We start from the raw sequence: 57,671 nt of genomic DNA on the forward strand, positions 1-57,671 counted from the left end.
TAGCTACTCGAAGGATCACTCGATGGCCGTTCTTATTTCACGGCACCACGCCTATGACCAGGCCAAACTCGTACACCACTCCCGTGGACGCAACCCGCGGCCGCGTGCGAGCGGCTGTACTGGCAGGTGCGGGATGGGCTGGCCTGCTCAGAAGAAGTGCAGTTAGTGTCGCAGCCCTGGCGTGAGGCGGGGAGGACAGAGCTGACGACGCGAGTCGTGGAGGAGCGACTGGATGCCTATGTCACCGCCCTGATGGACGCGCTGGGCTGAGCCCTGGCGGTCCGGGTGCAGCCCGACCCCGTCGGAGGTTCGACAACAACCTCTTCAGGCATGTTGGTTACGTACGAGACCCCTCCATGGGCACGTTCTCTCGTGCGGAATGGCAGCGCCTCGTCGCAGGCATTCTCGGATCCGCATGTGCTCGTTTGCCGCCGTATCTGCGGCGGGAGGGCGAGACTCGACCCATACGGAGCCCCGCCTTGTGCGTCGAACTGTCCTGAACGACTCGCGCACCACAGGTGCCTCACACGGGCGGGCCCGCCTTGACGCGCCGCACCAGCCATTCCATCGACCCTCGGTGGCTGTGGAGGTGCTCCAGCCACCACGTGGCGCCGGCATCGGCGTAGGCCTGGACCGACGAGCCCGGCTCGCTCACCCCGATGACCGCCACCTCGAGGTCGCCCGCGTTTGCCCGGTACCGGCGCAGCTCACCGGCCTGGGTGGCCAGGGAGTCGGGTGAAAGCGTCATGCGGCCTTCCCGGTCGTCGCCGGCGACGATCCAGCCGTCCCAGCGCGCAGCACGCTGAAGCGCGCCCGGAGCCGTGCCGCCGATCCACACTGGCACCCGGGGCCGCTGGAGCGGCAGCGGCGCGAGCCGCACCCCGTCGACGGTGTAATAAGCGCCCCGGTGGTGCACCTCCTCACCTGACCAGAGCGAGGTCATCACGTCGAGTGCTTCGTCGAGCACGACCCGGCCGGGACGCGCTGAGCCAAAGGCGGTGAACTCCTGCTCCACGCCGCCCAGCCCGGCGCCCAGGATCGCGCGGCCGCCGCTCAGCCTGTCGAGCGTCGCCACCGTCTGGGCCAGACTTTCCGGGCGATGCCGGGCTACGGCCGTCACCGCCGTGCCGAGCCTGATGTGCGAGGTCACCTGCGCCGCCGCGGCCAGCGTCACCCACGGGTCGACCGATGGCATACCCCAGGTGAAGGCCAAGTGGTCCCACACCAGCACGGCGTCCCACCCAGCAGCCTCAGCCTCTCGGGCGAGAGTGACCAGGTGGGTCGGCTCCGCGAGGTCACCGAGGATCGCGACGTCGATGCCATAACGCATGAGGCCACCCAAGCACCCGGCACCGACAGTTTCTGGGGCCGCGATCGCGCACGCACCGAGTTCGACTCGCGCTGCCCGCGGCCGGCTACCGGGTCGAGCTCGATCCCGATGACGATCAGGTGCTGCGGGTGTGGCTGATCACGTGACCTGGTGAGGTCATCCGGCTGGGGGGTTGAGCTCAGCGGGGGACGGCGGCGCTGGACGGGGTCGGCTTCGGCGGTGATACGGGCGGAGGTCTCCTCACCCAGGCGTACGTAGCGGCCGAGGCTGGCCAGGTGCTGGTGGCGGCTCTTGGCCTGCAGTTCGGGTGCGGTGCGGCCAGCTTGCGCGAGATGCTGCAGCGCCGAGTGACGGAGCTGGTGCAAGGTCCACCCCTGGCGGTGCGGGTCGAGTTCGGCGGAGGCGGTCTTGAACAGGTACTCGGCGCGGGGGTAGGACAGCCGCCCCCGGCCGGTGGTGGGTCGATGTCGGCTGTGGCCGGCGCTCGGCGTCCAGAGGTAGGGGCGCGCCGGTCGGCCAGGAACACCGGTCCGCTGGTACGGCCGGTCAGCAGGCGGGGCAGCCTGCTCATCACGATCATGGGCGGGTGCGCCTCCAGCGCGGCCTCGACGGGCGTGGGCGCGAGGCCGGGCGCATGCTCGGCGAGCAGGGTGAGCGCCGCCCACTCCCGGCGTGGTTCACCTCGTCCCCAACGGCTCTCTCAGGTCGGAATCGTTACTGATCACAACGGCCACGTCGCAGTCTCCGTGGAAGGAGTCCAGCAGCAGGTAGCTCGCGAGGTTGACATCGGAGCCCTTTTCCTCCGTCTTGATCACCTTGACCGTGCGAGGACCCGAAGGGTCGGGCGTCGCAAGCGGCATGCGCGGCCTGGTCTCCTGGAAATGTCCATAATGAACCGACATCTGTGGAATGGTTCCCAAAGCGCGCAGATACGTGTCCTGACGAGTCGGGCTGTCAGGGTCTCCCGGCCGCGCCGTGATGCGAGCGGTGAAGTACCTGATGCGGGTGATGTCATCCCGGGGCAGAAGCTTGCGGCACAACGCAGACAGATCCAGCCACTTGTACGACGTGCCCTTGAGGCAGCCGTAGTACAAATTAAAGCCGTCCACGTACACATTCACGCCCATCGCTCCTCCTCTCCAGAGCGACTAGGGCCCGGGGAGTGGGCCATGGGAGTTAAGCCATGATACGGCGCGGTCGTGACACTTTCACGCGGAGTAACATTTCCTACCGAAAGGAAAGAAAGGCGTACGAACGCTTGTGTTTCCGCCCATCTCCGCCCTGGGTATTTCATTGGATCTATCCGTACATGCGCTGCATGCGAATGCGCCTGGATCTGAAACAGCAGTGGCGAAAGGGGCGTTCCTGGCTGCTTCCCTCGGCGCTCAGCATGCGGTCGCCAGCCGGAGCGCGGCGTGACGCGGTTCCGCCGGCGTCGGCGCCGCGCTCGAGGTCCGGCATGAAAGGTGTGCCGGATGATGACGGCCTGGGCTTGCTGTGGCTGGAGACCGTTACAGAACGTGCGGCAGGTCAACGATGCCGGGACCAAGGCGATCGAGCGCGAAGGGCCGCGGATGTCAGAGCCGTCGATGACCGGCCAGGAGTGGCGTGGTGGGATCGCCAGGGCGCTATGAGCCGCAGCGGCGCGGCCGCCCACCGGTTTCGGAAAACCCCGGCCGGGCCCCGCGAGCGCGCTCTACGGTGGCGCCCGTGACTCATGGTGACTTCCATGCCGGGTGCGGCTCCCACGTCCGCATCTCCGTCCGCGACCTAGCCGGCCCGCACGGCCTCGCGCTCAGCGAGATCGAACACCCGGCGACGCGCAAGTACCCGGGCATCGCGGTCGGCTCGTGCGACCTCGCGGCCGGGCACCGCGGCCTGTGCGAGATGTACGTCGAGACCGACCAGACCGAGCAGGGCAGCATCGGCCACTGGATCCGGTGGGAGACAGTCACGTACAGAGAGCCGCTACCGGTGCCGTACGAGTGGGTCCAGTCGCCCGACTTCTGCGAGACCAAGAGCGCGCACGGATGGTGGTGCTCACGGCCGGGCGGCCACGAGGCCGGGCACAGCTTCCGCACGGAAGATCTGTGACCGCACGGCCAAGGGGTTCCAGGACTGCGGCCGCCATGGGGGCGGCGGTGGCGCTGGTAGCGGGTGCGGCCGAGGAAAGCGCGAAGTACATCGACTAGGATTGACCCATACGACCTGTTCTGTCGTTTCCCACCGGGCCAAGCAGGAGGCGCAACCACAGCCTGGACCTCGTCCGCGGCCACGGGCGATCCGGGCCGGTCCCTGACACCGCCTGCCCCCTGTCCGAGTCCCCGCGCTTCGGTCGATGTGTCCTTCTGTCTGGTGCCGGTGAGCGGACAAGGGCTTCCCCGCCCCGCGCCACCGGACCGTAGCAAGGCGAGCAACAGGTCGTCCCGACGTCGGCCTGCGCGATCGGTCAGTTCTCGACTGCGGCTCACCGCGCGGCTCCGAGCAGCGTGGTCAACTGCTCCTCGAGCGCAAGCGTGTCGCCCTCCCCAGCGATGATCCCCCACCGCAGCACCGCGATCGCCCGATCGGTCTCTCCCCGGACCGCGTGAAGGTTCGCCAGCTGTCCTGCCGCTTGGACGGCCAGGGACGGGTGAGTCAGCAGGGAACGCAGGAGCGCGATGGCCTCGTCGATCTCGCCGAGCCTGCCGAGCAACGCCGCGAGCGGGATCTTGTCGTCGTCGCGTTCGGGGTTGAGCACCTGACGCGCCTCGTGGGGTCGGCCGTCCTGCTCCAGCAGTTCGGCCAGGGCTTGGGCGGCGAAGGTGTCCCAGGTGGCCAGCTCGCGCAGCTCGTCGACACGCTCGTAGCCGGCCAGCAGCTCAGCGCGCCGCTGCTTGGCCATCCGCGTCTTCCACTCCTCACCGGTCACCTTCTTGAGCATCTTGAGTGCCTCGTCCATCCGGCCGAGCCAGCCGATCAAGGTGGCGAGTGAGATGGGGTGATCGTGATCACGGAGCAGCTGCTCGGCCTCCTCTACCCGGTCCACCTCGATCAGCAGGTCGCAGAGCGGCAAGCAGAACCGATGGTCGGTGTTCAAGCTTTCGACAACAGTGATCGCCCGGTCCAGCCGGCCGAGGTTCTGCAGGCTCTCGATCAGCTGAAAGAGCCGTTCGTGCTGGCCGTGTTCGAGGACCAAAGGCTCCAGATACGTCACCGCCAGCTGGGTGTCGTGCTCAGCGGAGGCACGCTCGGCCAGCAGTTCCAGCGCCGCGACGTCTCCGCGTGCCGCGGCCTCGTCCAGTAGCTCCGCGCCCTCGTCGTTCTCGGCCAGCAGGCGTAGGAGCACCCGCCGCGTCTCTCGCTCGTCGCCCGGCCGGGCACTCAGGTAGCCGATCGCCTCTTCCTCGCGCCCGGCAAGGGCGAGCAGCTCGCCGTACCGTGCGGCGGTGCGGGCGGGCACGTTGGGTCCGGCGAGGTCGCCGCGTCGTAAGGCTTCCACGGCCTCGTCGAAGCGCCCGTGCCGTGCCAGCACCTCCGCCAGCGGCATGGACGACCAGCCGCTCTCCTCGCCGGGGTCCAGCAGCTCGATCGCCAGCTCGTCATGGCGGAGCCGGGCCAGCAGCACGCCCAGCCGGAACGTCGTGGGCGAGGGGCGGCCGTGAAAGGAGCCGAGCACCTCGATCGCCGGTCCGATGTGCCCGGCGGTGGCGAGCGTGGCGGCCAGCGCGGTGCGTGCCGTACGGTCGACCGGAATGCCGTGCAGGGCCGGAACCAGCGCGAGGGCCTCTTGGGTGCGCCCCTCCTCGGCCAACCGGAGGAGAAGCCGGTCGGTGACCTCCGAACGACGCAGCAGGTCGGTCTCGGCGCGCGCGGCCAGATGATCTTGCAGGATGACGTGGCGAAATTGCAGCTCGGCGCCGACGTACCGGAGCAGCCCGCGCTCGCGGGCGTCGTCGAGGAAGGTGATCAGTCGTAAGGGCAGCCACCCGCCTGCGACCATGATGAGATGGTTGGCGCGAAATAGCAGGCGCATGGCGAGCCCGCCCTGCGACGCGCCTGCCACGGCGAAGACCACCGCTCCGGCAGTGACCATCGCCGGCAGCCGGTCGGGCTCCATGAACCAGGCCGGCACTCCGAAGGCCAGCACTGCGAGCAGCCCGCGCTGGATGAACGCCATCATCGCCCGGAGGCGGTAGGTCCGCAGCACGGAAACGAGCGTCGCTCTGCGCAGGCCGATCGAGTTCCACCAGGTCGGCAAGGTGCCCATGGCCGCCCACATGACGATGCCGCCCACCACCCCCACCCAACCGGCGTCGAGCCGCCACCCCAGCAGCGGCCCGGCCAGCAGCCCGCCCAGCCCGCCGGGCAGCACGCACACCATCGGCAGTACTGAGATGACCACCAGCGGCGCGTCCCCGACGATCACCCCGGTCACCAGCAACGCCAGCAGGAGGGCGCCCACGATGCCCAGGAGGAACGGCGGCACTCTCTGCCAGAAGTGAACGGCCCACAGCTCCCACCAGCGCAGGGTCCGCGTCCCGCTGTGAAGCATCTGCAGTGCCAGGTAGCTGAGCCAGCGTGTCGCCTGTTCCGGCCGGTAGCGACGCCGTCGGCGGCCACTCAGTCCCTCCAGTTCGGCGTAGGCGGCCGGCACGAATTGGTCCAGCAGCAGCCGCTCGACGCCCTCGCGATCCGGCACGCGTACCAGCTCGCCCGGATCATGGTCAGGGGCCCGGTAAACGGTTCTGGCCAGGCTCACCATCAGGGGGGTCGACAGCGCCTTGGCCAGCGGGCCGTCGCGATGCTCGCGAATCTCCTGGAAAACCGGCTCCCACCTCCCGCGCGTCGGCTCCGGGTGCGACAGGAACTCGATGGCATCCCGTCCACCGACCGGCTCGATCTCCACGACCGCCGCCCTGGACAGCAGCGTTCCGCTGCTCTTCACCGCTTGCTCGTACGGCAGGCCGCGGCAGGTCACCACCAGCGGGCACCCCGTGGCTGCGAAGTTGTCCAGTGCTCGTACGGCGGTGCCGAGCCGGTCAACGGGCAGTTCGTCCAGCCCGTCGAGGATCAGCAGCAGCCCGCCCTCCTCCAGCAGCTCACTCACTGCCGCCCGGTTGGCAGAGGTCAGGTAGTCCTCCCGGATGCGGCGCGCGGCGAAGTCGGCCACCGGCTCGGCGGGATCCCACGACGCCAGAGGCAGCAATACCGGCAGCAGGCCGTGCTTCTTGATGCTCTCCAGCAGCCCTACGGCCAACAGCGTGGCCAACACGCTCTTGCCTGCTCCCGCCTCACCCAGCACCATGAGCTGCCGGTGCGGTAACCCGAGGAAGGCGGTCACAACGGTACGGACATCCCCTTCCAGGGGAAGCAACTCCCATCGTGCACTCGAGGTGTCACCCAGCACGACGCCGCGACCGGCGGCGACCGGGCGTCCCGTCGACGACCATCTCACTCGCAGCGGCATCGGCTGGTTGACCCCGTACTGCACGGCCAGGTACCCGTACCGGGCCCGCACCGCACGGGTCAGCTCGACCGCCAGCTCCGCCGCGCCTGCACGTGCCCGCCGGATCTCGATTCTCGCGACCATCGCCAGGAGCAGGATCGTCACGCCCCACACGAGCACCGGCCAGCCCGCCCATGTGACCTGGACGGTGTTGGTAGCGAGATTGCCCACCAGCGCCAGGGCAGCGGAGGCCAGGACGACGGTGGTCGGTGAAGGTGCCCATCGCTCACGCCCGCGCCGCACGCCCATCGACCGGCCCCCATCGGTTTCCCGCCCTCAGGTGCGCCGCATCCTAACCGCGCGAGCCGCGCTGAGAAAGGTCAGGAAGCCCGCGAAGGCACCCCAAGCGCATAGGTTGGTGCCTCTGCCCCTTCGGGGGGTCGCGGACTGGTGGGCTCGCTTATTCAACTGTCGTCAGTTCGGCGGGGTGGCCGACCTATCGGCGCAGGATCGCCCGCCAGCTCAACAAGGGCGAGAACCTCCACGCCCTGCGCCGCAGCCTGGCCTACGCCGGTGAGGGCGCGCTGCGTCGCCGCCACCACGAGCAGCAGACCGAGCAGATGTGGTGCCTGACCCTGGCCACCAACGCGATCGTCTGCTGGTCGACGGAGTACCACGGCCTCGCGGTCGGGACGCTACGCCGCGACGGCCGCCAGGTCGACGACGAGATCCTGGCGCACATCTGGCCCACCCACCACGAGAACGTGCACTTCTACGGCACCCACTCCGTCGACGTCGACGGAGAACTGGCCAAGCTCGAGGTGGACGGCTACCGGCCACTGCGCCCCGCCGCCGCGCACGTCAACGCGTTCGAACCGGCCGACGTAGGCTGACCCGGCTGCCCGATACCGCCCCGGGACCAGGGACGTTCGTGTCTCGGCTAACCCTTTCGATCCACGCGCGTCGGTGTCGACACCGACCTATGATCCGGGATGACAGGCCCTCCCTGGGGACTGCCGAAGCTGTGGTGAGGTGCCGCAGAGCCGAGACGTGCGTCACGACATCGACCTGCCGATAGCGGGGGCCACTATGGCGAGCACACCCAGCAACATGCCGACGCTACGTGTACTGGGCCTCCGGCACCGCCCATCTACTGCCCCGACTCATCCGTGGCCGCGACCGCGACTCGGTCTTCCTCTCCGAACGCCGCCTCGGCCCAGCACGCCGCCCACCGGCCAAGGACCTGTGCCCGCACACCGGCCGCGCCCGACTCGGCTACGACCGCGCCCGGATCCTGCTCGACCGGCACACTCGCACCACGACAACGCCAGGGTGGGACCTGCACCAACTGCGTCACTCCGCAGCCACCCACTGGAGTTGGCCCCATTTTGGTGGACACCTGATCTCTGGGGAACCCTGGTTCCCGGAAGAAGGAGTCTGCTATGCCGAACAACTATCCGCCGGAGTTTCGCCGGCAGATGGTGGAGCTGGTGCGCGCGGGACGGACGCCGGAGGAGCTGGCCAAGGAGTTCCAGCCCTCCGCGCAGTCGATCCGAACCTGGGTGCGCCAGGCCGACCTGGATGACGGCCGCCGCCAAGACGGCCTGACCAGCGCCGAGAAGGACGAGCTGGCCCGGCTGCTGGGTGTGTCGCGCCAGGGCTACTATGCCTGGGCGGCCCGGCGGCGATGCGGCCCGTCAGCACGAGCCCGCCGCGACGCTGAGCTGACTGAGCGGAACCGAGTGCATCACCAGGCTTCCGATGAGATCTACGGCTAGATCAACTGCTTAACGTTGGTTTTTCGCTGGAAGCTGCGGCTGGGCCGATCGCCCCGACATGGAGGTCCGGCTTCTGGCCCGGGACGACACCGTCGCGCACACCTTGCACCTCGCCGACGTACGCATCAACCGCGGCGTGGACGGTCCTGGCGTCTGGCTGTCAGGCACCGACCCATCGGGCGTCTTGGAGTTCCGTTTCCTGCTCAACGGGCCCGACCGTGACAGGGTCCGCATGACCCTGTCCTCCCTGGCCGGCAAGACCCCCGCCGACGTGCTGCCGGCGGTGCAGCTGCTGGCCGATCTCGCCCCCGCTACCGGCCTCGTCCTGGCGGTGCGCGGCGGTCGGCCTCTTCCTGCCCGGGGGGTAAGCGCGTCGCGCGGCAGGCAAGTGGCCAGGAACTCCCCATTCACGTACACGTGGATCTGCCGGTCGTCGTACGGCATGTAACGGATCTGCACCCGCTCACCGCGGCGTTCCCGGATCAGCCCGCCCGTATTCACCCAGTTCAGGTTGCGGAACCGGATCCCGTGCGGCCCGATCGTGCGGGGCGTGCCGGCCAGCAGCAGATGCCGTAACTGCTCCTCCGGCACGGTCCTCGACCGGACTCGGATCATCCCGCCACGCCTGCTCCGGCGTGCTCGGCGACCAGCTTCGCCAGTCGCAGGACAGAGCCTCCTCACCCCGGCGTTACATCAACACACAGTTACAGATCACTACGCTAAGTGTTCACATGTCCGGCGGAAAAGGAAAGATCATGCGCCTGCCCATCCCCTCCGCCCCCGGCTCCCGGCCGTCCTGAACGCCGCCCGAGCGGCCGCCTGATCTGCCCGCCGCCGTAGCCCACCGCTCCCCGGCCCGATTCTCCCACACCCCGAAGTCCGACTCGAAGGCGTTTCCCACCCGCAGTGAAGGAACAGCAGTGAGCACTACCACCCGGCAGCATCCCCGCAGTGTCCCCGCCGCTTCCCGCCGCCTGCGCCGTGCCGGGCCTGCTGGCCGGGTCCTGGCACTCCTGGCGCTGAGCGCGACAGCCCTGGCCGTTCCCGCACCCGCCCAGGCCCAGGAGCAGGCCCGGGTCCAGGCGGCCGCGCAGGTGGCGGTGTCCTTGGGGGACAGCTTCATCTCCGGCGAGGCGGGCCGATGGTGGGGCAACAGCACGGTGGCCGCGGCCGCGGGCTGCACCCGCGGCGGAACCGACCGGGCCGCCTATCGCCAGCGTTTGATCTGCCGCTACGACCCCCAGCGGGTGTATGACGGCACCGCCGTGCACGGAGAGGGCACCGGATGTCACCGCTCCGATGTGGCCGAGATCACCGGGCTGGGCCAGGCCGCGCTCACCCCGCTCAACCTGGCCTGTTCAGGGGCGGAGACCCGGCACGTCATCAACGAGGCGTTCAAGGAGAACACCGCCTCCCAAGCCGAACTACTTGCGCAGGTGGCCGCCACCCAGCAGGTCAAGGTGGTCGTGCTGTCGATCGGCGGCAACGACCTGAACCTGTCCGGGATGCTGCGCCGCTGCGCCGCACTGTACATCGCAGCAGACAAGCGCTCCTGCGCCTCCACGGGCGAGGGCGATCGGTTTGTCGCCGCGCTACCGGCGGTGGAGCAGCAGGTGACCCTGGCGGTGCAGAAGATCCGCCAGGTGATGAGCCAGGCGTCGGCCCGTTCTGCCGGCTACCGGCTGATCCTTCAGTCCTATCCCTCTCCGGTGCCCTCCTCGGCCCGGGTGCGCTACAGCGAGGGCGGCGGCGGCAAGACCGCCACGCGTACGCTCGTGGGCGGCTGCCCGCTGTGGGACGCCGACTTCGACCTGATGCACGACACCCTGGCACCCGCGATCGACGCCATGCTGCGCCGCGTCGCCACTGCGACCGATGCGGAGTTCTTGAGCATGCTGGGCGCCGTGGAAGGCCACGCGCTGTGCGAGCAGGGCACCAGCCAAGCCGGCACGCTGGACGACGCCGCCGAACTGGGCGACACGATGGAGTGGGTACGGTACGGCACCGCTGGCGCGAAGATCAGCCAAGGACACCAGCAAGAGGCCATGCACCCCAACGCGTTCGGCCAGCAGGCACTCGGCCGCTGCCTGCTGGCAATCTACCGCGATCCCAGCAGCCAGCCCTGTGACGCGGGCACGCCCAGAACTCAGACGTGATCCCTTCCACGGCCTGCACATAATCCCTCGACGACACCATCAGCGAACGCATGCGGCGCCCGCCTGTGACGAGGCGGGCGCCGCATGCGGTAACGGTCTTGTCGGCCACGTGCGACTGCAACAGAGAGAGCTGGGCGGGCTTTCCGCCCAACCCCGGTTCGCGATCACCTCCGCGATCGCCGTCCTGGTCTTCGACGGGCCTTGAGGGAAGGCCGTCGAGCACGGCGTGGCCAGGCTGATCGCCTTTCGGGAGTCCCACGCCTGACCCGCGCGCCCAGGCAAAAACCTCGGCGGCGACGCCATCATGCCCGAGGACACGACGGAGGTTCCTGGAGCCAGTGATGGCTTCTCCTGCGGCGCCTGCCCGAACAGGACCGGCAAGCCCTCGCCGACCTGATCAACCCGTACGCGCGCCAGGAAACCGACCCCGAACGGCAGCGGACCGCTGGAGGCGCTCGAAACCCTGGGACTCGGGGGCGTCGGCGGAGCTCCCCGCCGACCGCCCACTGGCCCCGCTAGGCAGGCACGACGATGCAGTCCGGAGCCGGAAACACGCGCGTCGTATGTCCGTCATCGAAGCGCACCAGATATGGAGGCTGCCCATCCTCCCCGTGGACCTCGAGGATCTCCCCCCGCCTTTCGCTGGCCTCGCCCCTGCCTATTGGCATCACGATCGTGTCGCCAACGTTCGCCTACATATGACGAATCCTCAACCCAACAGCCATTATCACTGACCGCGTTCGTTCGGATTCAAGCTGTTACTCACTGTCGGATGCCCTAGTCCCTTCGCGCGATCCATCCGTCTCGATCGGCGCCTTGACAACATGTCCGATGTGTCCGGCCCAACGAACGGGGCTCAGACTGCCGACCGGCGAGCTTGTGGCGGCCGGTGTTCCTGTCCGGTGGCCGACATCGACAGGCACCGCCGTCCACGCATCCGGCGCCGTGGCCCAGTGCCGGGACGGCCGAGCGCCGGGCCCCCGCAGGAGGCGCACGCTCGCCCGGCGGTCCGCGACCTGGTGCAGTCGCTGCTACCGGCCGGGCCCGCGCCGCCACCGACGGGAACGGGAGGAAGTTCACTTCCTTCCTGCCTGCGATCAGCAAGGACGCCCTCAATGATGATCAGCGGAAAGTGCGGGGCTGGCGGCTGCACATGCACGGAACCTTTCCACCGGTCCTCGCGGAGTTGCAGAACGAGGATGGCCTTGGGGCGACTGCCCTGATCCTCACACCCGGCACGGGCGTCATGGAAGGGACATCGTAGGCTCCGAGGGGACCTCAACCGCGCGTGCTTCCGGGACCGTGACGAAACCGGCGTCCCGCCTTCCAGGACCGGCGACTACGGTACGCGATACTGTGAACACGGAAAGGGGGTCGTCATGGACATATTCCCACCGCTGCCGCTGGAAGAGTGGTTTGACACGAAAGAGACCATGCACCGGTTCGCACAGATCGTCGGCAAAGTACGGCTGACGGCAAGCGACAGGCGCAACCACTGGTGGAACGTTCCGTTCCATCTGACCGGCCGCGGGCTGACCACCCGGCCGATGGGCGGACTGGGCGAGATGCCGCTGTTCTGCATCGACTTCGACCTGGTGCGCCACCGGCTGGTCGTCGATGTCCTGGACGGGCGCAGCGCCGAGTTCGGGCTGGCGGAGCAGTCGGTGGCGAGCTTTCACGCGAATCTGTTCGCCGTACTGGAGGGTTTCGGCATAAGGCCGGAGATCCGGGCGGTGCCGTTCGACCTGGGCGATCAAATTCCGTTCGCCGAGGACACCGCACACGCCGCATACGATCCCGCGTTGATCAACCGCTACTGGCGGATACTGTCGCAGGTGGCCCGGCTGCTCGATCGCCACGCCGCCGGTTTCGCCGGCAAGATCAGCCCGGTGCACCATTTCTGGCACACCTTCGACATCGCGGTCACCCGATTCACCGGCCGTGTCGTGGGCGCTTCGCCGCAGGTCGATCCGGTGAGCAGAGAGGCGTACAGCTGGGAGGTGATCAGCGCCGGGTTCTGGTTCGGCGACGCCGAACGCCCCTGGCCCGCCTTCTACTCCTACACCGCCCCCGAACCACCCGGCCTGGAACAAGAGCCGTTGCACCCCGAGCGGGCGGAGTGGCTCCCGGCGCGCGGGAGCCACCTGGCGATCCTGCGCTATGACGACGCCCGGGCCGCTGCCGATCCTGTCGGCACAGTGCTCGACTTCCTGCGCAGTGCGTACGAAGCGGGAGCGAGGCTCACTCACCTCGACGCGCAGAAGCTGGCCTGCCCCGGCGGTGTCACCGACCCCTGGTACGAACACTGACACCCGCCCCCGCCCCCGCCTCTGCCGCAGGCCCGCGGAGACATCCGGAGACATCCGGCGCGCCATGCTGAAGGCCGCTCGCGGGTGGTCGCCTCCGACCGCCGAGCGACGCGGACCGTCCCTCCTGCCCATGGCTCGGACTTCCGTTCGAGCCTTCACCGCGACGTCGCCACGCTGCAGACGCACAGTTTCGAAGGTCAGGCCGAGATGACGGCATCAACGGCGTGCGATTAATCAGGGTCCGTGCTGGAGCCGCTCCAGGGGTAGCGGTGCCACGCGCTCTCCACGATGGGATTGGGTTCAAAGGTATGGCCGGCGAACGATCCGATGGTTCAATGCTTGGATATTCTGGCCAGTCATAGTCTGCCTAGCGGCAATGGTCGTCGCGGCCGCTCTTTTGCCCTTCGTTCGACATTTCGACGAAGTGGCAAGCTGACTGCGAGTCTGCTGGGCAGCGCACTGCTCCTGTTGCGGCTGCTATGGCATTCTGATCGACATCCTGCGGCGTTTGCCCTGACAGTTGCACGTCAACGGGCCTTCCCCCTTGCGGGGAGGGACCCCTCTGGGGTCCGTTCATGGAACGTTCTAGGCCAGAGAGATCGAGATGTACGGACATGTCCCTCAGCCCCCGCCTGTACGGCGCGGTTCATGGCTCTAACACTAGCGGTTGTCCTCGTACGTGGTCAGGCGGATCTCGGTGCCGCCGTGCCCGAGACGGAGGCTGACCTGCCCTGCGGGGGCGTCGGAGTCGATCTCCGGGTAGTCGTCGCTACTGATGGTGACGCGCAGGCTGTGCCCGGCGCTCAGTCGGTAGTGCGTCGGCCAGGTGCGGATGTCGAGGTCATAGACCGTGCCGGGGCGCACGGGGACCGCGCGGTCGTGGCCGAAGCGGTGGCTGGCCTTGAGCCAGCCCTGGGTGATGCGATTCGAGGTGCCGTCGGGGGCGACGTCCTCGACGATGACGGCGATGTTGCCGTCGGTGGCGGTGAACGCCGCTCGTACCTTCGCGGTGACCTCGCCCGCCAGGACCAGGTCGGCCCGGCGGGGCCGGGTCTGGAAGCTGAGTTTCTCGTCCGGGGAGGCCGGCGTGGTCTCGGTGTTGACCGTGAAGCCGCGGGTGGTGGCGGCCGATGGGCTGCTGCTCAGCGTGCCGTCGGCGGCGAGACTGAGCCGCTCCTGCCGGGCGCCGCGCGGCGGCCAGGTGGAGAACCGCTTCCAGCCGGTCCCGGCGCCAGGGCTGGGGATCTCGTAGGAGGTGACCTTGGCGGCGGGCAGCGGAGCGTCCCTGCGTCCGCCGAGCCAGCGGTCCCACCAGGCCAGGTACGGCCCGAAGCCGATGTCGGCGGGCTGGCCGTAGGGCAGGCCGTGCTGCCACGGCCCGGCCACCAGCCAGACGTTGCGCGGGCGGGCCTGGAAGTTCTCCACCATGCCCTGGCGATAGCGGTCGTACCAGCCGGCGATCTCCAGGGCCGGGATGTCCAAGTTCTTCCAGCGGGCCTTGACGCTGCGCTCGCGCCAGAAGTCGTCATACAGCGGATGCCGGGCGTAGGTCGTCAACGTGTCGGGAGCAGTGGAGCGCTGCCAGTCGCGGATCCTGGCCGAGTAGATGCCGCCCCGGTAGATGGTGTTCTCGTACCAGTCGCTGATTCCTTCGATCGGAATGATCGCCGTCAGGTGGGGAGGCTTGTTGACGGCGACGAGCAGGGATGCGTGGGCGCCGTAGCTGACGCCCATCTGTCCGACCTTGCCGGTGGACCAGGGCTGGACGGCCAGCCATTCGATGAGGTCGTAGTTGTCGCGCTGCTCCTGGCCGCTGAAGGGGTCGAGATGGCCGGGAGAATCGCCGGAGCCGCGGGCGTTACAGGCGGCGACGTTGTAGCCGCGGGCGACGAAGTAGGCCGCGGCCAGGGCGAGGTTGTCGAGATCGTCGTAGGCGGTGTAGTCGTGGACGATGGCGGGAAAGCGGCCCTCGGCGGCGGGGCGGTGCAGGTCGCAGGCCAGGTGGGAGCCGTCGCGGAGCGGGACGGACACCCGTTCGGTGCGGACCTCGTACGTGGCGGGCCTGTCGTAGGAGAGGAAGGGGTCGGTGTCGGCGGCGGCCGGCGCTGACGCCATGAACGGCGATATCAGCGCGGCAGCGGACAGGGCGGCGAGCGTGCGTGCGCATGTCATGGAGTGCTCCTCAGAGTGAGATGGCGCCGGTCAGCAGCGCGACGACGGTCATGACGGCGGTGGTGGCGAACGCCCAGCCGAAGATGAAGCGCTGGTGCTGCCCCAGTTGCACGCCGCTCATGCCGACGAGGATGAACGTGGCCGCGGTGAGCGGGCTGAGGGGGAAGCCGGTGGTCATCTGGCCGAGGATGGCGGCGCGCGCGATCTCGGCCGACTCGATGCCGAATCCTCCCGCGGTCTGTGCCAGTACGGGCAGCACGCCGAAGTAGTAGGAATCAGGGGTGAAGACCAGGCTGAGCGGCATGCTGGTGATCGCCACCAGCACCGGCAGATGCCCGCCGAGGGAGTCCGGGATGACGTCGACGAAGGTGGCGGCCATTTGGTTGATCATCTTGGTGCCGGTGAGGATGCCCGTGAACACGCCCGCGGCGAAGATCATCGTGGTGACCAGCACCACGCTCTTGCCGTGCTTCTCCAGCAGTTCCTGCTGTTTGTCCCAGGTGGGGTGATTGACCAGCAGCGCGATGGCGAAGCCGACGACGAACAGCACCGGCAGCGGCATCAACTGCAGCACCAGCGCGACCAGCAGGACGAGGGTCAGCACCAGGTTGAAGGCGGTCAGAGCCGGGTGACGCCGCGGCGGCGCGAGCGGCGTCCCGGGCCCGTCGCCGACGACCTGCGGCTGCTCGGGCAGCGACACCGTGCCCAGCCGGCTCCGTTCCCTGCGTCCGATCAGGTACGAGGCCACCAGCACCCAAGCGATGCCGGCCGCCATCGCGGGCAGGACCGGCGTGAACACCTGCGAGCTGTCGAGCTTGAGCACCGCCATGGCACGCGCCGTGGGGCCTCCCCAGGGGACCATGTTCATGACACCTGCGCCCAGCGCGACGACGCCAGTGAGCACCAGCGGGCTCATCCCGAGCCGTTTGTAGACGGGCAGCAGGGCCGAGACGGTGATGAGGAAGGTGGAGGCACCGTCGCCGTCCAGAGCCACGCACATGGTGATGACCGCTGTGCCCACGGCGATGCGCAGCGGGTCGTCCTTGGCCGCTCGCAGTATCCCGCGGATCAGCGGATCGAACAGGCCCGTGTCGATCATCAAACTGAAGTACAGAACCGCGAAGGCGATCATGATGCCGGTGGGGGCCACCTTGATCAGCCCGTCGAGGGTCATCTTGCCCACCTCGCTGCCGAAGCCGCCGGCGAGCGCCGCCACGATCGGCACGAGCACCAGCGCGGTGAGGACCGACACTTTCCTGGTCATGGTCAGCACCAGGAAAACGCCGATGGTGAGGAAGCCGAGGAGTGCGATCATCGCGGTCCTTTCGCGGGGCGGGAGGTTACGGGCAAGTTTCCGAGCGCCGCTGTTTCGCGTCCACGATCAGAGGTGGATTTATCCATGCGATTTGCGCAAGAGTTGGCGCGTGGACACCACTCTGCGGCAGCTGACCGCCTATCTCGCCGTGGCCAGGGAAGCCAGCTTCACCGCCGCCGCCGCGCAGCTGCGGGTCTCGCAGTCGACACTGAGCCGGGCGGTGGCCGATCTGGAGCGCATGCTCGGCGTGCGGCTGCTGGAACGCGACACCCGCAACGTGCAGCTGACCGCGGCCGGGGAAGAGACGCTGCGCGTGGCCGAGCAGATCGTCGACGCCCACCGGTCGGGCATGAAGGAGCTGCGGCGTTATCTGTCGGGCGAGTCGGGCGTGATGGCCATGGCCACCCTGCCATCGGTGGCCGCCGTGCTGCTGCCCCGCCTGGTCTCGGCGTTCCGGCGGCAGCGGCCGGAGGTGACCGTGCGCATCATGGACGGCCTGGAACGGGCCGTCATCGGCAGGGTGCTGTCGGGCGACGCCGACTTCGCCGTGACCACCATCGGCGCCGCCTCCGACCGGCTCGACCACCGCCCGCTGATCCGCGACCGGTTCCGAGCCGTGCTGCCCGAGAGCCACCCGCTGGCCGACCGCGACGAGCTCACCTGGGAGGATCTCGCCACTGAACCCTTTCTCGCGGTGGGGCCGCAGTCCAGCGTCCGCAGGCTCACCGACGCGGCCTTCGCCCAGGTGGGCGCCACTGCCGCACCGGCCGCCGAGGCGAGCAACGTGGCGACCCTGGGGGGCCTGGTCGCCGCCGGGCTGGGCGTGTCGGCCCTGCCGGCCTTGGTGCTGCCCCTGCTGGGGCCGGGGCGCGTTGTGCAGCGCGACCTCGTCGGTCCCGTGGTCGAGCGGCGGCTGGACGTCGTCGTCCGTGCCCGCCGGACGCTGCCGCCCGCCGCCGCCGCGTTCTTGGAGGTGCTGGAGGAGGCACGCGTCGACGGGCGCGAGGTGCCACCGGGCGCGTCCTGGATCGCCCGGTGATGCGGAAACAGCATAAATTTATCCAGCATCTCTGCTAGACCTGCATTTCTCGCGCGAGGCACGATGAATTCCGTCAAACAGGACGAAGGAGTTCATGCGTGGCCTTTGAACAGCGCGGACAGTTGCGCGGACTGAAGGTGGTGGAGTTCGCCCACGTGGTCGCCGGGCCGCTGGCCGGTTCCCTCCTGGCCGACCAGGGCGCGGATGTCGTCCATGTGGAGCCGCCGGGGACCGGCGACGCCGCCCGCGCGATGGGACCGACCCGTGACGGGGTGCCGCTGTGGTTCAAGGTCGCCGGCCGCAACAAGCGCTCCGTCACCCTGGACCTGCACGACCCCGACGGCCGGCGTGTCGCCCACCGCCTCGTGGCCTGGGCCGACGTCGTGATCGTCACGCTGCGCGCCTCGCGGTTGCGTGCCTGGGAACTCGACTGGGAGGCCGTGCACCGGCTCAACCCCCGGGCCGTACTGCTGCAGATCTCCGGGTTCGGTGCGACGTCGTCGCTGGCCGACGCGCCCGGCTTCGGAAAGGTCGGCGAGGCTCGCAGCGGCGTCGTCCACCTGACCGGCTTCGCGGACGGCCCGCCGGTGCACACGGGGTTCTCGCACGGAGACGCGGTGACGGGCTTGATGGGCGCCTACGCCGTGCTCGCCGCCCTGCACCGGCGCTCCGACGATCCCGGCTTCGACGGCGAGTGGATCGACCTGGCCCTGTTCGAGCCGCTCTTCCGGCTGGTCGAGTGGCAGGTCATCGCCCATGACCAGCTCGGCGTGACGCCCGGCAGGTCCGGCAACCAGCTCGCCGTCGCTCCTGCCGCCGTGATCAACACCTACCGGTCGCGCGACGACGACTGGATCACGGTGACGTCCGCGACGCTGCGTTCCGTGCTGAACGTGGTCCGCCTGCTGGGCCTGCCGGAGGACGAGTTCGCCACCGCGGCCCAGCAGCTCGCCGGACGTGAACGATTGGACGAGGAGCTGCGGGCCTGGGTCGCCGGGCGTGGCACCGAGGAGTGCCTGCGCGCGTTCGCCCAAGCCGAGGTGGTGGCCTCCCGGATCTTCTCGGCCGCCGACATCGCCGCCGACCCTGTCTACGCCGAGCGCGGCGACATCGTCACCATCGACGACCCCGACCTGGGGCCGGTCCGCATGCAGGCCGCCCTCCCCCACTTCCGCCGCGAGCCCGGACAGGTCTGGCGGACCGGGCCCGCCCTGGGGCAGGACAACGACCTCGTCTACCGCGAATGGCTCGGCCTGACCGGCGAGGACGTCGAGGACCTGGAGAAGCGTGGTGTCATCTGAGCGTCCCTCCTTGCGTTCCCTGCTCTTCGTCCCGGGCACTCGCACCGGCTGGCTGGCCAAGGCGGAAGCGGCAGGGGCGGACGCCGCCATCCTCGATCTCGAGGACGCCGTCCCGGCGGAGGACAAGCCCGCGGCCAGGCGACAGGTGGCGGCGGCCGTCGCCGCTCACACCGGGGACATGGCGCTGTTCATCCGGATCAACCCCCTCGACAGCTGGGCGGCCGCCGAGGAGTTACGCGCCGTCGCCCACGCCCGCCTGACCGGCGTGGTCGTACCGAAGGTGGCCGGCCCGGACGACGTGCGGCTCGCCGATCGGCTGCTGAGCTGGTGCGAACGAGAACACGGCCTGCCGGACGGGCACCTCGCCCTGGTGCCGCTGCTGGAGAGCGCGGCCGCCCTCCACGACGCCCGCGACATCGGCCGGGCGGCGCCGCGCGTCGCCTACCTGGGCGCGGTCACCGGCAGGGGCGGCGACGTCGAACGCGCGGTCGGCTACCGGTGGAGCCCGTCCGGCGCCGAGACCCTCGCCCTGCGCTCGCGCGTGCTGCTGGACGTCCGGGCGGCGGGCGTGCCCTGCCCCGTCGGCGGCCTGTGGACGACCATCGGCGACCTCGACGGGCTGCGTGCCTTCGCCGAGCAGAATCGCTCGCTCGGTTACGAAGGCATGATGGCCATCCATCCCTCCCACGTCCCCGCCATCAACGCCGTCTTCTCGCCGAACCCGGAGGAGATCGCCCGCTTCGAGCGTCTGATCGTCGCCGTTGACGAGGCTCGGGCACGCGGAGCGGGCGCGATCACCTTCGAGGGCGAGATGGTCGACGAGGCCATGGCGGTGCGGGCCCGAGCCGCTCTCCGCAGGGCGAAGCGCTAGCCGCGCGCGACGGTGACGCGCGCGCGGCGATGAAACCGTCCTGGTGAGGTGTCACCCGGATGATCGCCCCGCTTCCCCCCGCGGTCGGCTGGACCTCGATCGCGGCTTCGCCGGTGGTGGCAGCGTCGCTCACCGGCGTCGTTCCGGCCTGCGGCAGGTAGGAGGCCGACGGTTCAAGGGCTCGCGGTCTATTCGGCGTGCAGCGTCGCGGTGTCGTAGTCCCAGCGGTAACGGTGCGAGGAGCCGGCGACGGCCAGGGGGTGGCCGCGTTCGAGGTCGGCGAAGTGCACGTGCCGTCAGAGCCTGTGCACGTGTTCCTCTGGGAGGCGTCAGGAGGCGGTTGCCGCGGCCAGGCCGGCAGCGCGGCTGACCGCTCAGCCGGTGGCCTGCTCCCCAGGAGTGACGACGCCGGATTCGTACGCCAGGACCACCGCCTGAACCCGGTCGCGCAGCCCGAGCTTGCCCAGGATGCGCCCGACATGCGTCTTGACCGTGGTCTCCGACAGGAACAGATCGGCCCCGATCTCCGCGTTGGAGGCGCCACGGGCCAGGCCGAGGAAGACCTCGCGCTCACGTTGCGTGAGCATCCCGAGTACGGCCTCCGGGTCGCTGTCGGCCCTGGCGACGAGCTGCCCGATGAGACGCCGCGTCGTGGACGGCGCGATGATCGAGTCGCCCCCGTGCACGTGCCGGATCGCCGCGATGATCTCCTCGCCGGACGCGTCCTTCAGCATGAACCCGCTCGCTCCGGCGCGCAGCGCGGCCAGGGCGTGCTCATCGAGGTCGAACGTGGTCAGCGCCAGCACCTTCGGCGGGTCGTCCAGCCTCTGGATCTCACGGGTGGCGGTGACGCCGTCCATCCGGGGCATGCGGATGTCCATCACCACCACGTCGACACGCCGCGACTCCAGCGCCTTCAGTGCCTCCAGCCCGTCACCGGCCTCGGCGACCACCTCCATGTCGGGCTGGGACCTGACGACCATGGTCAAGCCGTTGCGCAGCAGCTCCTGATCGTCGACGATCATGATCCTGATGATGGGAGACTCCTCGACTCGTAGGGCAGAGTGGCCGACAGCTCGAAGCCCGCGCCGGGCCGCCCGCCGATCGCCACGGTGCCGCCCACCATGCGGAGACGTTCGCGCATCCCGGTCAGCCCGACGCCGGCCTCTCCCGTGGCCGGCGCGGCGCCGTCGTCCTCGATGGTGATGTGCAGTCCGTCCGGACGCCACGCGAGCGTCAGATCGGCCGCGGCCGTCGCCCCCGCGTGCTTGATGACGTTGGTCAGCCCCTCCTGGATGACGCGGTAGGCGGTCAGGTCGACGGCGGGACGCAGGCGCCGGGCCTCCCCGACCTCCTGTACGGCGACGCGGACACCCGTAGCGCGCACCTGGCCGAGCAGGTCGGGGAGGTCGCCGAGGCCAGGTTGCGGAGCGGTGCCGCCGTCGGCGCGGAGCACGCCCAGCAGCCCGCGCATGTCGCGCAGGGCGTCGCGTCCGACACCGGCGATGGTGGCGAACACGCCCGCCCCGGGCGAGTCCGGATCCGACAGCCTGCCGCCCTCCGCCTGGCTGACCATCACGGCGAGCGAGTGCGACACCACGTCGTGCATCTCGCGGCTGATCCGGTCGCGCTCCGCCCGCGCCGCCTCCGCCCGCTCCCGCGCGCGGTCGGCCTCGGCACGCTCCGCCTTCGCCCTGAGCTCGGCCAGGAACAACGCCCGTATCCGGCTGAGGCGGCCCAGCGACCACAGGCACGCCGTCATGGCGACCAGGCCGGCCGACAGCCCGATCCGCCAGGAGACCAGGTCGTAGCCGCCCGACGAGCCTCCCCACGAAGGCGGATCCCACAGGCGCGCCAGGACCAGGCCCACCCCGGCCAGGGCGACGGCCAGGCAGGCCAGGCCGGACAGGAGATCGAGCCGGCCGGACACCGTGTAGAGCAGCAGCCCGAAGACCAGCGAGCTCGGCAGCAGCACCGCCGAATAGTAGGCGCCGGACGGGTCGTGCAGGGGCGGGAGCAACACCAGCAGCAGCATCGCCGCGGCGGCCAGGCCGTACGCGAACCGCGGGCGCAGCCGGCGCGGGACTACGCAACCATGCAGCACCAGCGCCCCCAGACCCGCGAGCAGGCGAAGGGCGAGCGGACTGTCCGAGGTCCGGAGCAGGGCGAACGACATCAGGCCGAGGGGCAGCGCGAGCAGGACGGCGAGCGCGGCGTCGCCGCTCACTTGATGCCGGCTGAGAAACGAATCCATCGCGGCCCCGGCCGGAGACGGGGACTCTTCCATGCCCACCATTATGGTCAGCGGCCGTGAGCGAGGTGCCGGCGGCGGATGAGGTACGCCAGAGCGGCCACCGCCAGGGCGGCGCCCCACAGGGGCCACAACATCTCCGGCAGCCAGGCGCCCAGCTCGTCCTCCGCCCCGTCCGGGCCGACCCGCTCGCCGCTGAGCTTGCGGCGGACGTACATCAGCCCGGCGGACGTGATGGGGAAGGAGACGGCCAGCGCCGAGTAGGCCGGGAGGCGTGCCGGAATCGGCCGGCCACCCAGGAACGGCAGCCAGCGCGGCCAGACCTCACCCCACGGCCGGACCAGGCCGACGGTCAGAACCGCGCCGAGGAGAGCGACGGCGCCGAGACCGGCACCGATCGGGGTGATCTCGGCGATGTAGGCCAGGAACTCGTCGCTGATGCCGACGGGAACGCCCAGCAGCCAGCCGACGCGGGTGACGGCGTAGAAGACGGGGACGGCGACCGCGACGGCGGTCGCGTACCACCCGATCCGGATCGCCCCGTCGACACTGCCCGGCGGCCGGAGCGCGCCGTCGACACCACCGGACCGCCCGCGCCCACCGAGCAGTGCGCGCGTGCCCAGGGCCATCAGGCTGACACCGGCCGCCGTCAGGATCAGCAGGTTGACGCTCGGCCAGGTCAGCATGGACGCGATCATCGAGAACTCGACCTGACCCGCGAGCGCGGCGGCGAGCATCACCGGCAGGTACCCGGCGGTCATCATGATGCGGACATCGGGCAGGATCACCGCCAGGCCGACGCCGGCGACGACGGCCACGACGGCGGTGACCCGGTTGAGACGGTCCTTGGCGGCGAGCACGGCGACGACGCCTGCCACCAGCGCCGACACCGCCAGCACGCTCCCGCCGACCGCCGCCGGAAGCGGGTCGAGCAGGGTGTTGCCGGCGCCCGCGCGGCCGGCGTCGAACGGATAACCGGGCCCGCCGAGGGCCCAGACAAGGCCGAGGACCAGATAGCTCACCGACCAGACGGCGATGATCAGGACAGGCACGACCGTGCGGCGGTTTTCTGGATGAGAGGTGTTCACCCAGCTCAATGTGCCGTTCCCCAGGTGCCGCGCACATCGTCACCAGGTATCGGCCGGGTCCTCCGGAGGTGTCGGGTCCCGCGACGACGCGGCTGCCCACGTGCACCCCGTACGGGACCGTGCAACTTCGGCCCGACCGACGCCTGGACCTGACTGGCCCCCGCCCACATCGAAGGTTCTTGAGGCGTACCCGCAGCGGAGCACTTCGTGGCCAAGGTCCGGCGGAGGGATCATGCGCCGGTGGCCACGGGCAGGTCGGCGAGACGCCACTCCAGCATGCCGTCTTCCAGGCGTACGGCACGCCGCCCCTGTGCGACCAGCGCCCGCACGGCGTCATGCGCGAACACGCAGTACTCGCCCCGGCAGTACGCCACGATCGTGCCGTCCTCCGGCAGTTCGGTCAGCCGGTCGAGGAGCTCGTCCACGGGGAAGGACAGCGCGCCGGGGATGTGTCCGGCGGCGTACTCCTCGCGCGGGCGCACGTCGATGACGGTGACGTCGCCTTCCTGGATCCTGCGCAGCAGCTCGGCGCGGGTCAGTTGCTCGGTGTCCGCGGGTCCGAGGTAGGCGGTGCGCGCCCGGTCGACCTCCGCCAGGTGCTCCGAGGCGACGCCGCGCAGCCGCGCCCACAGGTCGGCGACGTCGTCTCCCGCCAGGCGGTAGAAGACTTTCGTCCCCTCCTTGCGCGTGGCCACGATGCCCGCCTGCTTCAGGACCTGCAGGTGGTTGGAGGCGCTCGTCAGGCCGAGTCCGGCGGCACCGGCCAGCACCTCGACGGAGCGTTCACTCTGGGCCAGCAGGTCGAGGAGCTCCAGCCGCTTCGCACTGGCCAGCGCCTTGGCCACCTGGGCGAAGGTTTCGTACAACGGCGTCTTGTCACCCATGAAGCTCCTCCACAACTATGTGGAATAGTGTATGAGCTCTCGCCGCCCGCAGGCAACCAAGGGGTGTCGTATTCGCGGGTCCGCCGTTCGTCTACCTGGTGAAAGGCCATACCCATCAGGAGGGGGACGACGATGAAGTACGTGCTGATGTTCATCGAGAACGAGGAGTACGCCGCTGCGCTGGCCGCCATGGACCAGGCGGAGACGCAGGCCGCCTACGCGAAGGTGGGGCAGTGGTTCGCCGACCACGCCGACGTGATCACCCATCACGCGCATCTGGCGCCGGCCGAGACCGCCAGCACGGTACGGCTGGGCGCGGGCGACCCGGTGGTCACCGATGGGCCGTTCGTGGAGGGCAAGGAGGTGGTCAGCGGGTTCGTCGAGATCGACGTGCCCGATCTGGACGAGGCGTTGCGCATCGCGCGCTCGTGGCCCGCCTGCCCGATCGTGGAGATCCGGCCGGCCGCCTGAGCGGCGCTCACCCCCTCCTGGCGCCTGCCGCCGGGAGGGGGCGGCCCGGATCATCCCGATCGGCCGCGCGCCACCCCTTCGTCCAGGTCGGGCCCCTCGCCCAGGTCGGGCTCCCGGTCATGAGCGGGCGGCCGCGCCGCGCGCGTCTTCGGCCGGACGTGCCCGACGATCGCGTAGGCCAGCAGGCCCACGCCGGCCAGCAGCATGAGCCCGATGGCGATCCATTCGCGCGAGCCGCCCGGACCGTACACCTGGTAGCGGCGGCCGACGTCGACCGCGCGGGTCCGCTCCCCCGCCCGGTTCGACGCGCGGTCGCTGCCGTACAGGGCGACGTCGGCGCGCGGCGCCGCTCCCGAGTCCGCCTGGAAGCCGCCCATCCAGGTGCACTGCTCGTGCCCCGGATGGCGGACGCAGGCCAGCCGTACGGGAGTGAACCAGCCCGCGGCGCCGTCGGCGGTGGCCGCCCTCAGGACGGGTGCAATGTTCGGGACCGACAGGTAGAGCAGGAAGAGGGACATCAGGGCCATCACCAGGTGCACGCCCGACGGACGGCGCCTGACCGCCACGGGAGTCACGCCTTCATGGGCGCCGCGCAGGAGCAACCCATCGCCGCGCGCTCGGCGGCGTTCGGACGGAGGTGGAAATAGACCGCGACGACCATCGGCACGAAGACCAGGGCGTTGTAGAACAGGTGCAGTTCCAGTCGCGGTACGAGGAGCTGGATGAGACTGGTCGGGACCGGCCGCCCGAGCAGGTTGTTGCCGGTGAGCGCCTGCAGCAGCAGGAGCAGGTGCTCCAGGTGGTGCCAGACCTGGATGCCGAGGGAGATGTTCCACCAGGTCCTGGCCCGGCCGACCATGCCATGACGCAGCACGATGAGGCCGATGAGCATGAGCAGCGCGTAGCCGTAGTGCATCCATTCCGAGGTGACGAGCCAGGGGAAAGGGATGCCGAGGACGCCGCGCGCCTCCGGCAGGGGCCAGCCGAGGACGTACACCTGGATCGCCTGGGCGATGTGCTCGGCCCAGTGCCCGATCACGATCAGCATGTAGAGGTTGAGCATGAGCTTGTGCCGGCCGGTGTTCGCGGCCGACATCCACTGGCCGGGGATCGCCAGAGTGGTCACGGGGGCCTCCGGGGAATGACGTGGGAAGCGGCTTCGGGCCGCGCCAGGAGCAGGCACCGGCGCGCCGCGGCCTCATCGTGACATCGCCCCCAACTTTCTCCTATGTGGAAATGTCATGGAATATCGCGCGTTCGCCCCAAGCTTCTGACAGTTGACACTAACGAAAGTGTCGCCTATCGATAGGCGGCCCGGATCTCCACCGCGCCCCCCCGTGCGGGCTCCCCGCGAGAACGACGGCCTGCCGTCGACGAAGTGCGGCTTCCGCCCTCGAATCGTCGTGCTGCGAATGGGCTTGAGCGAGCACTGATGCCGCGCCACGCCAGCGCGACGTAAGCGCCAACTACCCACTCGGGGCGAGGCCGGCCGCGTCGCGGAAGACCAGCATGAATCTCAGCTGCACACCTCTGTGACCGAGACGGACGAAACCCATCCCCTTGCGAGAATCACCGAAAACCCGCGCCCTTTGGCGACAAGAGGTCCAATGATAAGCTTGAGAAATATATAGCAAGGGATCGCCGATCACCTCTGAAACAGGAGGCACCATGGCTGCGCAGAACGATTCAACTATCAAAAGAGCTTTTGATCGGCGGTCATTACTCCTGGCGTCGGCCGGGGTGCTCGCCGCGGGCTGCACGGCGGCCGCCCCGCAGCCCGCGCCCAAGGCCGCGAAGGCCCCCGCCCCCTTCGACCCGGGCGACTGGCAGTCCGTCAGGGATCAGTTCCAGCTCACCCGTAACACCGCCCACTTCTCCGCCTTCATGCTCGCCTCGCACCCCGCTCCGGTCCGCGTCGCCATCGAGGAGCTGCGGGCCGGCCTCGACAGCTTCCCCCAGCAGTACGGCATGGGCATGCAGGACTTCGAACGCAGCGACAAGGTACGGCGGGCCCTGGCCGGCTACCTCGGTGGACGCCCCGACGAGATCGCCCTCACCGACAGCGCGACCATGGGCATCGGCCTGGTCTACGGTGGCCTGCGCCTCAAGGAGGGCGACGAGGTCGTCACGACCGACCACGAGTTCTACTCCACCTACGAGGCGCTGCGCCTGCGCACGGCGGCCACGGGCGCCAAGCAGGTGACCGTCCGCGTCTACGAGGACCCGGCCAAGGCGTCGGCCGCCGCGATGGCCGCGGCCGTGACCGACGCGATCACCGATCGCACCCGGGTGCTCGCGATGACGTGGGTCCACTCGAGCACGGGCGTGAAGCTGCCGGTGAAGGCGATCGCCGACGCGGTCGCCCGGATCAACGCGAGCCGCGACCAAGCGGACAGGATCGTGCTGTGCGTCGACGGCGTGCACGGCTTCGCCGCCGAGAACAGCACCATGGCCGACCTCGGCTGCGACCTGTTCATGTCCTCGGGGCACAAGTGGCTGTTCGGCCCGCGCGGCACCGGGTTCGTCTGGGGCAACGCGGCGGGCTGGGGGCGGGTGGACCAGGTCATCCCGAGCTTCTCGATGCCGGCCTTCATGGGCTGGTTCGCCGCCAAGCCGCCCGCCGGACCGCCCGGCCAGCTCGGCACGCCCGGCGGCTACCACAGCTTCGAGCACCGGTGGGCGCTCGCCGCGGCGGTGGACTTCCACCGGAGCATCGGGCTCGCCCGCGTCGCCGAACGGGTGCGCACGCAGGCCGACCAGCTCAAGGAGGGGCTGGCGGCACTGCGGCACGTGCGGCTGGTCACTCCGAGAGCGGCCGACGTCTCAGCGGGGATCGTGTGCTGCGCCGTCGACGGCATGGAGCCGGAGGCGGTCGTGAAACGCCTGGGCGAGCAGGGGGTCTCCGCGGCGGCCACACCGTACCGCGAGTCGTTCGTGCGGTTCGGTCCGAGCATCGTGACCAGCCCGCAGGAAGTCGACAGGGCCGTGAAGGCGATGGCCGGGCTGGCCTGACAACGCACCGGCCGGGCGCCCTCACGGGCGCCCGGCCGGTGGCGTTCAGGCGTTCAGACGTTGATCGTGCGGTCGGCCCAGGCGGTCCACTGGGCCAGTTCCTTCATCGACGAACGCCGCGCGCCCGGTGTGACGCCGTCCTCCTTGATGCCGCGGGCGTCCAGGCAGGCGCCGCAGCAGCCGACCTCGGCAGTGCGCGCCACCAGGCTCTTGATCATGTTGCCCATGTTGTAGTAGCCGTCGGGCGTCTTCTGTCCCGCCACGGCCGACGACACCGAGTCGCCGAAGAGGAACACCTTGACCTCGTTGCCGTCCTCCTCCAGCATCTGGCGGGCCCATCTGATGCCGTTGTAGGTCCGTTCGCTGCCGTACGGCGCGTCGTGCATGACGAAGAGGAACTTCATCGTGGACTCCCTTCAAGGAGCGATCGGTGGGGACGCGACCTACGGTCGCTCGTGCGCCCAGAGGCCGCGCCCATGCGGCTCCGGAAGACCTTCGAGATCCTGTCGACGCCGATGACGAGGACCACGACGGAGGCGACCAGGGTGGCGAGCTCCTGGTAGCGGAACAGGTGCAGGGCGATGCCGAGGGCCTGGCCTATGCCGCCGGCCCCGACGAAGCCGATGACCACGGAGCTGCGGATGTTGCACTCCCACTGGTAGAGCACCTGGGAGGCGAGGTTGGCCCGCGCCTGCGGCAGGATGCCGAGCAGCGCCGTGCTGGTCCTGCTGCCGCCGGTGATCCGCATGGCCTCCACGGGGCCGCGGTCCACCGCCTCCAGTTGCTCGGAGCACAGCTTCGCCAGCACGCCCGCCGAGTGCAGCGCGATCGCGTACACCCCCGCCGCCGGTCCGAGGCCGACGGTGGCGACGAACAGCAGCGCCCAGAGCAGTTCGTGCACGCTCCGCAGCAGCGTGGCGACGGTCCTGGCCGCCATCGCGACTCCGGCGGGGGCCTGGACGTTCCCCGCCATGAGGAGCGCCAGCGGCAGGCCGATCAGCACGCCGAGCACCAGGGCCGCGACCGACATCTGCAGCGTCTCGACGGTGGCGGCCAGCACCCTGGACAGCAGGTCGCCGTCGAGGTCGGGCGGGAAGAGCCCGGAGAGCAGTTGGAGCGCGCCCTCCCTCCCCTGGATCAGCGAGGCAGGCCCGACGTCCGTTCCCGCGAACGACCAGCCCACGAGCAAGGCCACGACGGCGAGGACGGCCAGGCGTCCCCAGCCGCGTCGCGGGTTCAGATCGTCCATCGCCCGGTCACCATGTCCTCTCGTCCTGCCGTTCCGTAGATACGCTCGACCTCCTCGGTGGCGGGCGGCGGCCCGTCGTAGACGATCCGCCCGTCGCGCAGGGCCACGACCCGGTCGCAGCGTCCGGCGACGTTGAGGTCGTGGGTGGTGGCCACGACCGTCGAGCCGCTGGCGCGCAGATGCCGCAGGGCGACGGCCGCGCGGACGGGGTCGAGCCCGGAGGTGCACTCGTCGGCCAGGATCAGGCGCGGCTCGCCGAACAGGGCGCGCGCGAGGGCGACCCGCTGGCGCTCGCCGCCCGACAGGTGCTCGACCCGTTGCGGCAGCAGCGGGGTGATGTCGTGCAGGGCGGCCAGGTCGAGGAGCCTCGGCACGAACCTGCGCGGGACCCGGCCGCAGGCGATCGTCACCCAGTCGGCTGGGCTCCAGCGGTGCGCGATCCCGGCCAGGATGTTGGCTCTGGCGCTCAGTCCCGGCACCAGGTCGTCGCGCTGCCGTACGCAGCCGATCGTCCGGCGCAGCCGGGTGATCTCGCGGCGCGGTCCGAAGGGGTCGGCCTCGTCGACGCTGACCCGGCCGCTGGTGGGAGCCACCGCGCCGACGATGGTTCTGAGCAGGGTGGTCTTACCCGCGCCCGACGGTCCGAGCAGGGCCAGGCGTTCGCCCGCCTCGACCTTCAGTGTGACGTCCGCCAGGACGGTGCGACCGCCCAGGATGACGCTCACGTCCGAGACGACGATCTCCGCGGCGCTGTGCAGCATCACTGTCCCTTGAGGGCGGTCAGCAGCCCCAGGCGCGACGCCTGTTGCCTGACCTCCTGGTAGTCGGCGTCGGAGACGGCCACGTAGCGCTTGGCACGCATGAGGTCGAGCAGCTTCGGGTCCTTGATCGCCAGGAAGGCGTCGGTCACGGCCTGCCGTACCGGCTGGGCCAGCCTGTCGCTCGCGACCCAGGGGTAGCCCATGACCTGTCGTGTCTCGACCACGCGGAGCGCTCCCTGCGGTACGCTCCCCTGCTTCTCCAGGCGGTGCAGGATCCTCAGTTCGAGGCCGGCGGCGTCGACCGTCCCTGACAGCACCGCCTGGGCGGCCGCGTCGTGGCCGCCGGTGAAGGCGACCGAGGCGAGCGGCGGGCAGCGGGTCAGGTCGCCGGTGTCGCAGCGGGCTCCGGCGTCGGTGATCATCACCCGGGGATAGAGACTGCCCGAGGTGGAGCTGACGTCGCCGAAGGCGAACCGGCCGCCCGCGCCGACCACGTCCTTCGTGCTCTTGTACGGTGAGGCGTCCTTGACCACGATCGCCGACAGGTACTCGGGGGTGCCGGTCTCGCGGTCGACCTCGGTGACAAGGGGGACGAGCTTGGTCTGGGACTCGGCCTGGACCATCGTCAGCCCGCCGAGGTAGGCGACGTCGAGCTTGCCCGCCACGAGCGCGGCGACGACGCCCGCGTAGTTGGTGGCGACGAAGAGCTCGACGTCCGTCTTGAGGCGGTCGGCCAGGTAGGCGCGGAAGGGTTCGTACTGCGCCCGCTGATTGTCCGGGGAGATGTTGGGGATGACGCCGACGCGCAGCGGCGAGGGCAGCCCGCCGCCGCTGTTCTGCGAGCCGCCGCAACCTGCGAGGCCCAGCACGACGGAGAGCAGCACGACGGAGAGCAGCACGGGGAGGGTCGCGGATGGTCGCCTCATGCTCGCCCGGCTCCCGCGTCGAGGAACGGGTGGGGAACGACGGGGGCCGTCTCGACGCCGAGCGCGCAGGCGCCGAGCAGTTCGCGGCCCGTCCTGTTGTTGATCGGCATGACCAGCCCCGCCTGGACGTCGCGCCACATGCGCTCGAAGGGCAGGCGCCTGCTGATCGCGCCGCCGCCCACGACGTCGACCAGGCGGGTCATGACGGCGGCGGCGTTGTTCGTGCAGACGTTCTTGACCAGGGCACAGCGGGCGAAGCCCTCCTGGACACCGAACTGTGTCACCAGATTTCCAGACATGACCTCTGCGGCGTGCCGGGCGAGCACGCTGCGGTTGACCTCGATCGCGGTCTCGGCATCGGCGATGGCGTCCTGGATGCGCGGATCGTGCTGCTGGTCACGCTGTTTGACCTGCTCGACGCTCCAGGCGAGGGCTCCGGCGGCAATGCCGGTGTAGACCGCACCGAAGCTGGGAGCGGTCCAGCAGATGATCGTCTCCAGCACCTGCGCGTCGAGGTGGCCGATCGGGATGGACTGGACGACCGCCTGGTCGGGAACGAAGTGCCCGGCGAAGACGATGTCGTTGCTCTGGGTGGCGCGCATGCCGAGGGTGTCCCAGGTCTGCTCGATGGTGATCCCGTCGCCTGAGGGGTCGACGAGCAGGATCAGCAGCCGGGGTCCGAGGTCGGGGTCCTCGAAGCGGGCGGTGCTCGCCCACATGGTCGCGGCGGCGCTGTTGGTGCCGAAGTTCTTGCGGCCGTCGAGCACGTACCCGCCGGGCACCCGGGTCGCCGTGGTCTTGGCGTCGGTGAACAGGTTGGGCGTGCCGACCTCGCTGGCGATCGCGGCGAGGACGAGGCGGCCCATGCCGGCCAGGCGCAACGCCTGTTCCAGCGGCGGGGCGCCGGTGCGACGCCAGGTGAGGGCCCACGAGCCGAGCGGCGCCGCGTGCATGGCGTAGGACAGCGCGGTGGCCCCGTCGGCCGCGGCGAGGTGCTCCAGGACCAGCAGCAGCTCCTGCTGGTCGGCGCCGAGCCCGCCCAGTTCCTCCGGCACTGTCAGACGCAGGAGCCCGGCTTCCCGCAGGTCCGCGTAGCCGTCGTGGGGAAAGGTGTTGTCCCTGTCGTGTCCGGCGGCCCGTTCGGCCAGGGCCGGAGCGACCTTCTCGGCGAGCGCCAGCATCGAGCGCTGGCGGTCGGTCAGGCAATGGCGCACGTCGTCCTCCTCGGTGATGGCTGGTGGATCGGTCAGGTGGTCAGTACGCGGGATCGGCTTCTCAGCAGCAGCCCGCTCGCCGCCGCGAGCACGGCGACGCCCGCCAGCAGGGTCAGGGCGAGCATGGAGCCCGCCCGCAGCGCGCCTCCCGCGACGGCGACCCCGAGCAGGGCCGCGACCTGGCGTCCTGTGTTGAGCACGCCGGAGGCGACCGGCACCAGGTCTGGGGGGAGCGTGCTGACGGCTTCCGCGCTCGCGGGGGCCATGACCAGGCCCACGCCGCAGCCGACGACGGCCAGGGGGATCGCCAGCACCAGGAGCGGAGCGGGTCGCACGGCCAGGGCGGCGAAGCCCGCCACGCCCGCCGCCATGGCGAGCATCCCGGAGGTGAGGACGGTCCTGCCGCCCGTCCGGTCGGTGATCGCCCCCGCGAGCGGCGACAGGATGCCCGCGGCGATCGCCATGGGGAGGAAGGCCAGGGCGGTGTCCAGTGCGCTGCCACCGAGCACGTTCCTGACGTGCAGGCTGATGACGAGCATCAGGCCGGACAGGACGAGGAACTGGGCGCAGCCCAGCCAGCCCGCCAGGACGAAGGCGCGATCGCGGAACAGGCGTGGCGGTGTCAGCGGGTGCGTGTGGCGGCGCTCCCACCACGCGAACAGCACGAGCGTGAGGATGCCGCCCACGGCGAAGGCCGCCGGATTGCCTGCCGTACCGATCAGGGCGTAGGTGAGGGCGGCCAGGGCTCCGATGACCAGGGCCACGCCCACGAGGTCGAGGGCCGAGCTCCGGTACGGCGGAGCCACCGGGACGAGGGCACGCACCAGGAGGATCGCCACGGCACAGATCGGCACGTTGGCCAGGAAGGCCCAGCGCCATCCCCACGTGCTGACGATGAGGCCGCCGCCGAGCGGTCCCACGACGGCCGCGAGCGCCATGGTGGTGCTGACGACGCCCAGCGCCATGCCCCTGCGGTCGCGGGGGAAGGCGTTGGCGATGATCGTCAGGCTCTGCGGGACGATCATCGCGCCGCCGGCGCCCTGCGCCAGCCTGGCGGCGATCACCTGCCACGGTTCTGCGGCCAGGCCGCAGGCGAGCGAGGCGAGGCCGAAGAGGGCGAGGCCGGCGAGGAGGAGCGCGCGCGGCCCGTAGCGTCCGCCGAGCCGACCGGCGGTGACAAGCAGAGAGGCGTAGACGAGGACGAATCCGTTGACCGCCCACAGGGCCTGTTCGAGGCTGCCTCCGGCCATGGCCACGAGGTCGGGCACCATCACCTGGACGATGGTGCTGTCGACCATGACGACGAAGACCGCCAGGCAGAGAACGGCGAGAGGACCGCGCATCTGGAGGGAATTCTGCGGAAATTCGGGCGCGGTCATGCGAAACTCCCAGCGTAAATATTGATTCCTAAACAATCACCAGAAGCGCATTTACTTGAGAAATATGTAGTCATATTCTCCGGAGATAGTCGGCCTGTCAACCCCCGGCTGACAATCCCCCGTCCGTGACAGAAACCTCCGCTAGGTGACGGCCGGATCTGCCAGCAGCAGCCCGTGCATCACGTACGGCGCGGCCTCGATCTGGAAGTCCATCGACGGATACCAGCGCCTGACGGCGCCCTCCAGCGACAGCAGGCTGAGCAGCGGAAACACGAACTCGGGCTCGGCGAACAGCCGGTTCCTGCGCTGCAGGTCGAAGAGCTCGACGGCGAAGGCGGCGAGCTCGAAGTCGCCCGCCACGGCGCCCGCGCTGCGCTCCACCAGAGCCGCCGCCTCCTTGCGGAACGACTCCAGATCGGCGTCGGGCTCCATCCGCCTGACGGTCGACAACAGAATATTCGCGCAGAATTCGCCGTCACCGCGAATCATCCCGGAGAAGAACTGCGTGAAGCGCTCTCTCGCCGTTTCGCCGAGCTGGAACATGAATCCCGCGTCGAGCACGACCACCGATCCGTCCCGGCGGAAATAGACGTTTCCCTGATGCAGGTCGACGTGAATGAAGCCGGTCACGAAAAGCAGCCGGTAGACCGCGCCCACGAGACGGACCACGCACGCCTGCCGCGCGCCGTCCGTCAGCTCGCCTGCCGTTCGCCGGTCGAGCCCGTCCACGAACTCCATGGTGATGACGCCGCCCGCCGACAGCTCCTCCACCGCCGAGGGCACGACGACCCCCGCCACGTCCGCGAGGTCGTCGCGCAGCCGCCCGAGGTGGCGCAGTTCCTTGGCGAAGTCGAGCTGGCCCATCAGGGAGGCGCCGAGCTGTTCGGCGATCTCCGCCATCGGCACCCGTCTCAACCAGGGAAGACGTGAGAGCGCCCTGGCCATGGAGGTGACGATGGCGATGTCCGCCGCGAAGGCGGCGGCGATGCCCGGCCTGCGGACCTTCACGGCGAGGTCCCTCTCCCCCATGCGAGCCTGGTAGACGCAGGCGATCGAGCCGCTCGCGACCGGCGGTGCCGAGACCGCGGCCGCGATGAAGGCGGGCGCCTCGGCGAACGAGGCGGCGACCGTCGCCCTCGCCTGCGCCTCGGTCATCGGCCGCACCTCGTCGTGCAGCCGGCCGAGCGCCTCGGCCAGGGGGACTCCGACCAGGTCGGCCCTGGTCGCCAGGAGCTGGCCCGCCTTGATGAAGGCGCCGCCGAAGCGTTCGAGCAGGCGGGCGACGCCGGCGGCGAGACGGTTACGCGACCGGCGGCCGGCCAGGGCTGCGGCCAGCAGCGACGGGGCCGCGAGCGCGCTCAGCGCGATGAGCTGCACCATGCGGACACAGACCCGTAGGAACACGGCCACTCCGCTCACTCCCTCCGGTGCACGGGCTCCCGCCCGTACGAGACCCCGTCCAGCGATCTCCCCGCCCGCCGACGCTCAGGAGGCCCCGACGCGCAGGCTTTCCTCCACCAGGTCGCGCAGCAGTTCCGGCGGCGCGTCGAAGGCGTCGCCAGGGAGCGGCACGATGCCGCTGGTCCTGGCGAAATCCGTCCGATGGCCGCTCTGCAACCGTTCGACCCTGACCCTGCGCGGCAGCCTGTCCTCCGAAGCCGCGCCGAGTTCGAGGGCGTCCCAGCGCCTGAGCACCTGCCCTTTCTGGCTCACCAGCCTGGTCACCACGAGGCCGTGACGAGGCGTGAGCAGTTCGGTCACGTGCACGCCCGCCAAAGCCCCCGCCCCTTCGAAGCAGCGGCGCTCGGCGCGGGTGCGCCCGTCGATCGGAGGGCACGCGTCGGCCTCGGCCCGCCGCAGCGCGGGGTGGGGCCAGGCCATGAGGTCGAGGTAGCCGATGTCCGTGAGCGGCAGGCAGTCGAACATCAGCCGGTCCATGACCTGGATCGGGCGCTTCATCGTCGGCAGATAGGTGTGGATCCCGCACGCCGCCGAGTCGAGGCGCTCCTCGATCCACACGTACGTGCCGAAGAGCACGTCCGGCTTCATGACGAAGATCGAGGTTGTGGCGCTCCATCCCCGGTCCTGGAACCGGCGGGCGAAGAGGTAGCGCATCGGGTTCTGGCCGATCGCGGCCTCCACGCTGAAGGCGTAGGAGCCGAGCCGGCCCGCTCGGTAGTTCGCGCGGGCCGGCTCTTCAACGCGCACGTCACTCATCGTCTCGGTGCTTACGCCAGGATTCTGGCGAGCTCGGCGGGCACCACCGCGCTGGCGATGGGAACGTGGTGCAGGAGGTTCCCGATCTCGATGTCAGCGGCGAGCAACTCGCCGAGCTGACGGCCTTCGCTGTCGTACAGGGCGTACGACCGCGACGTACGCGACACGTCGCCGATGGGGGGAACCATCGCGACCCGCGACTCCAGACGGACCACCTGGTCGCCGGTGTCGACGGTCGTGCCGAGCTGCTCCACCTCGAACCGAGGATAGATCATGGTGATACAGTCCTTGATGGGCATCGTGGTCCCATCACCCGTGTCCGGAGCGGGCTTGACCCGCGCGCCCTCCGACTTGCTGGGCGTGTTCGAGACCTTGACCTGGCCGAAGAGTTCGCTGTGCCCCGTGACCTGCAGCGACAGGAACTGCGCCGTGATCGTGGAGCTCGACCAGTCCATCTCGGTCGCGGAGTGCGGGTCGTGGCGACGGTAGATCGCCATGCCGTGGAGGTCGACGATGTCCTCACCGAGGCCGTCGATGCGCACGTGGATGCGCTCGCGGACGATGAAGGTCTCGAGGGCCGAGGGCGTCAGCGTATAGGGGCGGATCGGGTAGAGATTCCCCGGTCCTCCCCAGGCCGACGCGTGGCCCTTCACGACCTCCGCGGACGAGAGGGTCGCGGCGTCGAAGTCGGTCGCGATCCCCCTGTCGTGGAGTTTCTGAAGGAATCCGTAAGGTTCGCTCACAGTTCAAACCTTTCGAGTGAGAGCGATTCGTGCGGTCTGCCGTAGCGGCACCCGTCAGGTGTCGAGTGACGCCATGAGCACATCGAGCGACTCGATGACGTGCGCGAAGTCCACCGTGCGCTCGCGAAGCCTCGTCGTGTCCACGGTGTGGTCGCCGAGTTCGATCGCCAGCACCTCGATCAGGCGATCGAGGTTGTTGTACGCCACGCTCACCGGGAAGTGAGCGAGCGGAATCTCGTGGGCCGGGTCGGCCGGGGGGCCTCCGGCCTCCAGCCGGCCGGTCGAGCCACTGGAGGCGCGCCACGCCTGCTCCACCGTGAGGTCGTAGGCGTGGAAGGTGCCCAGGTAGTGGGGCTTCCACCGGCGGCGGAGCTCGTTGGCGCTGATCCTCCTTTCGAGGTAGTCGACGGCGGCGGGGATGAACTGCTCTCGGTACTCCTTGAGCAGGAGGCCGACATCGGGTGATGTCGTCAGAGCGCGATCTGCGACGGTCATGTTTCTCTCCCAACCTGGGCAGCGGATCAGGACACCATCCAGCGTCGATGTTCACAGTTGAGCGCTTTAAATTCATATAGTCAAGACAAACGGCTTGTTCTGCGTTCGCGTGAATCAAAGAGCTTTTGAATAGCCAGTTCATCGCCTAATGGGGAAATCGACGCTTGACCGACGGCTATCAATATCCCTAGCGTCATGCGTGGAGGCGTTGGGTGCCTGGTGGCCCTCCCGGTCTACAAAACCGATGGGGCGGCGTTCACGCCGCCGGCGGGTTCGATTCCCGTTCGCCTCCGCTCAGCTCAGCGATGGGAAGCACGCATGCACGTCGTCGCGACCGCAGGCCACGTTGACCACGGCAAGTCGACCCTGGTGAGGGTCCTGACCGGCATGGAACCCGACCGATGGGCCGAGGAGCGCCGCCGGGGGCTGACCATCGATCTCGGCTTCGCCTGGCGGACCCTTCCGTCGGGCCGCTCGCTCGCCCTGGTGGACGTCCCCGGTCACGAGCGCTTCGTCGGCAACATGCTGGCCGGGATCGGCCCGGTCCCTGCGGTGATGATGGTCGTCGCCGCCGACGAGGGCTGGATGCCCCAGTCGGCCGAGCACCTGGCCGTGATCGACGCGCTCGGGGTGGAGCACGGCCTGCTGGTCGTCACACGTGCCGACCGCGCCGACCCCGAACTGGCCGAGGAGGAGGCCCGCCTCGAACTCGACGGGACGAGCCTGCAGCACGCCGAGGCGGTCGCCGTCAGCAGCGTGACCGGTCAGGGCATCGACGCCCTCGTGGCCGCGCTCGACCGGCTGTCCGCCGCCCTGCCCGTTCCCTCGCCCGAGGCGCCGGTGCGGCTGTGGATCGACCGCGCCTTCACCGTCAAGGGACTCGGCACCGTCGTCACCGGCACGCTTCCGCAGGGGACGCTCTCCGTCGGCGACGAGCTGCTGCTCGGCGGTACGGGCAGGCGGGTGCGCGTGCGCGGCTTGCAGTCACTGAAGCGCCAGGTCGACTCCGTCACCGGCGTCGCGCGCGTGGCGCTCAACCTCAAAGGCGTGGAGCTCTCCGACGTCTCCAGGGGCGTGGCCCTCGTGACACCTGAGCGGTGGACGGCGACGCAGGTCGTCGACATCAGGCTCAGGCCCTCGAACGGGACCATCGGCCGCGAGTGTGTGCTGCACATCGGCTCGGCCTCGATCGTCGGCCGGCTGCGGCGGCTGGGCGAGGACATCGCGAGGCTGACGCTGACCCGCCCGGTCCCGCTGCACGTGGGCGACCGGGCGATCCTGCGGGATCCGGGGTCGCGGGCCGTCGCCGGCGTCACCGTCCTGGACGTACGTCCTCCCTCCCTGGTCAAGCGCGGCTCCGCCGCTCGCGCCGCCCGTGAGCTGAGCTCGTGGCCTGCCGTGCCGACGAGTGAGAACCTCGTGCGCCGCCACCGCTTCCTGCGTGAGGCAGAGCTCGCTCTCATGGGACGGTCCGCCGAGAGCGACCTGGTCGCGGGGACCTGGCTCGTCGACCCTGCGCACTGGGCCGCGCTGGGCGACCAGCTCGAGCAGCTCGCCAGGAGCGGGGCCGAGCGCGATCCGCTGCGGCCCGGCATGTCCGTGGAGGTCGCCAGGCAGGCGCTCGGCCTGCCCGACAAGCGGCTGGTGGAAGCGCTCGTCCGCGCGCCACTGCGGGTCGACGCGGGCCGGGTGCTCGTCGAGGACGCCGCTCCCCTGCTGCCCGCCGGCGTGCTCGCCGCCGTCGACCGGCTGCGGGCCGAGCTCGCCACGCACCCCTTCCGCGCGCCCGAGGGCGCCCGGCTGGTCGAGCTCGGGTTGACCGGCAAGGCGGTGGCCGCCGGGGTCAGGGCGGGCGTGCTCATCCGCCTCGCCGAAGGCGTGGTGCTGCCGCGCGAAACGGAGCGAAAGGCGGTCGAGATCCTCGCGGGGCTGCGCCAGCCCTTCACCGCCAGCGAGGCGAGGAGCGCACTCGACACCTCGCGCCGCGTCGTCATCCCGCTGCTGGAGCACCTCGACGAGCTGGGGCACACGGAGCGGGTGGACGCCGCCACCCGCCGTGTCACCGGGCGCTCGTGATCTCCTGAAGGCTCCGCAGGACCAGGTCGTCCTGCTCGGGCGGCACAGTCCGCAGGTCGACGAGCACCCGTCCGCGTTCCGCTCTGACGATGACCGGCGGGTCGGCGGCGCGCAGCCCGCTGACCACGGCCGTCTCGGTCAGCCCGAGGGGCGTGATCTCCACCACGACCGACGGCAGCCGCTCGGTCGGCAGGCTGCCGCCGCCGACGACGCCCGTCCCCTCGCGTACCTTCGCCCGCTCCCCCAGCCCCGTGGCCAGCCGCTCCGCCCTGCGGCGGAGCTCGTCGAGCGGTACGGCGAGCATGCGCAGCACCGGCAGGTCGTCGGGACGGCCCGACAGGTGCGTCAGCAGCGTCGCCTCGAGCGCGGCGAGCGTCAGCTTGTCGATCCGTACGGCACGCGCGATCGGATGCCGGGTGAGCCTCGCCACAAGCTCGCCCCGTCCGACGACGAGCCCCGCCTGAGGCCCGCCGAAGAGCTTGTCGCCGGAGAAGACGGCCAGGTCCACCCCGGCCGAGAGGCTCTCGTCGAGCGCCGGCTCGTCGCCGAGACGGCCGCGCAGCAGCCCCGATCCGAGGTCGTGGACGAGCGGCAGCCTGTGGGCCCCGGCCAGCTCGACGAGGTCGGCGAGGGCGGGCTGGGCGGTGAAGCCCTCAATCCGGTAGTTGCTCGGGTGCACGACCAGGATGAGCGCCGTTCGCTTCCCGATCGCCGAGGCGTAGTCGGCCAGGTGGGTCCTGTTGGTGGCGCCCACCTCGACCAGGTTCGCGCCCGCGGCTTCGAGGATGGAGGGGATGCGGAACTCGCCGCCGATCTCGACCAGTTCACCGCGCGACACGATCACCTCGCGGTCGCGGGCGAACGCGCCCAGGATGAGCATGAGGGCGGCCGCGGCGTTGTTGACCGCGAGCGCGGCCTCCGCGCCGGTGAGCTCCCTCAGGAGGGCGCTCACCGTGCTCCCGCGTTTGCCGCGCTCACCGGTCGCGAGGTCGAACTCGACGGTGGAGTACCCTGCGGCGGCCTTGACCGCCTCGAGTGCCTGGGCGGAGAGTGGGGCTCGGCCGAGGTTGGTGTGCAGGACGACGCCGGTGGCGTTGACGACGGCACGGACGCGGCCGCTCGTGAGGCGGTCGAGCGCGTCCGACACCGCGCCGGCGAGCGCATCCAGCGGCGGGGGCGGCCCTCCTCCGGCGAGCGAGGCGCGAGCTTCGTCGAGCGCCCGGCGGGCCATCGTGGTCAGCAGCGGACGCCCCCAGACGCCGAGCCGCTCGATGAGTCGGGGATGGGCCAGGAGGCTGTTCACCTTGGGGAGCGCCCTCCGTGGATCACCCGCGCGATCCGGCTCGCCGCCCGTTCGCCGGGAGCCCCGCTCGGCCTGCCCGGTGCGGCCGGCCTGGTGTGTGGGGTCCATGCCTCACACCCCGGCCCGGACGTCGATCGTGCCGGGTTCGCCCTCGACGATCTGGCCGATGACGGCGGCGGCGACCCCGCGGTCCTGGAGCTTGGCCACGACGTCGTCGGTCTCGTCGCGGACCGCCAGGAGCAGTCCGCCCGAGGTCTGCGCGTCGTGCAGGAGCACCGCCACCTCCTCGTCAACCGCCACGCTCATCGTGACCCAGGGCTGGAGGAAGTCGATGTTGGCCCGCGTCCCCCCAGGCACGTGGCCCGTCGCGGCGAGTTCGCGCGCCTCGGGAAGCAGGGGCACCCGGTCGGCGTCGATCTCCGCCGCCACGCCGCTGGCCCGTGCCATCCGGCGCAGATGGCCGAGGAGTCCGAAGCCGGTCACGTCGGTGGCCGCGCGCACGCCCATCGAGACGGCCACCTCGGCGGCCACGTCGTTGAGCGTCACCATGCAGGCGACCGCCTCGTCCACGGCGGCCTGGTCGGCGGCGCCCCGCTTGAGCGCGGTGACGACGACGCCCGTGCCGACGGGTTTGGTCAGGACGAGCTCGTCGCCCGGCCTGGCGCGGTCGATGGTCAGCAGCCTCGCCGGGTCGGCCATGCCGAGGACGGCCATGCCGTACTTGGGCACGGGGTCGCTGATGGTGTGACCGCCCACGACCGCGCATCCGGCAGCCGCGGCGGTCGCCGCGGCGCCGCTCATCACGCCGGCCAGCATGCTGAGCGGCAGGTCGTCGCCCGGCCAGGCGGCCAGGTTGAGCGCGACGATAGGCTTGCCGCCCATCGCGTAGACGTCGGAGAGGGCGTTGGCGGCGGCGATGCGCCCCCAGTCGTAGGGGTCGTCGACGATGGGGGTGAAGAAGTCGGTGGTGAGAATCAGCGCCTGTCCCTGGCCGATCCTGATGACGGCGGCGTCGTCGCCTTCGGCCAGCCCGACGAGGAGGCCCGGCAGGGGGCCGCCGCTCTGGTGGCCGTTGAAGGAGCCCATGAGCTGTTCGAGTGAGGCCTGGGGCAGCTTGCACGCGCACCCGGCCCCCGGCGAGAGGGAGGTCAGCCGGATGCTTGAGGAGGTGGTGTGGCTCATGGCGGCCCTTTCCTGGTGGGCGTCCGAACGCTGGAAGGAGGACGGTCGCCGCGGCGGGCAAGCCGGGCGACCGCGGGGTGGATCTCCTAGTGGCCGGTGGCGCACATGCGATAGCCGTCGTTGATGATCATCTGCGCCATCCCGACGTAGGCGGCGGGATCGTCGGGCACGATGGCTGCCAGGCCGTCGCAGTAGCGGTTGAACATGGCGAAGGCCGCCGCGATGAGCACGGTGTCGTGGATCTCGGTGTCGGTCGCCCCGGCCTGGCGGGCGGCGTCGACCATGGCGTCGGTGACCTCGTGGCCGCCCTTCGTGACCGCTCCGGCGATCACGATGAGCGTCTTGAGCTTGGGCGGGATGGGGGCGCTGTCCAGGTCGTCGAGCACCTTGTCGACGAGCGCGCGCCCGCCGCTGATCTGGGCGGCGCTGATCTCCGCGTGGGCGGAGCTGCAGAAGCGGCAGTCGTTCTGCGCCGAGACGTAGGCCGCGATGAGCTCGCGGTCGCCCCGGCTCATGGAGTGGGGGTTGCGCAGCAGCGTCTCGGCCAGCTCGCCCAGGTGACGGCCGGTCTCGGGCCGGTACTGGAAAAGGCCGGGAGTGCCGGGTGCGAGCTCGGGGGGCATGGCGATGTGAGGCATGTTCACTCCTCGAAGCGGATGTGCACCATCTCCTCAAAGTAGACAACTTTAGAGATATATAGTCAACGCCGGGATAGGCATGGCGAAGCACGCATTGCCTGGCGATTCTTCACCGCAAGGGCATTAATTGCTGAAGAAAAAAGTAGTCCTCAGCGAACAGACGCAGGAGCCGGCATCAGCCCGAGCAGCACACTGGACCTGATCACCGCGTCGGTGTCCCCCGTGAGGGAGAGCCGGCCGGAGGCGAGCGCCTCGAAGGGAGTCAGCCGCTTGGCCCCGATCTCCACGAACGTCTGCGCGTCGGTGCGGGCCACGACCGCGGCGACGCCCGGATACGGCCCCTCCATGGCGATCGGCCGCCTGCCGACGACGTCGATGTGGAAGACGATGTCGTCGACGTGGAACTCGTAAGCCTCGTCGATGTCGGAGGCGAAAGCGGGGTCCATCATCGCCTGCACCGCGAGGAAGCCCCAGTGCGGCCGGACCTCCAGGTTCTCCTCGGGCGAGCCCAGGAAGGCCATCCCCCAGCGGGCCAGCCGCAGGACCGGCTCGCGCAGCTCGCGGCCCAGCTCGGTCAGCTCGTAGCCCTGGTCGCGCGACTCCGGCTTGGCGATGACGCCCAGTTCGGTCAGCGTCTTGAGCCGCTCGGCGAGCAGGTTGGTGCCGATGCCGGGGAGCTCGGCGAGGAACTCGCCGTAGCGCTTCGGGCCGAGCAGCAGCTCTCTGATGATGAGGAGCGTCCAGCGTTCACCGATGACGTCCAACGCCGACGCGAGTCCGCAGTACTGCCCGTAAAGCCGGCGCGCATGGCCCATGGTAGCCTCCTCGCTCCGTGCCGTACTTTAATTATACATAGACCATGAGAATAGCCACTCGGTCCACGAGGAGAGCGCATGGAGCCTGAAAGCGTCCGCCTGCCCGTGATCAATGAGAGCCGGGCGGAAGGTGTGACCGCCACCCTGTACGCCGAGATGCGCGAGCACTTCGGCCTCGGTCTCGTCCCCGACGTGTTCAAGCTGGTGAGCACCCGGCCGGAGTTCCTCCAGGTGTTCTGGGACGGCTACCGCTCGGTCTTCGGCGCCGGGCTGCTGGAGCGCGACATCAAGGAGCTCATCGCGGCCTTCGTCGCGCGCGAGGTCTCGTGCGCGTACTGCGTGGACGCGCACGTGCTGTTCCTGCGGCTGGTCGGAGCGGACGAGCGGATGGAGGCCAGCCTCCGGCACGCGGAGATCGACGACATGCCGTTGCCCGAAGCCACCAGGATCCTGCTCAGGCTGGCGGCCCAGGTCACCCACCAGGCGTACCGGATCACCGACGACGACTTCGCCGACGCGCGCGCGGCCGGATGGAGCGACGGCCAGCTCCTGGAGGCGGTGTGGACCGCCTGCCAGTTCAACTGGGTGACCAGGATGGCGAGCGCGCTCGGGCTGACCACCCTGGGACAGCTCGCGGAGCTCGGCGAGACGCCCGTCACCGGCTGACGACCGGAGTTCGCCGGGTGCCCGTCACTAAGTGATGGTCAACTTGAGCGTCACCCCGTCCTCCGAGGTGACGCTCACCCGCTGTCCCGCGCGGACGGCGTTCTGGATCAGCACGGACGACAGCAGGTCGTCCAGCTCCCGCTGCACCACGCGCCGCAACGGACGCGCCCCCAGACCCGGATCGTGGCACGACGCGAGCAGGCACCGCCTGGCCTGCGGCGTGACGTCGAGGATCGCGCCCGCGCCGCGCAGGAACCGGTCGGCCAGCGCGTTGACCTCCAGATCCAGTACGGCGAGCAGTTCGGCGGCGCCGAGGGCGGAAAACACCACGACCTCGTCGACGCGGTTGAGCAGCTCGGGTCGCAGACTCCGCCTCAGCTCACCGGTGATCGCGGCCCGCCTGTCCTCGTGCCGCTCCGAGGCGAAACCGCGGGGGGCTCCGGCCTCCGCCGTACCGAGGTTGGTGGTCATGATGACAACGGAGCCGGTGAAGCTCGTCGTCCGCCCGTCGCCCGAGCCGATCCTGCCCTCTTCGAGGATCTGGAGGAGGATGTCGAGGACGGCCGGGTGGGCCTTCTCGATCTCGTCGAAGAGCACCACGCCGGACGAGCGCTCCACGGCGCGGGTGAGCAGCCCGCCCGCTTCGAAGCCCTCGTATCCGGGCGGCGCGCCAACGAGGCTGGAGACGGCATGGCTCTCGGCGTATTCGCCCATGTCGATCTGGACGAGCGCGTCCTCACTGCCGGACAGCACCTCCGCGAGCGCCTTGGCCAGCAGCGACTTCCCGACTCCTGAGGGACCGGCGAACAGGAACGAGCCGATCGGCCGGTCGGGGTCGGCGACTCCGGCGCGGGAACGCCGGATGGCCGCGCTGACCGAGGCGATCGCGGCATCCTGGCCGACGACGCGGCGGCGCAGCTCGGTCTCCAGGTCGCGCAGCCTGCGCAGGTCGTCCTCGCCGAGGCGTTCGAGCGGGACACCCGCGGTCGCGGCCACGACCTCGCGCACGAGATCCTCGGTCACCTCCCGCGCGGTCCCTCTGATGCGGGCCAGCGCGCAGGCCTCGTCGACGGCGTCCACGGCCTTGTCGGGCAGCAGGCGGCCGCGCACGTGCCGGTCGGTCAGGCGGGTGGCGGCGACCAGCGCGGCGTCCGTGATCGTCACGCCGTGGTGGCTCTCGTAGCGCGGTCGCAGTCCTTCGAGCATCTCGATCGTGCCCGCGACGGTCGGGGGCTCGATCGCCACCACCTGGAAGCGGCGGCCGAGCGCGGCGTCGCCCGCGATCCGGGAGCGATACTCCTCCGGGGTCGTCGCGCCGATGAGCCTCAGCTCGCCTCGCTCCAGGAGCGGCTTCACCAGGGCGGACGCGTCGAGGCCGCCGCTGCTGTCGCCCGCTCCGACCAGGGCGTGCACCTCGTCCAGGAACAGGACGATCTCACCGTCGTCGCGCGCCTCGTTGAGCACCGTCTTCAACCGTTCCTCGAAGACGCCCCGGCGGCTCGCTCCGGCCAGCAGGGAGCCGAGGTCGAGCGCGTACAGGCGCACCTCACGGAGCCCGTCGGGCACCTGGCCCTCGGCGATCCGGCAGGCCAGCGCCTCCACCAGCGCGGTCTTGCCCACGCCTGGCCCGCCCAGGAGCAGCGGGCTGTTCTTCGTCCTGCGCAGGAGCACCTGGACCAGCCGGTCGAGTTCGGACTCCCGGCCGAGCACCGGGTCGAACTCGCCCGCCCGCGCCGCGTCGGTCAGGTCGCGGCCGAAGCGTCCCAGCAGGACGTCCACGGGGCGCACGGGCCGGTCCGGCCTTCCCCCGGGCCGCGCCGACCGGTCGAGCGCCGCCAGGATCCTGCCTCTGAGCAGGTCCGTCTCGACGCCCAGCCCTTTCAGGGCGAGCGTGCCAGGATCCTCCGCATCGCTCAGCATGCCGAGCAGGATGTGCTCGCCGTCGATCTCGTCCTGCCCCAGCCGGGCGGCTTCCTCGCTGGAGCGGCCGAGAAGGGCGGCGGCGCGGGAACTCAGGTTCATGCTCCCGGCGGAGAAGACCTGGCCGCGGCCCACGACCTTCTCCACCTCGCCGTGGACGGCCTCAAGGTCGATGTCCAGATCGGTGAGCAGGTCTCCGGCGATCCCGCCCGCCTGCACCAGGCCGAGGAGGATGTGCTCCGTCCCGATCGTGTTGTGGTTGAACATCCTGGCCTCTTCCTCGGCCAGGACGAGGACCTGCCTGGCGCGGGCGCCCAGACGCTCCACCATGCTCGCTCCTTGTTCGGACCCCGGCCGCGTCGGCGCCGGGGTCCTGGTCGCCGGGGCCGGCATCGCCGCTCACGCCGGCTCCGCCGTACGACGGGGGGCCGCCGGGAGGGAGAAGCCGCGAGGGCGATGCCGGTCGTCCGCTGTCATGCGGTCCTTCCGCCGCCTGTTTCGCCAGGTCGAAGCCTGCCTGCCAGATGTCTTCGACGAACTCGCGCAGTTTGGAGATCGTCGCCGGGCTGGCGCGGTACAGCCGCCGGGTGCCCTGTCGGCGCTCGGTGACGAGGTGGGCCTCCCGCAGGACCTTGAGATGTTGCGACACCGCCGACCGGGTGACCGCGAAGTGCTCCGCGATCTCCCCGGCCGGCCGTTCGGTGGCGGCGATGAGATGGAGGATCGCCCGGCGGGTCGGCTCGGCTATCGCCCGGAGGACGACGTCGAGTTCCGCTCCGCCCGGTTCCCCGTCCGTCTCACCCCGGTGCATGCCGGTGGCGGTTCAGCGCTGCCACAGGCCGACCTGCAGGCCGTCCGGGTCCTTGAAGGTGGCCATCGTGCCGATGCCCGGGATCTCGTATGGCGGGGTGACGCGCTCGCCGCCCTGCGCCTCGATGGCCTTCAGGGTCGCCTCGGCGTCGTCGACGACGATGTACATGACCAGCGAGGCACTGTCGCCCTCGCCGATGCCGCCGGGGATGCCCTCTCCCGCTCCTGTGTCGACCATGCCGTAGTTCATCTGCGGGTCGACGTCGATCTTCCAGCCGAAGATCTCGGAGTAGAACGCGCGCGAGGTGGCGGCGTTCTTGGAGGTGAGGTCGAACCAGGCGATGGGCTTGCCCATGGTGATTCCTTCCTGCGTGACGGGTTCTTCGGTGGATCCGGCCCGCGGGGGACCGGACGTCTCGCCGAGCGCCCCGGGAGCCGGGACGGGGGCGCGGCGGCTCCCGGGGGCGCTCCGGTCAGGAGGTCGCGCCGCCCGGCTGCATGTCGGGGGAGGCGGGCATGGCGTGCGGTGCGGGCTTGCGGATGACGGCCGCGGCCAGCACGCCGGCGAGGGTGAGGACGGCAAGCGCGATCGTGGCGGGGGTGAAGCCCGCCACGAAGGTCGCGTTGGATCCGTATCCGCCCTGCGCGGTGAAAATCGCCGCCACCATGGCCACGCCGAAGACGGCGCCGACCTGCCGGATCGTGTTGCTCACGCCAGCCGCCACACCGGCCTCCATGGGGCTGACCGAGCGCATGACGGCCGAGGCGACCGTGGGGAAGGCGATGGCGACGCCCACGCCCGCGGCGAGCAGCGGGGCGATCATCGGACCGTAGCCGGTTCCGGCCGAGGCCATCAGCGCGATGGCGAGGAAGCCGCCGCCGTGCAGGAGCAGTCCGAGGATGACCAGCGGGCGCTCGCCCATGCTGTCGGCGAGCTTGCCCGCGATGGGCGAGATGAACAGCGCGAGCGCCACCCAGGGCAGCAGCCTGATGCCGACCCCGAGCGGGTCGTTGCCCTCCACGAGCTGGAGGTACTGGGCGAAGACGAAGCCGTTGCCGTACAGGGCGGCGGCGAGGACGAAGCCGGACAGGCAGCCGCCGGTGAAGCCGCGGTTGCGGAAGATGGCGAGCGGCATCATCGGACTGGAGGCTTTGGCCTGCCAGACGACGAAGAGGATCAGCGCGATGGCGCCGCCGATGAAGCCGGCGAGGATGGTGGGCGAGGTCCAGCCGGCCTCGCCGCCGCGGATGAGCGACTGGGCGACGCCGAAGACGCCGAGCGTGGCCAGCACCAGCCCGAGCAGGTCGATCGAGCGCCGCACACCGTGCGTCTCACTGATCTTCATCAGGCTCAGCACGATGAGGATCACGCCGACGGGGACGTTCAGCCAGAAGATCCACTGCCAGGCCAGGCCCTGGATGACGAGGCCGCCCACGAGCGGTCCCGCGGCCACGGCCACACCGGAGATGGCGCCCCAGACGCCGAAGGCGGCGCCGCGCGCCTCGGGCGGGGTGGCGTCGGTGATGACGGCGAGAGCGAGCGCGATCGCGATGCCGCCGCCGATGCCCTGCAGCGATCGGGCGGCGATCAGAACGTCGATGGAGGTGCTGAGCGCGCACAGCGCCGAGCTGAGGGTGAAGAGCCCGATGCCGATGACGAACAGCGTGCGCCGCCCGAACCGGTCGCCGAGCGCCGCGCCAGTGAGGATGAAGGCGGCGAAGCCCAGCTCGTAGGCGCTCACGGTCCAGCCGAGACCCGCCACACCGGCGGCGAGCTCCTCGTGGAGCGTCGGCAGGGCGGTCGTGACCACGAGCACGTCCAGGCCGACCATGAAGGAGGCGAAAGAGGCGAGGATCAGGGTCCAGCGTTGCCGTTCCGGCGAGAACCCCGAGGAAGAACTGTCATTGACCGTCATGGCGACTCCAGACCAGACAGATGGTGAGGACGGCAGCGCTCCGGGCCGCTGCGCGCTCCAAACGTAAGCCAAAGCTTTCGAAAGCGTCAACTGTCATTTCAGGGCGAGAGCATTGACTATATATTTATAAAGTAATCCACTGGAGTCATGTCGAGAAAACCCATCGCCCTGTCAGCCGCCGTACTCCTGGCACTGACCACCGCCATGGCGACCGCGCCGCCGGAGCCGCCCTCGATGAGCGCCAACATCCGCCACCTCGCGAACGTGCCCAAACAGCCGCCGTTCGACGGCATGTCCACTCCGACCACCGACCTGGCCTTCACCGGCCGTCACGCGATCGCGGGCAACTTCGCCGGCTTCACCGTCTACGACATCGGCGACCCGCGCCGGCCGAAGACCGCGGCGCGGGTCCTGTGCCCGGGCGCGCAGAACGACGTGTCGGTCTCCGGCTCGCTGCTCTTCCTGTCGACCGACGAGCCGCGCAGCGACGACTCCTGCGCCAGCACGCCCTCCCCCGCCGGCGGATGGGAGGGCATCAAGATCTTCGACATGGGCGATCCCGCGAACCCGCGCTACGTGCGGTCGATCGCGACGCCCTGCGGCTCCCACACCAACACGCTCGTCCCCGGCAGGGGCCGCCATCGCGGCAGCGTCTTCCTCTACGTCTCCTCCTACCTGATCGGCCAGGAGACCAGCGGGTGTGCCGCGCCCCACGACAAGATCTCGATCATCGAGGTGCCGCTCGGCCGGCCGGAGCAGGCCGCGATCGTCGCCGAGCCCGTGCTCTTCCCCGACGGCGGCAACCCGGGCGGCACCGGCAGCACCTGGTATCCCACCACGGGCTGCCACGACCTGACCGCCTACCCAGCCAAGAACCTCATGGCGGGCGCCTGCATGGGCGACGGCCTGCTCATGGACATCGCCGACCCGCTCCGCCCGCGCGTCATCACCCGCGTCCAGGACACCGAGAACTTCGCCTTCTGGCACTCGGCCGTCTTCAACCAGCGCGGCGACACGGTGGTGTTCGGCGACGAGCTCGGCGGGGGCTTCGCCCCCACCTGCACCGCCGCGACGGGAGCCACCAGGGGCGCGAACGCGATCTACTCGATCACGGGGTACGGCGACCAGCGCACGCTGGTCAAACGGGGCTACTACAAGCTTCCGCGCGAGCAGGGCCAGACCGAGAACTGCGTCGCACACTACGGATCGACCATGCCCGTGCTCGGCCGGGACATCATGGTCCAGGCGTGGTACCAGGGCGGCGTGTCGGTGTGGGAGTTCACCGATCCGCGGCGGCCGCGCGAGATCGCCCACTTCGACCGCGGGCCGCTCTCCCCCACCCAGCTCATCCTCGGCGGCGCCTGGTCGGCCTACTACTACAACGGCTTCATCTACGTGGCCGACACCCAGCTCGGGCTCGACGTCCTGGAGCTCAGGGACCCGCGCACCCGGAGCGCGGGGCTGACGCGCTATAGGGAATTCAACCCCCAGACCCAGCCCGCGGGCCTCTTCGGCTAAGGACCGCCCCGGCCCCCGCCACGTCTTGACGAGCTCGGCGACGTGCCGGGGGCCGGCGAGCGGCCGTGCGCCCCCGTCCAGGTGGACTTCCCGGCCGCGCCCAGTCCCACGAGGACGACCAGGCACGGCGAGGGCAGTCTGACGGTCATGAAGCGGTCTACCACAGGGTCGGATACCAGATCACGCCCGTCCTGGCCAACAGTCGGACGTCCCAGTAGAGGAAGGTGAAGACCCCGGCGACCAGGAAGGCCGAGGCGGTCAGCAGCGCGGCGCGTCCCGGCTCGGCCGCCAGCCAGCGCCGCACCCGGCTGCCCAGCACCGCCGTCAGCACCAGGAAGATCAGCGAGAGCACCACGATGTTCCCGAGCGACTGCAGCACGAAGGCCACCGCCCCGTACATCGGGTGGCCGTTGTCAGCGACGTCGCGGAAGAGCTGCCGGTAGAGGCCGAAGGGACGGCCGACCAGGAAGGCGCCGATGATCACCCCCATGAAGGCGGTGCGCGCGTACGGGAAGCGCCGCTCGGCCGCCTCCAGCGGGTCCTTGACGATGCCGAGCGCCGCCAGCCCGAGGTAGATCAGCACGAGCCCGATGATCCCGAACACCACCATCGACTGCACGAGACGCGGGGACAGGGCGCCCGCGGCGGCGCTTGCCGTCGAGTACTGGGGCATGTTCGTGCCGAACAGCGCGACGATCACGCCGTAGAGCGCCGACACCACGGCCATCCCGGCGACCAGCCACGCGAGCGGCGGCAGCGCCAGCATGAGCCTGCTCCTGAGCGGCCGCGGCTCGCCGAGCAGCGGGGCGACCGCGCCGAGCGCGGCGATGTTGCAGGCGGTGAACGTGCCGCCCAGGCCGCTGGCGAAGGCGAACAGCACGCCCGCGAGCGGCCCGGCGATGGCGGCCTTCGGGTCGTGCCCGATCACGGCTCCTGTGACGCTGTCGCCGATGACCTTGTCGACGAAGGGCGCCGACCAGATCACCGTCAACGCGAATCCGGCGAGCGCGCTGAAGACCAGGACCCGCCTGCCACGTGCGGTACGGCCTGGCGCGATGGGAGGTGCGTGGAGGTCGGTCACCGTCTCACTCCTGTCTGATCACTCGCGGTCATGTCGGCGCGGAGGAGGCGGAACCCCACCGCGTCGCCCAGCCCTTCCTGCTCGGCCAGCGTGCGCAGCAGTGCGGCCAGGCCTTCGATCCACTTGCTGGTGTGCAGCGGTCCGGCGTCGGCGACGTCGAATCCGAGGCGTTCGAGGAGGTAGGAGACGCATTGCTTGGCCGCGGGGTCGTTCCCGGCGATGGGGACGGTCGGCGCCGGGGCTCCGTGAGCGACCGCGCGCAGGCGTCTGGCGGACACGCAGTTGAGCGCCTTGACGACGGGACTGCGGGGGAACAGCTCGGCGACCAGTTCCCCCGCCGAGCCGTACTCCGGGTCGCGCAGGTCGGCGGGCTCGGGGTTGGACAGGTCGACGACGACGGTGCCTTCGAGAGGACCGCGCAGGAGCGGCGCCACCTCGCGGCGGCTGACCGGCAGCCTGGTCGCGAGGAAGACGATCGCGCTGTCGCGGGCCAGGACCTCGGGCGGGACGGCGTGCGCGCCGGGCAGCGTCGCGGCGAGCGCGGCAGCCGTGCGCCCGCGCCCTCCCGCGAGCAGGACCCGCTGCCCGCCGAGAATGAGCGCCTCGGCGAGCGCCGACCCCATGGAGCCGCAGCCCACCACACCCACGGCGAAGCGTCCCATGTCAGCGCCGGCCTGGATGGACGGCGTAGGCGTCGAGCGCCCTGAGCAGGTCGTCCGGCACGTCGACGGAGACCAGTTCGCCGTCGACCCGCTTCATGCAGGCGACCGTCTGCGCGCCGCGGGCGACGAGCTGGCCCGGCCCGGTGTTGAGCCGCACGTAGTCGAAGCCCATCGCGATCCGGTTGAACTCGACGCCGCGCAGGCTCATCCTGACCGACACGCGGTCGAAGGCCACCAGTTCGGCGAAGAACTCGCACGAGCACGACACCGTCACCAGCGCGAGGTCGGCGGCCAGTCGCTCGATGACGCCCGGCGCGTGCTCGGCCAGGAAGCGCTCACGGCACGCGCCCTGCCAGATCAGGTAGTTGGCGAAGTACACATTGCCGACGAGATTCGTGTCGACGAAAGTCACCGTGTGCTCGTAGGCGAAGGTCCGCCTCATGATCCTCCCTTCACCATGACGGAGACGGCGATCGGCCTGGATTCCCCTTCGACCTGCAGGACGCTGCAGGCGAGCTGCGTGAACCCGCTTCTGAGGAGCAGCCAGCCCTGTTCGTAGGCGCCCTGGACGGTCAGCGGGGCCTGCGACAGGGCGTGGCCGTGCTTGGACAGGCATTCCCTGACCGTCCAGAGGCGGGCGGCGGTGTGCTCGGACGGCTCGCCGGTCAGCTCGGCGATCTGCCTGGCCGCCGCGAGCGCCTGCGGATGGATCTCGATGCCGGGCTCCACCCACTCCCAGTCGCAGGCGAGGGCGGCGGGGCCGGTAACGCGCAGGACCCACCGGTCGAGGTGGCTCCGCCGTACGCCCCGGTCGGTCTCGGAGCCTCGGCCCGCGGTGCGGCCACCGGTCTTGGGGGTGACGCCGACCTGCACGGGGCTGTCCGGCAGCAGCGCCTCGATGCTGCGCTGCAGGTAGGGCCCGACGAGGACGGCGGGCCACGCGGGCGGCTCCAGTGGCCCGATGTCGCGCAGGCACAGGCCGCGCCAGCTCATCACCGGCCATCCGCGCCGGTCGCGGACGATCACGTCGTAGACATGGTCGGTGCCGCGCCTGTGCCGTTCGGCCGCGGAGAGCACGAGCTCGGGTGTCTCGGCGGAGGAGTGCAGGGCGAACGCCTCGCAGGCCACCGGGAGCAGCCGCCGGTTGGGGACGCATGCCTGCAGGACGTGGATGGCCGCGTCGTTGACGGTGGGGTCGCCGAGCACGAGCCGTTCGGCGGGGTCCCATCGCCGGTCGGCGTCGAGGACGGCGACGCACGCCGTGGCCTCCAAGTGCTCGTAGTGCCGCAGGCGCTGGAACAGCGGCCCGTGGAAGAAGGTCGGGCCGTAGAGCTGCCGTCCCCTGTGCAGGGGCTGTTCGGCCCTCGGCCCGCTCGGAACGGTGAGGCCGGGGCCGCCCGGGGTGCGCATGACCCGCGCCGAGAAGTGGTCGACCGCATATCCGGTCTCGTCACTGCGGACGACCACCTCGACGGCGTCCTCTCCCCGGGCCAGGGCGCAGACGCGCAGGGTCCGCCCCTCCTCGGGCACGATCACGGGGCGGTCGAAGGCGCAGTCGGCGAGATGGGCGGGGCGCTCGCCGGTGAGCAGTTCGGCCGTGCGCGCCATCAGTTCCATCGCGACGACGGCGGGCAGGACGCGCAGCCCGTCGATCAGGTGGTCGGCCAGGTAGCCGTCGCGGACCGGGTCGAGGTCGACCTCCGCGACGGCCTCGACGCCGGGGACGAAGACCGGGATCCTGGCGAAACCCGACTCCGGTCCGGGCCCCGGGGCCGACTGGAGCTGAGGCAGCCGGCCGGTGGCCAGCACGTTCCAGGTGCCGGGCGGTCCGCTGAGTGCCTCGTGGAGCAGGTCGAGGCCGCGCTCGACGGGGAGCGGCACGACGCCGGCGCGCATGAGGCCGTCGAGCACGTCGAGCCGCTCGCCCATGCCCGCGCCGGACCAGGCGGTCCAGTCGATGTTGCGCACCACGCAGCCGGGGAGCCGGGCGGCCAGCACGCGGGCGAGCTCGCGCAGGCGGCCGTTGGCGAGCGCGTAGTGGGCCTCGCCCGGAAGGCCGAACCGGCCGATCACCGACCCGTAAGTCACCAGCACGCGCAGGCAGCCGAGGTCGAGGAGGTCGAGCAGGTGACGCAGGGCCTCGTGTTTGGGCGCGCTGTGCCGGGCGTAGTCGTCGTCGCCCAGGTCGAGGAAGCGCCGCGGCTCGTTGATCCCGCTGCTGTGCACGACGACGGTGACCGGTCCCGAGACGGCGGTCGCCCGTGCCAGCGCCGCGCGCAGGGCCGCGCGGTCGGTGACGTCGGCGCGGGCGTAGGCGTGCCGTACCCCGTCGAGCGCCGCCAGGTTGGCGGCGAGCTCCTCGTCGGCGGCGGGGTCGCTCCTGCCGAGCAGCACGAGGAAGGCTCCGGTGGCGCGGCCGAGTGACAGGGCGGTCTGAAAGCCGATGCCCTTGCCACCGCCGGTGACGAGGACGACGTCGTCGGGCCCGATCGGCGAGCCGGCGGCGGGGGTGGGCAAGGGCTCGTAGGAGACGTCGTTCACCTCGCCGGTGGCGACCACGAGTTCGCTGAAGCCCGAGGCGGGGCGGCGCAGGAGCCCCCGTACGGCAGGCGCCGCGCCGGCCCCGGAGACGCCGATCCAGCGCATGGCCTGCCCCGGATGCTCCTGGCAGATGCCGGCGAGGAAGCCGGAGGCGGTGTCACCGTGGTCGACAACGGTGAGTGGACGGTGCAGATCCACGGCGCTCCGCGCGGCGGCGACGAGCCCAGCGACGGCGTCGTCGTCCGGGTCCTCGGGCAGGAAGTACAGCTCGGCCTCGGCCTCGGCCTCGCCCAGGTGGAGCGACGGCTCGATCTCCGCGCGCAGCGGGCCGCCGCCGCCGACCCGCCAGGTGAGGTCGACGGTCTCGCCCGCCACGGCGGCAGGGCTGAGCCGCCTGCGCAGCAGCCGGTGCCAGGGGGCGACGCCGGGGAAGCCCGCGTCGGCGTCGGCGTCCGCCTCGGGCAGCGCCTCGATGTAGGCGATGAGGTCCGTGACCGTCACGTCGGCCAGGACGAGCGGCTCGACCGGGACGGCCCGCCCGCACGAGGCGGCGGCCTGCGCGGCGAGCTGAACCACCCGCAGCGAGTTGAGGTGCAGGTCGCTCAGCAGCCGGTCGCCGTCGTCGATTGCCTCGGCCGGGAGTTCCAATGCGACCGCGACGAGATCTCGTACTGCGGACGCCGGATCCCCATGGGTCACGGCGATTTGGGACTCCTCCTCGGGAAGCTGCCGCGGTACGGCGGGCAGCACCGGCGCCTGCTCGCACGGGCTCTCCAGGAAGACCCGCTCGCGCTGGAGGTCGAAGGGACGATGGAAGCGGCCTTCGAACAGCGGGCGCAGGTCGGTGGCGGCACCGAGCGCGTGCAGGGCGGCGGCCACTCCGCACAACGGCACGTCCGACTCCCCGCCGATCTCCATGGACAGGACGGGCTTGCCGGTCATTTCGCCGGTGAGGCCGGACAGGGTGTGGCCGGGCCCGACCTCTAGGAGCAGGTCGACGGATCCGGCGAGGGACTCGACCGCCTGCCGGTAGAGGACCGGCGCGGTGAGCTGGGCGGTGAGCATGGCCGCGACGTCGTCGCCCGGCTTGAGCGGGGCTCCGGTGATCGTCGAGTGGACGGTGCCTCTCGGCTCCGCGAACGGGACGTCCGCGAGGTGCCCGCGGAACACCGGCTCGGCGGCGGCGAAGGCGGGCGAGTGGAAGGCGTGGCTCACGTCGAGGCGGCGATGCCGGATGCCCGCCTCGTCGCAGCGGCCGGCCAGGCGGTCGAGCTCTTCCAGGGGTCCGGCGACGACCGAGGCGTGCCCGTGGTCGGCGGCCACCACGAGGCTCGTGCCGGTGACCAGCGCGCTCGCGGCCTCGTGCGAGGCGAGCAGGGAGAGCATGCCGGTGCCGGGCGCGCCGTACTCGGACATGATGCGGCCACGGGCGGAGGCGAGATCCACGGCGGCGTCGTGGCCGAGTACCTCCGCCCAGGCGAGCGCGGCGATCTCACCGAGGCTGTGCCCGGCGGCGCCACCGGCGACGACCCCGAGCGCGTCGAGCCAGCGCAGCCCGGCGAGAGCAGCGGCAACGATCAGCGGCTGCGCCACCGCCGTATCCGGCACCCGAGCGGCAGGATCGGGAAGCTCGGCCATGAGAACGGCGAGCTGCCCGGGATGGGGGGCGCCCTGGCCGGGGACGCGGGGGACCCGGCTTGGCAGGGGCGCGCCCTGACCGGGGAAGAGCAGGCCCACGCGGCCGGGGGTGCCGATGCCGAGGGCGATGCCGGAGGCGATGCGGAAGTCGACCCGTTCGTCGCCCGCCAGCAGCCGTCCTGCTGTCGCCGCGCGGCGCGCGAGCTGGCCCGCGTCGGCGGCCACGAGGGCGACGCGGAAGCGCCTGAACGGTCCCGCCGCACGCTCCGCCAGCTCAGCGGCGAGGTCGGCGTGCTCGGCAAAGGAGATCTGCCCGGCCAGCCGCTCGATCCGCGCCAGCTCGGCGGCCAGCTCGTCACGGTCGTCGGAGGCGAACACGAACACCTCGGCGTCAGGCGCCGGAGCCGTGAGCACCCGTTCCACGGCGGTGAGGCTCCGTCGCCTTCCGGGCGCGGCGCTCTCCAGCGTGAGGTGGGTGTTGATCCCGCCGAACCCCATGGCGCTGACCCCGGCCCGCAACGGCTGGTCTTCGGGCCAGGGTTCGGCGGTGCGCACGATCCGCAGCGGCGCGCCGGGCTCGTCGAGCAGACCGTGCGGCGTGTCGCAGCCGGTCGTCGGCGGGATCACCTGCCGCTGGAGCGCCAGGACGGCCTTGAGCAGCCCGGCCACTCCGGCGGCAGCTTTGGTGTGGCCGATGTTGGCCTTGATCGACCCCAGCGCGGCGGGGCCCGTGGTACGCCTGCCGCGCTGGGCCTCGATCAGCGCGGCAATCTCGACGGCGTCGCCGACGGCGGTCCCGGTGCCATGGCCCTCGAAGCAGGCGACGGTCTCCGCGCCGTAACCGGCCTGCTCGTAGGCCCGCCGTATCGCCAGGAGCTGGCCCGCGCGCTCGGGCCTGGTGATGCCGCCCATGCCGTCCGACGACACGCCCCAGCCGTTGATCAGCGCGAGCGGGTGGCGGCCCGAGGCGAGCGCGTCGTCGGCCCGCATCAGGATGACCATCCCGCAGCCCTCTCCCGGCCAGAAGCCTGTGGGGTCGGCGTCGTAGACGCGCATCGCGTCACGGGCGAGCGCGCCGGTGCGGGCGAAGCCAACGAGCTCGAAGGGGTCGAGGCTCAGGTCGACTCCACCGGCGACCGCGACATCGATCTCCCCCGCCCGCAGCGCGCGGGCCGCGGTGACCACCGCGAGCAGCGAGGAGGAGCAGGCGCCGTCGACGGTGTAGCCGCCGCCGTGGAAGTCGTAGTGGTTGCAGATGCGCCCGGCGATGGTGTTGGCGAGGCCGCCCGCCAGGCTCTCGTCGTTCGGCTCTGGGAAGGGCGCTTTGAAAGCCCGCTCGAACGCGGCCACGAACGCGGCCTGCCGTTCCGCCTCCCACCCCTCCTCCCCCAGCGCCTGCTGGAGCAGCCTGCGGACGTACGGCCAGCGCAGCCGGAGCCCGCCCGCCCGGGCGAACTCGCCGTTCATGGTGTTGCCGATGACGACGCCGACCCGGTCGCGGTCGAGTCCCTTGCCGTCGGCGAACCCCGCTGAGGCGAGTGCGTCGGCCGCGACCTCCAGCGCCAGCCAGTGGGCGGTGTCGGTGACGCGGTGCACGGGGCCAGGAACCCTGAACCTGGCCCGGTCGAACGCCCAGCCTTCAAGGACGGCGGCGTGGCGCGCGTAGGTGCTGTCGGTCTCCGGCACGGACGGAGCGCGGTAGTCGTCGAGGTTGAGCCGCCCCGGAGGCAGCGGCCTGAAGGCGCGTCGCCCGGACATCACCAGTTCCCACAGGCGGTCGAGGTCATCCGCGTCCGGATACCGGCACGAGGCGCCCACGATGGCGATGGGGTGGAGCATGGTGGATCACGTCCTGTTCGCGGCGAGCGGTCCGCCGCTCAGCGCGGGCTCGGGCTCGGAGGCGGTGGTCTGCCGCTGCTGCCGCAGCGAGAGCGTGGCCAGGGCCACGCCGCGGACGGCGCAGACGATGACCAGGGCGAAGAACAATCCGAAGGAGATGTGCAGGTGGACCAGGAGGCCGTAGGTGGCCGCGGCGGCGACGCCGAAGAGCACCTGGCGTCCCGGCTTCATCGGTGTCGTCCCCGGGTCGGTGATCATGTAGTTGGTGAAGAGGATGAAGGCGGTCCCGGTCATGACGGTGAGGGCGGTGACCGTGGCCGTGCCGTCGATCGCGGTGCGGATCACCGCTTGGGCCGCGAACGCGCCAGCCCAGCCGAGGATGAGCGGCACCTTCTTGGTCAGCATCGCATTGAGCATCGTCCCCGAGGCGAGGATGACGAGGGGCAGCCCCCAGTCGACCGGCCCGCTCACCCACTCGGTGAAGTGGTACGGCGGAGCGATCCCCACCCAGGGGAAGGCCAGCAGGACGACGACGATCCCGAAGTTCGACGGGTTGAGCACGTGCTTGTAAGCGCCGCGCAGCCGCACCCTGATGAGGTACTTGCTGGCGATCGCCACGACGACCGCGAACATCACGGGCACGAGCCGGTCGTTGGCGTAGAGGAGCATCGCGCAGG

General features: G+C 70.6%; 47 protein-coding genes, 1 tRNA gene and 3 pseudogenes (1 of these 51 running past the window's edge). 15 read left to right on the plus strand and 36 right to left on the minus strand.

The genetic code is table 11. From position 1 onward, the window contains the following. Positions 1–523: 523 nt before the first annotated feature. Together BMW85_RS30815 and BMW85_RS30825 are read right to left on the minus strand one after the other, a co-directional pair. A complete protein-coding gene (locus BMW85_RS30815) occupies positions 524–1,330 on the minus strand; it encodes an LLM class flavin-dependent oxidoreductase (protein WP_091088445.1) in 807 nt (268 codons plus the stop codon). Between the two features lie 677 nt (positions 1,331–2,007). Beyond that, positions 2,008–2,457 carry an NYN domain-containing protein gene (locus BMW85_RS30825; protein ID WP_091088447.1) on the minus strand — a complete coding sequence of 150 codons (450 nt, stop codon included), beginning with the start codon at positions 2,455–2,457 and terminating at the stop codon, positions 2,008–2,010. Between the two features lie 583 nt (positions 2,458–3,040). On the opposite strand from BMW85_RS30825, the gene BMW85_RS30830 reads away from it, so the two are divergent. Next, entirely contained in the window at positions 3,041–3,424 is a 384-nt protein-coding gene (locus BMW85_RS30830) for a hypothetical protein (protein ID WP_143082445.1), read from the plus strand. Positions 3,425–3,797: 373 nt separating this feature from the next. On the opposite strand, the gene BMW85_RS30835 is transcribed toward BMW85_RS30830, so the two are convergent. Further along, positions 3,798–7,067: a tetratricopeptide repeat protein gene (locus BMW85_RS30835; RefSeq protein ID WP_091088452.1), complete on the minus strand. Its 3,270-nt coding sequence runs from the start codon at positions 7,065–7,067 to the stop codon at positions 3,798–3,800. 101 nt (positions 7,068–7,168) lie between these two features. Between BMW85_RS30835 and BMW85_RS30840 the strand changes: the two genes are divergently transcribed. From BMW85_RS30840 to BMW85_RS51405, 3 genes are all read left to right on the plus strand, one after another. Next, positions 7,169–7,651, plus strand: a complete 483-nt coding sequence (locus BMW85_RS30840; protein WP_218156012.1) for a Tn3 family transposase — start codon at positions 7,169–7,171, stop codon at positions 7,649–7,651. 549 nt (positions 7,652–8,200) lie between these two features. Further along, entirely contained in the window at positions 8,201–8,536 is a 336-nt protein-coding gene (locus tag BMW85_RS30850) for a transposase (RefSeq protein ID WP_091088454.1), read from the plus strand. Positions 8,537–8,594: 58 nt separating this feature from the next. Then, entirely contained in the window at positions 8,595–8,984 is a 390-nt protein-coding gene (locus tag BMW85_RS51405; RefSeq protein ID WP_245775172.1) for a hypothetical protein, read from the plus strand. A gap of 2 nt (positions 8,985–8,986) precedes the next feature. Here BMW85_RS51405 and BMW85_RS52615 read toward each other — a convergent pair. Beyond that, a pseudogene (locus BMW85_RS52615) lies at positions 8,987–9,151 on the minus strand (hypothetical protein); the annotation flags it as partial. 305 nt (positions 9,152–9,456) lie between these two features. Here BMW85_RS52615 and BMW85_RS30860 point away from each other — a divergent pair. Continuing rightward, positions 9,457–10,692 carry a GDSL-type esterase/lipase family protein gene (locus BMW85_RS30860; protein ID WP_177240964.1) on the plus strand — a complete coding sequence of 412 codons (1,236 nt, stop codon included), beginning with the start codon at positions 9,457–9,459 and terminating at the stop codon, positions 10,690–10,692. A 515-nt stretch (positions 10,693–11,207) separates the two neighbouring features. On the opposite strand, the pseudogene BMW85_RS30865 reads toward BMW85_RS30860, so the two are convergent. Beyond that, positions 11,208–11,372: pseudogene (locus tag BMW85_RS30865) on the minus strand (DUF1918 domain-containing protein); the annotation flags it as partial. A 699-nt stretch (positions 11,373–12,071) separates the two neighbouring features. Here BMW85_RS30865 and BMW85_RS30870 point away from each other — a divergent pair. Beyond that, positions 12,072–13,001: a DUF5996 family protein gene (locus BMW85_RS30870; protein ID WP_091088460.1), complete on the plus strand. Its 930-nt coding sequence runs from the start codon at positions 12,072–12,074 to the stop codon at positions 12,999–13,001. A 660-nt stretch (positions 13,002–13,661) separates the two neighbouring features. On the opposite strand, the gene BMW85_RS30875 is transcribed toward BMW85_RS30870, so the two are convergent. Further along, a complete protein-coding gene (locus BMW85_RS30875) occupies positions 13,662–15,173 on the minus strand; it encodes a CocE/NonD family hydrolase (RefSeq protein ID WP_091088461.1) in 1,512 nt (503 codons plus the stop codon). A 10-nt stretch (positions 15,174–15,183) separates the two neighbouring features. Further along, a complete protein-coding gene (locus BMW85_RS30880; protein WP_091088464.1) occupies positions 15,184–16,488 on the minus strand; it encodes a CitMHS family transporter in 1,305 nt (434 codons plus the stop codon). Between the two features lie 109 nt (positions 16,489–16,597). Here BMW85_RS30880 and BMW85_RS30885 point away from each other — a divergent pair, with 109 nt between their 5' ends. The 3 genes from BMW85_RS30885 (at position 16,598) to BMW85_RS30895 (ending at position 19,699) form a co-directional block, all read left to right on the plus strand. After that, a complete protein-coding gene (locus BMW85_RS30885) occupies positions 16,598–17,527 on the plus strand; it encodes a LysR family transcriptional regulator (RefSeq protein ID WP_091088467.1) in 930 nt (309 codons plus the stop codon). 98 nt (positions 17,528–17,625) lie between these two features. Further along, the gene (locus BMW85_RS30890) at positions 17,626–18,828 is read left to right on the plus strand and encodes a CaiB/BaiF CoA transferase family protein (RefSeq protein WP_091088469.1); all 1,203 of its coding nucleotides are present in this window, start codon (positions 17,626–17,628) and stop codon (positions 18,826–18,828) included. 10 nt (positions 18,829–18,838) lie between these two features. Then, complete coding sequence (locus tag BMW85_RS30895; protein WP_218155988.1) at positions 18,839–19,699, plus strand: HpcH/HpaI aldolase/citrate lyase family protein; 861 nt, start codon at positions 18,839–18,841, stop codon at positions 19,697–19,699. A gap of 374 nt (positions 19,700–20,073) precedes the next feature. On the opposite strand, the gene BMW85_RS30900 is transcribed toward BMW85_RS30895, so the two are convergent. From BMW85_RS30900 to BMW85_RS30915, 4 genes are all read right to left on the minus strand, one after another. Then, on the minus strand, positions 20,074–20,724 hold the full coding sequence (locus BMW85_RS30900; protein ID WP_091088474.1) for a response regulator transcription factor: 651 nt from the start codon (positions 20,722–20,724) through the stop codon (positions 20,074–20,076). Further along, the gene (locus tag BMW85_RS30905; RefSeq protein ID WP_177240965.1) at positions 20,721–21,926 is read right to left on the minus strand and encodes a sensor histidine kinase; all 1,206 of its coding nucleotides are present in this window, start codon (positions 21,924–21,926) and stop codon (positions 20,721–20,723) included. Before BMW85_RS30905 ends, BMW85_RS30900 begins: the two co-directional genes overlap by 4 nt. A gap of 74 nt (positions 21,927–22,000) precedes the next feature. After that, a complete protein-coding gene (locus BMW85_RS30910; RefSeq protein WP_143082446.1) occupies positions 22,001–23,038 on the minus strand; it encodes a hypothetical protein in 1,038 nt (345 codons plus the stop codon). A gap of 230 nt (positions 23,039–23,268) precedes the next feature. Next, positions 23,269–23,922: an ArsR/SmtB family transcription factor gene (locus BMW85_RS30915; RefSeq protein ID WP_091088480.1), complete on the minus strand. Its 654-nt coding sequence runs from the start codon at positions 23,920–23,922 to the stop codon at positions 23,269–23,271. 132 nt (positions 23,923–24,054) lie between these two features. Here BMW85_RS30915 and BMW85_RS30920 point away from each other — a divergent pair, with 132 nt between their 5' ends. Beyond that, positions 24,055–24,393, plus strand: coding sequence for a YciI family protein (locus BMW85_RS30920; RefSeq protein WP_091088482.1), 339 nt, complete (start codon positions 24,055–24,057; stop codon positions 24,391–24,393). Positions 24,394–24,443: 50 nt separating this feature from the next. On the opposite strand, the gene BMW85_RS30925 is transcribed toward BMW85_RS30920, so the two are convergent. Both BMW85_RS30925 and BMW85_RS30930 read right to left on the minus strand, forming a co-directional pair. Beyond that, positions 24,444–24,959, minus strand: a complete 516-nt coding sequence (locus tag BMW85_RS30925) for a hypothetical protein (RefSeq protein ID WP_091088485.1) — start codon at positions 24,957–24,959, stop codon at positions 24,444–24,446. Between the two features lie 5 nt (positions 24,960–24,964). Beyond that, complete coding sequence (locus BMW85_RS30930; RefSeq protein ID WP_245775174.1) at positions 24,965–25,519, minus strand: hypothetical protein; 555 nt, start codon at positions 25,517–25,519, stop codon at positions 24,965–24,967. Positions 25,520–26,061: 542 nt separating this feature from the next. Between BMW85_RS30930 and BMW85_RS30935 the strand changes: the two genes are divergently transcribed. After that, positions 26,062–27,405, plus strand: a complete 1,344-nt coding sequence (locus BMW85_RS30935; protein ID WP_091088486.1) for an aminotransferase class V-fold PLP-dependent enzyme — start codon at positions 26,062–26,064, stop codon at positions 27,403–27,405. Between the two features lie 53 nt (positions 27,406–27,458). Here BMW85_RS30935 and BMW85_RS30940 read toward each other — a convergent pair whose 3' ends face one another. The 10 genes from BMW85_RS30940 to BMW85_RS30985 form a co-directional block, all read right to left on the minus strand. Then, positions 27,459–27,809: a DsrE/DsrF/TusD sulfur relay family protein gene (locus BMW85_RS30940; protein ID WP_091088489.1), complete on the minus strand. Its 351-nt coding sequence runs from the start codon at positions 27,807–27,809 to the stop codon at positions 27,459–27,461. Then, positions 27,806–28,654 (minus strand): phosphonate ABC transporter, permease protein PhnE, encoded by an 849-nt coding sequence (gene phnE / locus BMW85_RS30945; RefSeq protein WP_091088491.1) that lies wholly within the window; start codon positions 28,652–28,654, stop codon positions 27,806–27,808. The genes BMW85_RS30940 and phnE overlap by 4 nt, the downstream gene beginning before the upstream one ends. Beyond that, positions 28,642–29,415 carry a phosphonate ABC transporter ATP-binding protein gene (locus tag BMW85_RS30950; protein ID WP_091088492.1) on the minus strand — a complete coding sequence of 258 codons (774 nt, stop codon included), beginning with the start codon at positions 29,413–29,415 and terminating at the stop codon, positions 28,642–28,644. The genes phnE and BMW85_RS30950 overlap by 13 nt, the downstream gene beginning before the upstream one ends. Next, the gene (locus tag BMW85_RS30955; protein WP_091088495.1) at positions 29,415–30,341 is read right to left on the minus strand and encodes a phosphate/phosphite/phosphonate ABC transporter substrate-binding protein; all 927 of its coding nucleotides are present in this window, start codon (positions 30,339–30,341) and stop codon (positions 29,415–29,417) included. Before BMW85_RS30955 ends, BMW85_RS30950 begins: the two co-directional genes overlap by 1 nt. Further along, positions 30,338–31,555 carry an acyl-CoA dehydrogenase family protein gene (locus tag BMW85_RS30960; protein ID WP_091088497.1) on the minus strand — a complete coding sequence of 406 codons (1,218 nt, stop codon included), beginning with the start codon at positions 31,553–31,555 and terminating at the stop codon, positions 30,338–30,340. The genes BMW85_RS30955 and BMW85_RS30960 overlap by 4 nt, the downstream gene beginning before the upstream one ends. A 32-nt stretch (positions 31,556–31,587) precedes the next feature. Further along, positions 31,588–32,898: an MFS transporter gene (locus BMW85_RS30965; RefSeq protein ID WP_177240966.1), complete on the minus strand. Its 1,311-nt coding sequence runs from the start codon at positions 32,896–32,898 to the stop codon at positions 31,588–31,590. A 177-nt stretch (positions 32,899–33,075) separates the two neighbouring features. Further along, entirely contained in the window at positions 33,076–34,344 is a 1,269-nt protein-coding gene (locus tag BMW85_RS30970) for an ABC1 kinase family protein (protein WP_143082447.1), read from the minus strand. 75 nt (positions 34,345–34,419) lie between these two features. Next, complete coding sequence (locus tag BMW85_RS30975; protein WP_091088505.1) at positions 34,420–35,142, minus strand: hypothetical protein; 723 nt, start codon at positions 35,140–35,142, stop codon at positions 34,420–34,422. Between the two features lie 20 nt (positions 35,143–35,162). After that, the gene (locus BMW85_RS30980; RefSeq protein ID WP_091088507.1) at positions 35,163–35,894 is read right to left on the minus strand and encodes a DUF6073 family protein; all 732 of its coding nucleotides are present in this window, start codon (positions 35,892–35,894) and stop codon (positions 35,163–35,165) included. A 54-nt stretch (positions 35,895–35,948) separates the two neighbouring features. Further along, complete coding sequence (locus BMW85_RS30985) at positions 35,949–36,389, minus strand: hypothetical protein (RefSeq protein WP_091088510.1); 441 nt, start codon at positions 36,387–36,389, stop codon at positions 35,949–35,951. A 201-nt stretch (positions 36,390–36,590) separates the two neighbouring features. Here BMW85_RS30985 and BMW85_RS49825 point away from each other — a divergent pair. Both BMW85_RS49825 and selB read left to right on the plus strand, forming a co-directional pair. Then, positions 36,591–36,683 (plus strand) — tRNA-OTHER (locus BMW85_RS49825). Between the two features lie 24 nt (positions 36,684–36,707). Then, positions 36,708–38,465 (plus strand): selenocysteine-specific translation elongation factor, encoded by a 1,758-nt coding sequence (selB, locus tag BMW85_RS30990; protein WP_091088512.1) that lies wholly within the window; start codon positions 36,708–36,710, stop codon positions 38,463–38,465. On the opposite strand, the gene selA is transcribed toward selB, so the two are convergent. The 4 genes from selA to BMW85_RS31010 form a co-directional block, all read right to left on the minus strand. Further along, entirely contained in the window at positions 38,449–39,876 is a 1,428-nt protein-coding gene (selA, locus tag BMW85_RS30995) for an L-seryl-tRNA(Sec) selenium transferase (protein ID WP_091088514.1), read from the minus strand. The genes selB and selA overlap by 17 nt on opposite strands. 3 nt (positions 39,877–39,879) lie before the next feature. Next, the gene (gene selD / locus BMW85_RS31000; protein WP_091088516.1) at positions 39,880–40,950 is read right to left on the minus strand and encodes a selenide, water dikinase SelD; all 1,071 of its coding nucleotides are present in this window, start codon (positions 40,948–40,950) and stop codon (positions 39,880–39,882) included. Between the two features lie 86 nt (positions 40,951–41,036). Continuing rightward, positions 41,037–41,588, minus strand: a complete 552-nt coding sequence (locus BMW85_RS31005; protein WP_091088988.1) for a carboxymuconolactone decarboxylase family protein — start codon at positions 41,586–41,588, stop codon at positions 41,037–41,039. Positions 41,589–41,737: 149 nt separating this feature from the next. Then, a complete protein-coding gene (locus tag BMW85_RS31010; RefSeq protein ID WP_091088519.1) occupies positions 41,738–42,403 on the minus strand; it encodes a winged helix-turn-helix transcriptional regulator in 666 nt (221 codons plus the stop codon). A gap of 78 nt (positions 42,404–42,481) precedes the next feature. Here BMW85_RS31010 and BMW85_RS31015 point away from each other — a divergent pair, with 78 nt between their 5' ends. Beyond that, positions 42,482–43,069 (plus strand): carboxymuconolactone decarboxylase family protein, encoded by a 588-nt coding sequence (locus BMW85_RS31015; RefSeq protein WP_091088521.1) that lies wholly within the window; start codon positions 42,482–42,484, stop codon positions 43,067–43,069. A 27-nt stretch (positions 43,070–43,096) separates the two neighbouring features. Here the strand turns inward: BMW85_RS31015 and BMW85_RS31020 are convergent, their stop codons facing one another. The 4 genes and pseudogenes from BMW85_RS31020 to BMW85_RS31035 all read right to left on the minus strand — a co-directional run bounded on the left by BMW85_RS31020 (position 43,097) and on the right by BMW85_RS31035 (position 47,715). Continuing rightward, positions 43,097–45,319, minus strand: coding sequence for an AAA family ATPase (locus BMW85_RS31020; RefSeq protein WP_091088523.1), 2,223 nt, complete (start codon positions 45,317–45,319; stop codon positions 43,097–43,099). 229 nt (positions 45,320–45,548) lie between these two features. Then, positions 45,549–45,800, minus strand: a pseudogene (locus BMW85_RS52620) (ArsR/SmtB family transcription factor); the annotation flags it as partial. 12 nt (positions 45,801–45,812) lie between these two features. Further along, positions 45,813–46,154, minus strand: coding sequence for a VOC family protein (locus BMW85_RS31030; RefSeq protein ID WP_091088525.1), 342 nt, complete (start codon positions 46,152–46,154; stop codon positions 45,813–45,815). A 118-nt stretch (positions 46,155–46,272) separates the two neighbouring features. Beyond that, entirely contained in the window at positions 46,273–47,715 is a 1,443-nt protein-coding gene (locus BMW85_RS31035; protein ID WP_091088528.1) for a DHA2 family efflux MFS transporter permease subunit, read from the minus strand. A gap of 147 nt (positions 47,716–47,862) precedes the next feature. On the opposite strand from BMW85_RS31035, the gene BMW85_RS31040 reads away from it, so the two are divergent. Next, on the plus strand, positions 47,863–49,233 hold the full coding sequence (locus BMW85_RS31040) for an LVIVD repeat-containing protein (RefSeq protein WP_091088530.1): 1,371 nt from the start codon (positions 47,863–47,865) through the stop codon (positions 49,231–49,233). Between the two features lie 157 nt (positions 49,234–49,390). On the opposite strand, the gene BMW85_RS31045 is transcribed toward BMW85_RS31040, so the two are convergent. The 5 genes in view from BMW85_RS31045 to BMW85_RS31065 are tightly spaced (at most 6 nt apart) and all read right to left on the minus strand, a layout consistent with a single transcriptional unit that may run on beyond the window. After that, positions 49,391–50,314 (minus strand): hypothetical protein, encoded by a 924-nt coding sequence (locus BMW85_RS31045; protein ID WP_091088532.1) that lies wholly within the window; start codon positions 50,312–50,314, stop codon positions 49,391–49,393. Beyond that, on the minus strand, positions 50,311–50,976 hold the full coding sequence (locus BMW85_RS31050; protein WP_091088535.1) for an NADPH-dependent F420 reductase: 666 nt from the start codon (positions 50,974–50,976) through the stop codon (positions 50,311–50,313). The genes BMW85_RS31045 and BMW85_RS31050 overlap by 4 nt, the downstream gene beginning before the upstream one ends. 1 nt (position 50,977) lies before the next feature. After that, entirely contained in the window at positions 50,978–51,418 is a 441-nt protein-coding gene (locus tag BMW85_RS31055; RefSeq protein ID WP_091088537.1) for an acyl-CoA thioesterase, read from the minus strand. Then, a complete protein-coding gene (locus BMW85_RS31060; protein ID WP_091088540.1) occupies positions 51,415–56,994 on the minus strand; it encodes a type I polyketide synthase in 5,580 nt (1,859 codons plus the stop codon). The genes BMW85_RS31055 and BMW85_RS31060 overlap by 4 nt, the downstream gene beginning before the upstream one ends. A gap of 6 nt (positions 56,995–57,000) precedes the next feature. Then, positions 57,001–57,671 carry the 3' portion of an enediyne biosynthesis protein UnbU gene (locus BMW85_RS31065; protein WP_091088542.1) on the minus strand. It continues 262 nt past the right edge of the window, so only the last 671 of its 933 coding nucleotides appear in the window; the start codon falls outside the window, past its right edge; the stop codon is at positions 57,001–57,003.

This window comes from Nonomuraea wenchangensis (genome assembly GCF_900111685.1).
GTDB lineage: Bacteria > Actinomycetota > Actinomycetes > Streptosporangiales > Streptosporangiaceae > Nonomuraea > Nonomuraea wenchangensis.

Bases quoted from the DNA above. Each gene is read 5' to 3' on its own strand.
- BMW85_RS30815 (WP_091088445.1), bottom strand. From the start codon at position 1,330: ATGCGTTATGGCATCGACGTCGCGATCCTCGGTGACCTCGCGGAGCCG.
- BMW85_RS30825 (WP_091088447.1), bottom strand. From the start codon at position 2,457: ATGGGCGTGAATGTGTACGTGGACGGCTTTAATTTGTACTACGGCTGC.
- BMW85_RS30835 (WP_091088452.1), bottom strand. From the start codon at position 7,067: ATGGGCGTGCGGCGCGGGCGTGAGCGATGGGCACCTTCACCGACCACC.
- BMW85_RS30850 (WP_091088454.1), top strand. From the start codon at position 8,201: ATGCCGAACAACTATCCGCCGGAGTTTCGCCGGCAGATGGTGGAGCTG.
- BMW85_RS51405 (WP_245775172.1), top strand. From the start codon at position 8,595: ATGGAGGTCCGGCTTCTGGCCCGGGACGACACCGTCGCGCACACCTTG.
- BMW85_RS30870 (WP_091088460.1), top strand. From the start codon at position 12,072: ATGGACATATTCCCACCGCTGCCGCTGGAAGAGTGGTTTGACACGAAA.
- BMW85_RS30875 (WP_091088461.1), bottom strand. From the start codon at position 15,173: ATGACATGCGCACGCACGCTCGCCGCCCTGTCCGCTGCCGCGCTGATA.
- BMW85_RS30880 (WP_091088464.1), bottom strand. From the start codon at position 16,488: ATGATCGCACTCCTCGGCTTCCTCACCATCGGCGTTTTCCTGGTGCTG.
- BMW85_RS30900 (WP_091088474.1), bottom strand. From the start codon at position 20,724: ATGATCGTCGACGATCAGGAGCTGCTGCGCAACGGCTTGACCATGGTC.
- BMW85_RS30915 (WP_091088480.1), bottom strand. From the start codon at position 23,922: ATGGGTGACAAGACGCCGTTGTACGAAACCTTCGCCCAGGTGGCCAAG.
- BMW85_RS30920 (WP_091088482.1), top strand. From the start codon at position 24,055: ATGAAGTACGTGCTGATGTTCATCGAGAACGAGGAGTACGCCGCTGCG.
- BMW85_RS30935 (WP_091088486.1), top strand. From the start codon at position 26,062: ATGGCTGCGCAGAACGATTCAACTATCAAAAGAGCTTTTGATCGGCGG.
- BMW85_RS30940 (WP_091088489.1), bottom strand. From the start codon at position 27,809: ATGAAGTTCCTCTTCGTCATGCACGACGCGCCGTACGGCAGCGAACGG.
- phnE (WP_091088491.1), bottom strand. From the start codon at position 28,654: ATGGACGATCTGAACCCGCGACGCGGCTGGGGACGCCTGGCCGTCCTC.
- BMW85_RS30950 (WP_091088492.1), bottom strand. From the start codon at position 29,415: ATGCTGCACAGCGCCGCGGAGATCGTCGTCTCGGACGTGAGCGTCATC.
- BMW85_RS30955 (WP_091088495.1), bottom strand. From the start codon at position 30,341: ATGAGGCGACCATCCGCGACCCTCCCCGTGCTGCTCTCCGTCGTGCTG.
- BMW85_RS30965 (WP_177240966.1), bottom strand. From the start codon at position 32,898: ATGCGCGGTCCTCTCGCCGTTCTCTGCCTGGCGGTCTTCGTCGTCATG.
- BMW85_RS30985 (WP_091088510.1), bottom strand. From the start codon at position 36,389: ATGACCGTCGCAGATCGCGCTCTGACGACATCACCCGATGTCGGCCTC.
- selB (WP_091088512.1), top strand. From the start codon at position 36,708: ATGCACGTCGTCGCGACCGCAGGCCACGTTGACCACGGCAAGTCGACC.
- selA (WP_091088514.1), bottom strand. From the start codon at position 39,876: ATGGACCCCACACACCAGGCCGGCCGCACCGGGCAGGCCGAGCGGGGC.
- selD (WP_091088516.1), bottom strand. From the start codon at position 40,950: ATGAGCCACACCACCTCCTCAAGCATCCGGCTGACCTCCCTCTCGCCG.
- BMW85_RS31005 (WP_091088988.1), bottom strand. From the start codon at position 41,588: ATGCCTCACATCGCCATGCCCCCCGAGCTCGCACCCGGCACTCCCGGC.
- BMW85_RS31010 (WP_091088519.1), bottom strand. From the start codon at position 42,403: ATGGGCCATGCGCGCCGGCTTTACGGGCAGTACTGCGGACTCGCGTCG.
- BMW85_RS31015 (WP_091088521.1), top strand. From the start codon at position 42,482: ATGGAGCCTGAAAGCGTCCGCCTGCCCGTGATCAATGAGAGCCGGGCG.
- BMW85_RS31020 (WP_091088523.1), bottom strand. From the start codon at position 45,319: ATGGTGGAGCGTCTGGGCGCCCGCGCCAGGCAGGTCCTCGTCCTGGCC.
- BMW85_RS31030 (WP_091088525.1), bottom strand. From the start codon at position 46,154: ATGGGCAAGCCCATCGCCTGGTTCGACCTCACCTCCAAGAACGCCGCC.
- BMW85_RS31035 (WP_091088528.1), bottom strand. From the start codon at position 47,715: ATGACGGTCAATGACAGTTCTTCCTCGGGGTTCTCGCCGGAACGGCAA.
- BMW85_RS31040 (WP_091088530.1), top strand. From the start codon at position 47,863: ATGTCGAGAAAACCCATCGCCCTGTCAGCCGCCGTACTCCTGGCACTG.
- BMW85_RS31050 (WP_091088535.1), bottom strand. From the start codon at position 50,976: ATGGGACGCTTCGCCGTGGGTGTGGTGGGCTGCGGCTCCATGGGGTCG.
- BMW85_RS31055 (WP_091088537.1), bottom strand. From the start codon at position 51,418: ATGAGGCGGACCTTCGCCTACGAGCACACGGTGACTTTCGTCGACACG.
- BMW85_RS31060 (WP_091088540.1), bottom strand. From the start codon at position 56,994: ATGCTCCACCCCATCGCCATCGTGGGCGCCTCGTGCCGGTATCCGGAC.